The organism is Endozoicomonas elysicola (genome assembly GCF_000710775.1).
Lineage (GTDB): Bacteria > Pseudomonadota > Gammaproteobacteria > Pseudomonadales > Endozoicomonadaceae > Endozoicomonas > Endozoicomonas elysicola.
Genome location: NZ_JOJP01000001.1, coordinates 5,485,471 through 5,543,141 on the forward strand (window position 1 = coordinate 5,485,471; position 57,671 = coordinate 5,543,141).

At 46.0% G+C, this 57,671-nt stretch carries 54 protein-coding genes (1 of these 54 running past the window's edge); 26 read left to right on the plus strand and 28 right to left on the minus strand.

Annotated elements, in window-relative coordinates:
• From GV64_RS24525 to GV64_RS23065, 8 genes are all read right to left on the minus strand, one after another.
• The coding region (locus tag GV64_RS24525) for a PfkB family carbohydrate kinase (protein ID WP_236632984.1) at window positions 1–490 on the minus strand (490 nt) is incomplete at its 3' end.
• Between the two features lie 19 nt (window positions 491–509).
• The gene (locus GV64_RS23035; protein ID WP_033403020.1) at window positions 510–1,991 is read right to left on the minus strand and encodes a mannitol dehydrogenase family protein; all 1,482 of its coding nucleotides are present in this window, start codon (window positions 1,989–1,991) and stop codon (window positions 510–512) included.
• Window positions 1,992–2,064: 73 nt separating this feature from the next.
• Window positions 2,065–2,871, minus strand: coding sequence for an IclR family transcriptional regulator (locus tag GV64_RS23040; protein WP_020582484.1), 807 nt, complete (start codon window positions 2,869–2,871; stop codon window positions 2,065–2,067).
• Between the two features lie 56 nt (window positions 2,872–2,927).
• The gene (gene uxuA, locus GV64_RS23045) at window positions 2,928–3,992 is read right to left on the minus strand and encodes a mannonate dehydratase (protein WP_020582483.1); all 1,065 of its coding nucleotides are present in this window, start codon (window positions 3,990–3,992) and stop codon (window positions 2,928–2,930) included.
• 19 nt (window positions 3,993–4,011) lie between these two features.
• Window positions 4,012–5,031, minus strand: coding sequence for a zinc-binding alcohol dehydrogenase family protein (locus tag GV64_RS23050; protein ID WP_020582482.1), 1,020 nt, complete (start codon window positions 5,029–5,031; stop codon window positions 4,012–4,014).
• A gap of 24 nt (window positions 5,032–5,055) precedes the next feature.
• Entirely contained in the window at window positions 5,056–6,330 is a 1,275-nt protein-coding gene (locus GV64_RS23055) for a TRAP transporter large permease (protein ID WP_020582481.1), read from the minus strand.
• 83 nt (window positions 6,331–6,413) lie between these two features.
• Entirely contained in the window at window positions 6,414–6,875 is a 462-nt protein-coding gene (locus tag GV64_RS23060) for a TRAP transporter small permease (RefSeq protein WP_020582480.1), read from the minus strand.
• An 11-nt stretch (window positions 6,876–6,886) separates the two neighbouring features.
• Complete coding sequence (locus GV64_RS23065) at window positions 6,887–7,879, minus strand: TRAP transporter substrate-binding protein (protein ID WP_034844496.1); 993 nt, start codon at window positions 7,877–7,879, stop codon at window positions 6,887–6,889.
• Between the two features lie 634 nt (window positions 7,880–8,513).
• Here GV64_RS23065 and GV64_RS23070 point away from each other — a divergent pair.
• Entirely contained in the window at window positions 8,514–9,593 is a 1,080-nt protein-coding gene (locus GV64_RS23070) for an endonuclease/exonuclease/phosphatase family protein (RefSeq protein ID WP_020582478.1), read from the plus strand.
• A gap of 121 nt (window positions 9,594–9,714) precedes the next feature.
• Here the strand turns inward: GV64_RS23070 and GV64_RS23075 are convergent, their stop codons facing one another.
• The 3 genes from GV64_RS23075 to GV64_RS23085 all read right to left on the minus strand — a co-directional run bounded on the left by GV64_RS23075 (window position 9,715) and on the right by GV64_RS23085 (window position 15,052).
• Entirely contained in the window at window positions 9,715–11,910 is a 2,196-nt protein-coding gene (locus GV64_RS23075) for a TonB-dependent hemoglobin/transferrin/lactoferrin family receptor (RefSeq protein ID WP_082210312.1), read from the minus strand.
• A gap of 332 nt (window positions 11,911–12,242) precedes the next feature.
• Window positions 12,243–14,324: a TonB-dependent hemoglobin/transferrin/lactoferrin family receptor gene (locus GV64_RS23080; protein WP_081622118.1), complete on the minus strand. Its 2,082-nt coding sequence runs from the start codon at window positions 14,322–14,324 to the stop codon at window positions 12,243–12,245.
• A gap of 320 nt (window positions 14,325–14,644) precedes the next feature.
• Entirely contained in the window at window positions 14,645–15,052 is a 408-nt protein-coding gene (locus GV64_RS23085) for a thiol-disulfide oxidoreductase DCC family protein (RefSeq protein ID WP_051087810.1), read from the minus strand.
• A 231-nt stretch (window positions 15,053–15,283) separates the two neighbouring features.
• On the opposite strand from GV64_RS23085, the gene GV64_RS23090 reads away from it, so the two are divergent.
• The 6 genes from GV64_RS23090 to GV64_RS23115 are packed head-to-tail and all read left to right on the plus strand — an operon-like array spanning window position 15,284 to window position 19,976.
• Window positions 15,284–15,982: an energy transducer TonB gene (locus GV64_RS23090; protein ID WP_020582474.1), complete on the plus strand. Its 699-nt coding sequence runs from the start codon at window positions 15,284–15,286 to the stop codon at window positions 15,980–15,982.
• A gap of 34 nt (window positions 15,983–16,016) precedes the next feature.
• Window positions 16,017–16,775, plus strand: a complete 759-nt coding sequence (locus GV64_RS23095; RefSeq protein ID WP_020582473.1) for a MotA/TolQ/ExbB proton channel family protein — start codon at window positions 16,017–16,019, stop codon at window positions 16,773–16,775.
• Entirely contained in the window at window positions 16,772–17,212 is a 441-nt protein-coding gene (locus tag GV64_RS23100; protein WP_020582472.1) for an ExbD/TolR family protein, read from the plus strand. The genes GV64_RS23095 and GV64_RS23100 overlap by 4 nt, the downstream gene beginning before the upstream one ends.
• A complete protein-coding gene (locus GV64_RS23105) occupies window positions 17,209–18,126 on the plus strand; it encodes a heme/hemin ABC transporter substrate-binding protein (RefSeq protein WP_020582471.1) in 918 nt (305 codons plus the stop codon). Before GV64_RS23100 ends, GV64_RS23105 begins: the two co-directional genes overlap by 4 nt.
• On the plus strand, window positions 18,116–19,162 hold the full coding sequence (locus GV64_RS23110; protein WP_020582470.1) for a FecCD family ABC transporter permease: 1,047 nt from the start codon (window positions 18,116–18,118) through the stop codon (window positions 19,160–19,162). Before GV64_RS23105 ends, GV64_RS23110 begins: the two co-directional genes overlap by 11 nt.
• A gap of 1 nt (window position 19,163) precedes the next feature.
• Window positions 19,164–19,976 (plus strand): heme ABC transporter ATP-binding protein, encoded by an 813-nt coding sequence (locus tag GV64_RS23115; RefSeq protein WP_020582469.1) that lies wholly within the window; start codon window positions 19,164–19,166, stop codon window positions 19,974–19,976.
• Window positions 19,977–20,076: 100 nt separating this feature from the next.
• Here the strand turns inward: GV64_RS23115 and GV64_RS23120 are convergent, their stop codons facing one another.
• Window positions 20,077–21,630, minus strand: a complete 1,554-nt coding sequence (locus tag GV64_RS23120; protein ID WP_020582468.1) for an ATP-binding protein — start codon at window positions 21,628–21,630, stop codon at window positions 20,077–20,079.
• 448 nt (window positions 21,631–22,078) lie between these two features.
• Here GV64_RS23120 and hutW point away from each other — a divergent pair, with 448 nt between their 5' ends.
• Both hutW and hutX read left to right on the plus strand, forming a co-directional pair.
• A complete protein-coding gene (gene hutW, locus GV64_RS23125; RefSeq protein ID WP_020582467.1) occupies window positions 22,079–23,458 on the plus strand; it encodes a heme anaerobic degradation radical SAM methyltransferase ChuW/HutW in 1,380 nt (459 codons plus the stop codon).
• Entirely contained in the window at window positions 23,455–23,955 is a 501-nt protein-coding gene (gene hutX, locus GV64_RS23130; protein ID WP_020582466.1) for a heme utilization cystosolic carrier protein HutX, read from the plus strand. Before hutW ends, hutX begins: the two co-directional genes overlap by 4 nt.
• An 82-nt stretch (window positions 23,956–24,037) precedes the next feature.
• Here hutX and GV64_RS23135 read toward each other — a convergent pair whose 3' ends face one another.
• The 5 genes from GV64_RS23135 to GV64_RS23155 form a co-directional block, all read right to left on the minus strand.
• A complete protein-coding gene (locus GV64_RS23135) occupies window positions 24,038–25,222 on the minus strand; it encodes a hypothetical protein (RefSeq protein WP_020582465.1) in 1,185 nt (394 codons plus the stop codon).
• A gap of 69 nt (window positions 25,223–25,291) precedes the next feature.
• On the minus strand, window positions 25,292–26,389 hold the full coding sequence (locus GV64_RS23140; protein WP_020582464.1) for a DegT/DnrJ/EryC1/StrS family aminotransferase: 1,098 nt from the start codon (window positions 26,387–26,389) through the stop codon (window positions 25,292–25,294).
• A gap of 62 nt (window positions 26,390–26,451) precedes the next feature.
• Window positions 26,452–27,396: a Gfo/Idh/MocA family protein gene (locus GV64_RS23145; RefSeq protein WP_020582463.1), complete on the minus strand. Its 945-nt coding sequence runs from the start codon at window positions 27,394–27,396 to the stop codon at window positions 26,452–26,454.
• 156 nt (window positions 27,397–27,552) lie between these two features.
• Window positions 27,553–27,936, minus strand: a complete 384-nt coding sequence (locus tag GV64_RS23150) for a DUF2541 family protein (protein ID WP_020582462.1) — start codon at window positions 27,934–27,936, stop codon at window positions 27,553–27,555.
• Window positions 27,937–28,079: 143 nt separating this feature from the next.
• Window positions 28,080–29,426: an NCS2 family permease gene (locus GV64_RS23155; RefSeq protein WP_020582461.1), complete on the minus strand. Its 1,347-nt coding sequence runs from the start codon at window positions 29,424–29,426 to the stop codon at window positions 28,080–28,082.
• Between the two features lie 291 nt (window positions 29,427–29,717).
• On the opposite strand from GV64_RS23155, the gene xdhA reads away from it, so the two are divergent.
• The 5 genes from xdhA to GV64_RS23180 all read left to right on the plus strand — a co-directional run bounded on the left by xdhA (window position 29,718) and on the right by GV64_RS23180 (window position 36,936).
• Window positions 29,718–31,193: a xanthine dehydrogenase small subunit gene (gene xdhA / locus GV64_RS23160; protein WP_020582460.1), complete on the plus strand. Its 1,476-nt coding sequence runs from the start codon at window positions 29,718–29,720 to the stop codon at window positions 31,191–31,193.
• On the plus strand, window positions 31,186–33,636 hold the full coding sequence (gene xdhB / locus GV64_RS23165) for a xanthine dehydrogenase molybdopterin binding subunit (protein WP_020582459.1): 2,451 nt from the start codon (window positions 31,186–31,188) through the stop codon (window positions 33,634–33,636). Before xdhA ends, xdhB begins: the two co-directional genes overlap by 8 nt.
• Window positions 33,637–33,662: 26 nt before the next feature.
• Entirely contained in the window at window positions 33,663–34,505 is an 843-nt protein-coding gene (gene xdhC / locus GV64_RS23170) for a xanthine dehydrogenase accessory protein XdhC (protein ID WP_020582458.1), read from the plus strand.
• 76 nt (window positions 34,506–34,581) lie between these two features.
• On the plus strand, window positions 34,582–35,880 hold the full coding sequence (locus tag GV64_RS23175; protein WP_081622117.1) for a protein kinase domain-containing protein: 1,299 nt from the start codon (window positions 34,582–34,584) through the stop codon (window positions 35,878–35,880).
• Window positions 35,881–36,012: 132 nt separating this feature from the next.
• Window positions 36,013–36,936: an acyltransferase gene (locus GV64_RS23180; protein WP_034844501.1), complete on the plus strand. Its 924-nt coding sequence runs from the start codon at window positions 36,013–36,015 to the stop codon at window positions 36,934–36,936.
• 1 nt (window position 36,937) lies between these two features.
• Here the strand turns inward: GV64_RS23180 and GV64_RS23185 are convergent, their stop codons facing one another.
• Genes GV64_RS23185 through GV64_RS23195 form a run of 3 tightly spaced genes read right to left on the minus strand, consistent with a single transcriptional unit; the run spans window position 36,938 to window position 40,642 of the window.
• Window positions 36,938–39,274 carry a PqiB family protein gene (locus tag GV64_RS23185; RefSeq protein ID WP_020582455.1) on the minus strand — a complete coding sequence of 779 codons (2,337 nt, stop codon included), beginning with the start codon at window positions 39,272–39,274 and terminating at the stop codon, window positions 36,938–36,940.
• On the minus strand, window positions 39,271–39,945 hold the full coding sequence (locus GV64_RS23190; protein ID WP_236632985.1) for a paraquat-inducible protein A: 675 nt from the start codon (window positions 39,943–39,945) through the stop codon (window positions 39,271–39,273). Before GV64_RS23190 ends, GV64_RS23185 begins: the two co-directional genes overlap by 4 nt.
• Window positions 39,908–40,642: a paraquat-inducible protein A gene (locus GV64_RS23195; RefSeq protein ID WP_157236996.1), complete on the minus strand. Its 735-nt coding sequence runs from the start codon at window positions 40,640–40,642 to the stop codon at window positions 39,908–39,910. The genes GV64_RS23190 and GV64_RS23195 overlap by 38 nt, the downstream gene beginning before the upstream one ends.
• Window positions 40,643–40,941: 299 nt before the next feature.
• Between GV64_RS23195 and GV64_RS23200 the strand changes: the two genes are divergently transcribed.
• Window positions 40,942–41,703: a DeoR/GlpR family DNA-binding transcription regulator gene (locus tag GV64_RS23200; protein ID WP_020582452.1), complete on the plus strand. Its 762-nt coding sequence runs from the start codon at window positions 40,942–40,944 to the stop codon at window positions 41,701–41,703.
• 38 nt (window positions 41,704–41,741) lie between these two features.
• The gene (pdxA, locus tag GV64_RS23205; RefSeq protein WP_082210313.1) at window positions 41,742–42,830 is read left to right on the plus strand and encodes a 4-hydroxythreonine-4-phosphate dehydrogenase PdxA; all 1,089 of its coding nucleotides are present in this window, start codon (window positions 41,742–41,744) and stop codon (window positions 42,828–42,830) included.
• 17 nt (window positions 42,831–42,847) lie between these two features.
• Here pdxA and hslR read toward each other — a convergent pair whose 3' ends face one another.
• Entirely contained in the window at window positions 42,848–43,237 is a 390-nt protein-coding gene (gene hslR, locus GV64_RS23210; RefSeq protein WP_026258233.1) for a ribosome-associated heat shock protein Hsp15, read from the minus strand.
• Between the two features lie 92 nt (window positions 43,238–43,329).
• Complete coding sequence (gene yrfG, locus GV64_RS23215; RefSeq protein ID WP_020582449.1) at window positions 43,330–43,983, minus strand: GMP/IMP nucleotidase; 654 nt, start codon at window positions 43,981–43,983, stop codon at window positions 43,330–43,332.
• 413 nt (window positions 43,984–44,396) lie between these two features.
• Between yrfG and GV64_RS23220 the strand changes: the two genes are divergently transcribed.
• The 3 genes from GV64_RS23220 to cysQ all read left to right on the plus strand — a co-directional run bounded on the left by GV64_RS23220 (window position 44,397) and on the right by cysQ (window position 46,881).
• Window positions 44,397–45,089: a hypothetical protein gene (locus tag GV64_RS23220; protein WP_020582448.1), complete on the plus strand. Its 693-nt coding sequence runs from the start codon at window positions 44,397–44,399 to the stop codon at window positions 45,087–45,089.
• Window positions 45,090–45,414: 325 nt separating this feature from the next.
• Window positions 45,415–46,017, plus strand: a complete 603-nt coding sequence (gene nudE / locus GV64_RS23225) for an ADP compounds hydrolase NudE (protein ID WP_020582447.1) — start codon at window positions 45,415–45,417, stop codon at window positions 46,015–46,017.
• Between the two features lie 15 nt (window positions 46,018–46,032).
• A complete protein-coding gene (gene cysQ, locus GV64_RS23230; protein WP_236632986.1) occupies window positions 46,033–46,881 on the plus strand; it encodes a 3'(2'),5'-bisphosphate nucleotidase CysQ in 849 nt (282 codons plus the stop codon).
• An 89-nt stretch (window positions 46,882–46,970) separates the two neighbouring features.
• Here the strand turns inward: cysQ and GV64_RS23235 are convergent, their stop codons facing one another.
• A complete protein-coding gene (locus GV64_RS23235) occupies window positions 46,971–47,348 on the minus strand; it encodes a NirD/YgiW/YdeI family stress tolerance protein (protein ID WP_020582445.1) in 378 nt (125 codons plus the stop codon).
• A 299-nt stretch (window positions 47,349–47,647) separates the two neighbouring features.
• Here GV64_RS23235 and GV64_RS24075 point away from each other — a divergent pair, with 299 nt between their 5' ends.
• From GV64_RS24075 to GV64_RS23250, 3 genes are all read left to right on the plus strand, one after another.
• The gene (locus GV64_RS24075; RefSeq protein ID WP_020582444.1) at window positions 47,648–48,937 is read left to right on the plus strand and encodes a metallophosphoesterase; all 1,290 of its coding nucleotides are present in this window, start codon (window positions 47,648–47,650) and stop codon (window positions 48,935–48,937) included.
• Between the two features lie 172 nt (window positions 48,938–49,109).
• Window positions 49,110–49,742 carry a lysoplasmalogenase gene (locus GV64_RS23245; RefSeq protein ID WP_020582443.1) on the plus strand — a complete coding sequence of 211 codons (633 nt, stop codon included), beginning with the start codon at window positions 49,110–49,112 and terminating at the stop codon, window positions 49,740–49,742.
• A 5-nt stretch (window positions 49,743–49,747) separates the two neighbouring features.
• Window positions 49,748–50,470 carry an aspartate/glutamate racemase family protein gene (locus GV64_RS23250; RefSeq protein ID WP_020582442.1) on the plus strand — a complete coding sequence of 241 codons (723 nt, stop codon included), beginning with the start codon at window positions 49,748–49,750 and terminating at the stop codon, window positions 50,468–50,470.
• Here the strand turns inward: GV64_RS23250 and GV64_RS23255 are convergent.
• Complete coding sequence (locus GV64_RS23255) at window positions 50,434–51,024, minus strand: DUF3605 domain-containing protein (RefSeq protein WP_020582441.1); 591 nt, start codon at window positions 51,022–51,024, stop codon at window positions 50,434–50,436. The genes GV64_RS23250 and GV64_RS23255 overlap by 37 nt on opposite strands.
• A gap of 331 nt (window positions 51,025–51,355) precedes the next feature.
• On the opposite strand from GV64_RS23255, the gene GV64_RS23260 reads away from it, so the two are divergent.
• The 3 genes from GV64_RS23260 (at window position 51,356) to GV64_RS23270 (ending at window position 54,395) form a co-directional block, all read left to right on the plus strand.
• Window positions 51,356–52,756, plus strand: a complete 1,401-nt coding sequence (locus GV64_RS23260; protein ID WP_020582440.1) for a nucleobase:cation symporter-2 family protein — start codon at window positions 51,356–51,358, stop codon at window positions 52,754–52,756.
• Window positions 52,757–52,866: 110 nt separating this feature from the next.
• Window positions 52,867–53,622: an outer membrane protein OmpK gene (locus GV64_RS23265; RefSeq protein WP_020582439.1), complete on the plus strand. Its 756-nt coding sequence runs from the start codon at window positions 52,867–52,869 to the stop codon at window positions 53,620–53,622.
• Between the two features lie 128 nt (window positions 53,623–53,750).
• On the plus strand, window positions 53,751–54,395 hold the full coding sequence (locus GV64_RS23270) for a TetR/AcrR family transcriptional regulator (protein ID WP_020582438.1): 645 nt from the start codon (window positions 53,751–53,753) through the stop codon (window positions 54,393–54,395).
• A gap of 19 nt (window positions 54,396–54,414) precedes the next feature.
• Here the strand turns inward: GV64_RS23270 and GV64_RS23275 are convergent, their stop codons facing one another.
• From GV64_RS23275 to GV64_RS23285, 3 genes are all read right to left on the minus strand, one after another.
• Window positions 54,415–54,732, minus strand: a complete 318-nt coding sequence (locus GV64_RS23275; protein ID WP_152554171.1) for a hypothetical protein — start codon at window positions 54,730–54,732, stop codon at window positions 54,415–54,417.
• Between the two features lie 72 nt (window positions 54,733–54,804).
• On the minus strand, window positions 54,805–55,545 hold the full coding sequence (locus GV64_RS23280) for a hypothetical protein (protein ID WP_020582436.1): 741 nt from the start codon (window positions 55,543–55,545) through the stop codon (window positions 54,805–54,807).
• A gap of 72 nt (window positions 55,546–55,617) precedes the next feature.
• Window positions 55,618–55,983, minus strand: coding sequence for a DUF4156 domain-containing protein (locus GV64_RS23285; protein ID WP_020582435.1), 366 nt, complete (start codon window positions 55,981–55,983; stop codon window positions 55,618–55,620).
• 455 nt (window positions 55,984–56,438) lie between these two features.
• Between GV64_RS23285 and GV64_RS26030 the strand changes: the two genes are divergently transcribed.
• Window positions 56,439–56,675, plus strand: a complete 237-nt coding sequence (locus GV64_RS26030) for a hypothetical protein (RefSeq protein ID WP_020582434.1) — start codon at window positions 56,439–56,441, stop codon at window positions 56,673–56,675.
• Window positions 56,676–56,695: 20 nt separating this feature from the next.
• Here the strand turns inward: GV64_RS26030 and GV64_RS23295 are convergent, their stop codons facing one another.
• A protein-coding gene (locus GV64_RS23295; RefSeq protein WP_020582433.1) for an HlyD family type I secretion periplasmic adaptor subunit crosses the window boundary here: on the minus strand, window positions 56,696–57,671 show its 3' portion. The gene runs 305 nt beyond the window's last position; 976 of the gene's 1,281 nt are visible here — the last part of the coding sequence; the start codon falls outside the window, past its right edge; the stop codon is at window positions 56,696–56,698.

Here is a 57,671-nt window from a genome sequence, read left to right on the forward strand (position 1 = left end):
CACGAGCGCGAATCAGAACCTGCTTGAGCAGTGAGCGACTATGATCATCCAGAATCGCCAGGCTGATGCCGGAAAGATAATAAAGGTCAAAGGACTCGGCCAGCTCTGCAACCTGATGCTCTTCCAGACCATGACTGAACAGTGCCCTGGCGGCAGAGTCATTGCGCCAGTAGCTGAAGCTGCGTTCACCGTACTGATCCAGCTCGATCGCATAAAGGCCAGGCAGCTTATCGGCCAGCCGTACCACCCACTGACGATTGATATTCTCACTGTGGAAAAAATCAATCATCCGGTCACTGAAATGATCGGTGCCAACAGCAGTAATAAAACTGACCTCTATTGTCCTGCTGCCCATTCGTGCAATGTAAATCGCAGTATTCAAAGAGTCCCCGGCAAAAGCCTGTTTAAGCAGGCCATTTTCTGCAGGGGAAAGTTCGACCATCGACTCTCCAATACAGGCGATACGGCAAGTCGTTTGCTGACTGTCCACAATCAATACTCTTCAACAGTTAAGCAACAGGAAGCGCAGCAACACAGGCTTTTGCCCCTTTATCCATAAGCGCTCGATAGGCATGAACAACCTCCCCGACAAACGCCTCATCAGCAACCAGCTCTAGATCAAAGATCGCTTTAACCGACAAAAGGTTCTTCACTGTTTTTTCAGCATCACTGTCTCTATTGGCAATGTCATAAAGCTCCTGCGCCATCGGGTCTCGAACATCAATGGTATTATTCTGCTCATCTCTGCCACCGACATAACGCATCCAGGAAGCCAGCCCGAGCGTGGTACAAATATTCGCTTTCTGTTCTTTGCGCAGACAGACAAGCCCATTCAACCAGCGCTGGGGAATCTTCTGTGAACCATCCATGGCGATCTGCCAGGTACGATGTTGCAGTCCAGGGTTCAAAAAGCGCTTTAGAAGGAGATCAGCATAGCTCTGAACATCTGTACCTTCTGGCATTGATAGAGTCGGAGCGGCTTCATTCAACATGTAATGAGCAATCATTCGGTAATAATCAGGATCAGACATGGCCTCGCTGACGGTGGTGTAATTGCCAAGGTAACCTGAATAAGCCAGAATGGAGTGACTGCCATTGAGCATTCGCAGCTTCATATCTTCATAAGGGGCAACGTTTTCAACGAATGTAACCCCCTCAATCTGATCCCACTCCGGGCGTCCCATACTGAACTTGTCTTCAATCACCCACTGACGGAACTCCTCAGTGATAATGGCGCAGCCATCATGGATATTCAGTTTCTTGCTGACATATTCCAGATCCGCTTCCATTACTGCCGGAACGATTCGATCCACCATGGTCGATGGGAAACAAACTTCTGCACGAATCCACTGAGCCAATTCCTTATTGATAGCTTCGGCGAACTGGATAACCGCAGTCTCCACCCGCTTGCCATTGTGGGGCATATTGTCACAGCTCATTACCGTAAAAGGCTGTACCCCCTGCTCCCGGCGAGATTTAAGTGCAGATACAATCAATCCCATTGCTGACCTGGGATTATCCAGATTTTTAAGGTCATGAATGATTAAAGGGTTATCAACCATTAATGAGCCATCAGCTGGATTGAGCAGGTAACCTTTTTCAGTAATGGTCAGAGACACAATGCGAGTTGAGGGCTCAACCATCAGTTCTAACAGTGGTTTTCTGTCCTCTTCTGCCCAGAGCTGGTCAAGAGCACACTGAACTAGCTTGGTGACTTCACTGCCATCTGCTCTTTTTTCAGTAACCGTATAAAGACCATTCTGTTGCTTCATACCATCAACAAGGTCCTGCCCACCAAAAATATTGGCAGAGACAATCCCCCAGGACATATCACCGGTTTTATCGATGGTTTCGTCGGTATAAAGCGCCTGATGAGCCCGGTGAAATGCACCAAGACCAATATGAACAATTCCCGTCGTTAGCGCCTTGCGATTAAACTGGCCTTTATAAACAGAACTACCCAGTTCAACATTTTCACCTAGCTGGATCATGATTAACTCCACGTTGCTGTCCCGCGATACATCGGGAACAAAGCTGCAACAGCAGCTCATCAGCTTATAATACTTACCATTCAATCTGGGCTTTTGGCGGTGTGTTACCCAGCTCTTTAGAAATCTGTGCAGCTATCAACTTCATTTCATCAAGCAGTTCCTGATCCCTGTCGGATGTATGACGAAAGATAGGAATTGAAACGCTCATAGCCGCAACAATCTGATTCAAATGATTCCTTACCGGCACAGACATGCAACGCACACCATCCTCGTTTTCTTCATTGTCTATGCCAAACCCCTGCTGCCTGGTCTTCTCCAGGGCTTTCAAATAGTCAGGGTATTCAAGAATCGTTTTATCGGTGAACGCCTGATAGGGTCCTTCCCCCAGTATTTCCAGTACTTTTTCTTCACTGTGATGCATGAGCATGACCTTGCCCATGGCGGTACTGTGAACAGGTGCAACCTGCCCAACCCGCGTAAACATTTGTAGATTATGTCTGGCGTTTATTTTATGGAGATAAACAACCTGATTGCCTTCCTGGACACCTAAATGGACAGTTTCACGACAAAAATCTGCTAATTTCTGCATCCAGGGATCAGCAATACGAGGGAGATCCACTTTTTCCAGAGCAAGAGATCCCAGGGAAAAAAGCTTCATGCTCAACTTATATTGATCATCCTGCTGCTTTTTAACGATGCCTATTTCCTGCAGGGTCTGCAGCATGCGAAAAACCATGGTTTTACTCATGCCTGTCGCCAGCGCCAGTTCTGTTACTCCTGAAGATGGCTTATCAGCCAATCTCTCAATCAGAGAGAAAGCTCGATAGATGCCAATAATAGGCTTCGAACTTTCCAGAGAATCCTTGTTTTGAGCTGACACGTCATCACTCCATTCTGGAATTAGCCGAGCCCGTTACCTGGCTCGGCCCGGGTCTTTTACTTCAGTCGCTGCAGGCTGTCCCAAACACCCCAGATATACATAATCCCCAGAGCCCGGTCATAAAGCCCGTAACCCGGACGGCAGCTCTCATTCCAGATATGACGACCATGGTCTGGACGAACATAACCTTTATAGTCATTCTCGTGCAGTGCTTTCACAACATCATAGATATCGATGTTGCCATCGCAGGTGCGGTGAGAGGTTTCAATGAAATCGCCATTTTCAAAAATTTTGACGTTGCGGATATGCATGAAAGCAATCCGGTCGGCAAATGATCTGACAATATCCGGAAGATCATTCTCGGGGTTTGCCCCCAGAGAACCGGTACACAATGTCAGGCAGTTACTTGGGTTATCCACAAGGTTCAGAAAGCGCTGAAGGTTTTTCTTACCGGTAATGATTCTTGGCAGACCAAAGATTGGCCAGGGTGGATCATCCGGATGAATAGCCATCTTGATATCATGCTGCTGTGCAAATGGCACAATTTCTTCAAGAAAGTACTTCAGGTTTTCCCAGAGCTGCTCCTCGGTCACATCTTTATAGGCTTCAAACAACTCTTCAATCCGAGCCAGACGCTCAGGCTCCCAGCCAGGCATGGTATAACCTTCAGAGCCTTTGGAAACCTTCTTGATCAACGCGACCGGGTCAACATCAACGACTTTGGAACTTTCATAAAACAGAGCCGTTGAGCCGTCTGGCAGTTCTTTAAACAGATCCGTCCGCGTCCAATCAAAGACCGGCATAAAGTTGTAACAGATGACCTTAACACCCGCTTTTGCCAGGTTAACAATCGTCTCTTTATAGTTGGTAATGTACTGTTCTCTACTGGGCAATCCCAGTTTGATGTCCTCATGGACATTCACACTTTCAACAACATCGATATTGAAACCTTTCGCTTCAATCTCTTCTTTAACCGCCATGATTCTATCCAGCGGCCAAACTTCTCCCGCTGGCATATCGTGTAGAGCCCAGACAATCCCATCGCAACCGGGAATCTGCCTGATATCGGATAATGCTACGCTGTCATTGCCGGTACCGTACCAGCGAAATGTCATCTTCATTGTTCTTTCTCTGTTCCAATCAGTCGAATTTCAGGACAATTTTGCAAACGTCCTGCGGCCTGTTATCAATTAGATCCAGAGCCGTATTAACTTCGTCGTAAGGTAAAATGTGTGAAATCAGTTTTTCCGGATTGAGAGCCCGTCGATTAAACAGCTCAACAACCTCCTTGAATTTATACGTCTGATGACGTGAGCCTCTAACATCCAGTTCTTTCAGGGTGATATTCAACTGGGCAATACGGGAGACATCCTGGGTAAAGCCAAGACACATCACCCGCCCGGCAACAGATGTAATCTCTACGGCCTGTTCAAAAGTTTTCGGCAGGCAGACAGCATCAATGGTGACATTGGATCCCATCCCCCCCGTAATTTCTCTGACAGCTTCCAGCACGTCGCACTCACTGGGATTCAGTAAGTAATCAGCGCCCAGCTCTTCAGCGATTTTCAGACGCTGTTCGTTATAATCAGAAACAATACAGCGACCGCCTTTCAGCTTGGCCATTTCCAGCACACAAAGGCCGATAGGACCTGCTCCCATGATGAAAACAAAGTCATCCTTTCGTATATCTGCACGCCAGGTGATTTGAGCTGCAATGGTATAGGGCTCAATCATCGCCGCAGTGGTGTAATCCAGACTGCTATCAAACCGGTATACCGCTTTTGCCGGTGCAACAAAGTATTCCTGGAAACCACCATCAACATGACAGCCTCGCACTTTCAATTCCGCACAGGCATTTGGCCGACCGGACTTACAGCCATAACATTCACCACAGCCAATCATGGGCTCAATGACCACCTTGTCACCGACATCCACATGGCTAACCTCTGAACCGACCGCCAGAACCTCTCCCACCATTTCATGGCCAACAACCCTCGGATAGGTCGCTACCGGTGAAGTCCCATGGTAGATATGAACATCTGAGCCACATATACCTGCAGCCTTGATTTTGACCAACACATCATCGGCGTTCTGAATCTCTGGCTGCTCTCGCTCAACCACAGTCATTACACCGGGCTTTTCCACAAGAAGTGCTTTCATCTGCAATATCACTCTATCTATCAATTAACCGAGCAGCAGGCTTGGCAAAAATAAGGTAATGGCCGGGATATACGTCACCAGCATCAATACGAACAGGCTAACCAGCAGGAAGGGAACACTGGCCTTGATCACCTCAACCATCGGTGTTTTGCCGATACTGGAGGCTACAAACATACAGACACCCACTGGAGGGGTGGTCAGGCCAATGATCAGGTTCAAAACCATGATGATGCCAAAGTGAATTGGGTCCACATCCAGAGGAACAACCACTTTCAACAATACCGGGAACAGGATAACCAGGGCTGCGATGGTCTCCATGAAGGAACCAACGAACAGAAGCAGAAGGTTAATCAGAAGAAGAATAATCAGTTTGTTTGTCGAGATGCTCAGCAGGGCATCTGCGATCATCTGGGGAACCTGCTGACTGGTTAGAATCCAGGCAAACACATTGGCAAAACCGACCAGAAGCATAATTGCAGCGGTTGCAACAATTGAGTCCAGCAAGATAGAAGGCAGTGCTCTTACGCTAAGCTCACGGTAGATGAACATGCCAACACAGATGGCATACAGTACCGCCACAATAGAGGCTTCGGTCGGTGTGAATATTCCCCCCAATATGCCAAACAGAATGATCACCGTCAGCATGATGGCCCAGAAGGCTTCCTTAAACGTCGCACAACGTTCTCTTAATGTGGATTTCTGGCCTTTTGGGTGATTGTTTTTTCTTGAAATAAAGTAGGAAACAATCGCCATGCCCAAGCCGAGCAACAGACCAGGTATCGCACCGGCAAGAAACATTTTACTGACGGAAATACCGGTAAGCGTGCCTGCAATAATCATAGGCAGGCTGGGTGGAATAATGGGTCCAATGGTTGAAGAAGCAGCAGTGACTGCACAGGAAAAAGGAGCGTCATACCCTTCTTTCTTCATCGCCGGAATCATAATGCCGCCAATACTGGCAGTATCAGCAAGAGCGGTTCCTGAAATACCGGCAAACACCATGGAAGAGCCAATATTGGCAAGTCCAAGTCCACCTCGGATGTGACCCACCAGAGAGTTACAGAATTTAATGATTCGATGGGTAATACCTCCACCATTCATCAAATTACCGGCAAGAACAAAGCCTGGGATACAGAGCAACGTAAATGAATCAATACCGGCATACATTTTTTGTGGAATAACCACAAGCGGAATATCACTGAGCAGCAGATAGATCATGGAGGCACCGCCCAGTGAAAAAGCCACGGGAACCCCAAGAAAAAGCAGTGCAAAAAAAACAACGAATAATATGACCGTCATATTACATATCCATATCAGGTCTTTTCTAAAGATTGGCTGTTTGATTTAAACAGCCAGTACAGATTCGAAAAATTAAAAAATAATTATTTCTGTTTTCTTGATAAGAATTGACTCAAGGAAAACCAGGTTAAGAAGACTGCGGAAAACGCAATACTGCCATAAGGTAATATCATTGTTATCTGCATTGCCGGCGATGTTTGAATCGTTCCCAGTTCTGCAAAGGTTATTCCGTGGTAACAGATAACAGCAAAGAAAATCACCAGCAGTATATAAATACTTTTATCAAGAATAGCGCTGGTTTTTTCTGAGAACTTCTTAACAAGAATATCAACACTGACATATTCATTTCTTAATAAAGCCAGTGGGGCACCAAAAGCAACACAGTAGATAAATAAAAATCGCGATGCCTCTTCTGTCCATGATGGCGATATTGGAAGAACAAAACGAGCCAATACCTGTAGTAATACGATTAAGATGAGAGCAGTAAAAGATATTACTGCTCCAGCTCCTAATACCTTGAATAATATTTTATCAACTGCTCTCATCTTTACAGGCCTCAGTTTGTCGCAATGATTCGCGTATAGATATCAAACTGGTCATCCGTCAGAATATCTTCCATAGATTCACTGACGATCTTCTGCAGGCCAGCCTTATCAATAGGCCTTATTTCCATTCCTCGATCAACCAAATCCTGCCTTGCTTTTTTGATGAACTCACCAAACTCAGATTTGGCATACGCTTCTGATTCAGCTGCAGCCTCCTTAACCACTGTCTGAAGCTCTTCAGGCAATTTATTCAACTGCTTTTCACCTGCTACAGCGTAAATCCATTGAATAACGTGTTCTGATTCATAGGCGTATTTCTGCACTTCATAAAAGCCGAGGCTGCTGATCAGATCATACGGGTTTTCCTGACCCTGAATGGTGTTTTGCTGCAATGAAGTAAAGACTTCCTGAAGAGCCATTGGCGTAGGTTTTGCACCGATGACTTCCCAGGTTTTTACAAACATGGGAACGTCAGGTACACGCAATACAAGACCATTCAAATCGTTGATGCTGTTTATATCTTTATTCGTGGTCAGGTTTCTTGGTGCACGTTCATGATAATACAATGGAACAAGGCCCACTTTATCAGTAATGTTTTGCTCAATTTCCCGACCAATAGATCCATCCAAAACCTTATTCATATGATCTAAATCACGAAACGCATAAGGTGCTGCCATCATCGCCGCTTTTGGTGCCCAGTTCTGCATGGTTTCACCCGCGAGAACAATATCCAGAGTTCCAAGGCGGACAGAATTAATCATGTCGGTTTCTGAGCCCAGCTGTCCGTTAGGAAAAACTTCAACTTTCATTTTTCCATTGGACTTTTCTTCAACCAGGCTGGCAAATTTTAATGAGGTTTCATGCCAGATATGATCTGTATTGGCATTATGACCAAGCTTCCATGTAACAGTGTCGTCTTTCTTGCCAAAGAAGGCATCAGCAGGTGTCGATATAACCGCTGTTAATGCCATCGTAGTTGATAAAGCGGCAACAAGCTTTTTCATTTCGTTATGCCTTTTTTAAAAATAATGTGCATGAAACTGAGGAGTGGCTATTTTCCGAGCAACTTTTAAATGACATCACCTCATTAATGGTGGAAGGATAATGCAACACACATGAAACAGTTTTTTTGATTTTTGTCATATTTGTGCAACTAATGTGAAACAGCGGTTCACTTTTTTAGAAACAACAGTAAAAACAGTGCAAATTTAATACAATTACTCAAACATGAACACAAAACAAACAAACCTATAGAAATTGAATTAATAATAACCAATTTAACGTTATTAACGACTAATGAGGCTATTAAATAAGCTGTTTAAAATAACAACAATTAACACTCTAATATTTCTAGTAACCTTCCCCCCAATAATAAGAAGCTAGAAATAGTCAGCTCCATATATCAGTTACTTAGCATTAAAAAATCTCATAATTCCTGGGAACTGTTAAAGTTTCTTACCCAAGTTATTGATGGGTTTGCCTTCCTGATCAGCATCATCGGCTGCGCCATTGGTTTACTCGTTCACTGTTCTTATCTGCATATTCTTACTTTCCCCTTGAACCAACACGGCAATGTCCTGAATAATAAAAACTGAATATTTTTCATATTTATAAACCTAAGGGAGTAGGAGAAGAAAGATGAAAGGCGGCACGCTATGTAACTTTGTGATGACAGTGATGCTTCTGTTTCCACTACCTCTAAAAGCTCAGGAAGGGAACCAGCCGGTGAAACAGTTAACGGTCCTGCAGTTCAACATCTGGCAGGAAGGCACTGAAGTTAAGGGCGGATATGACGCCATCATTAATGAGATCGTGCGATCTGATGCAGACCTGATCGCATTGAGTGAAGTGCGCAATTACTGGTTCCGAAACCTTCACACCCGACTAGTTAACTCACTGAAGGAAAAAGGCTACCAATATTACGGTGAAAAGAGTGAGGACACAGGCTTACTGTCCCGCTATCCGATCATTGAACAGACCGCCCTGTACCCTGTGAGCTTTAACCACGGCTCCATTACCAAAGCAAAAATAAAAGTCGGTAATCGTACAGTAGCGTTTTACTCTGCTCACCTGGATTGGAAAAACTGCAGCCTATATCTTCCACGGGGCTATAACAGCAGTAACTGGCGGCAACTGGATGCCCCCGTTTTGAATATCGATGACATTCTCAAGGACAATAAAAAATCCAAGCGGGACGAAGCGATACAGGCTTTTATCACTGACGCCAATAAAGAAAGGAGCGAAGGTAACCTGGTCATACTCGGCGGTGACTTTAATGAGCCCTCTCATCTGGACTGGGTGCCCAGTACTCGAAACCTTTACGATCATCAGGGGCTGGTTATTCAATGGCCAACAACCCTCAGTCTTGAAGCGGCTGGTTTTCAGGACGCCTATCGAGAACAATACCCTGATCCGGTTTCTCACCCTGGTTTTACTTTTCCATCGGACAATCCCGCCGTGAAAGTCAGCAAGCTGGCCTGGGCGCCAAAAGCGGATGAGCGGGATCGCATTGACTTTATTTTCTATGACCCGTCACAAAACCTGTCACTGAAAGATATTGTCATTATTGGACCCAGCAGCTCCATTTTGAGAAATCAGCGCGTAGAGGAAATGAGTGATGATCCTTTCGTAGCTCCCGTTAATATCTGGCCTACGGATCATAAAGCGCTGTTAGCGACATTTTCGATGCCAGAGGATATAACAGCGGACAAGCCTTAAAAGACAGTCATACGATAACTATGGTTTGAAATGCTCCAGTTAATCAGGCAGGCATTAAAAACCCCACTCGAAGGTGGGGTTTTTGGGTTAGCCTCAGATATTAAGGCCGAACGTAATCGGTTTAGAAGTCATAACTCAGGCTAACACCCCAATTACGGCCAGGCTGAGTTCTACGATCAATGCCCTGATCATCTGCAGGAATACCGGTTATATCCTGGTATAGCCAGTACTTCTTATCAAAGGCATTGAACAGCCCACCGCGAACCATCATGTTTTCCATTGGCTCATAGTACGCTGTCATATCTACGACGGTGTAGCTAGGCGCATCCATATTGTCTTTATTTTCTTCAGACCAGTCGCCACCGGTTTTACCAGCTACGTGAGTTACATCCAGAGCACCACCCCACTTTTCACTGGGTGCATCATAACCAAGGCCGACAATCGTTGTCAGAGGTGCTACTGTGTCCAGACTGCCTCCCGTATCCTTATTCTCACCATTTGCATAAGCAATGGAAAGGCGTGAGTACATGCCCACAGGTGCATTGAACGCTTCATCCAGATAAAGCATACCGGTAAATTCTGCACCATAGATTTCAGCATTACCTACGTTTACTTTGGTTACCGTACCATCAGGGTATGCTGGATCGCTGGTATCTGTTCTTTCTTCAATGAAGTTGGTGTAGTCATTGTAGAAACCGGCCAGTTCAAGGCTACCAAACTGGTTTTCTGCACGAATACCCAACTCATAAGAGTTGCTCTCTTCCGCCTTCAAATCAGGATTAGGCAGCAACTCGTAACTGCCTCCTGTATATGAGTAATACAGGTCCTGTAACGTTGGCGCCTTGAAGCCTTGGCTGAACTGGGCATAAGTACTGAAACCCGGAGTCCAGTGATAAACACCGCCCAGCTTTGCAGTCACTGCATCATTCTTGCTCTCAGAGTAATCGCTATCACCACCAGGTGTAGCCTTGAACGCGTCGTAACGCAGCCCACCCGTAATCACAAGCGCATCATCCATCAGGAACATCTGGTCCTGAGCATAGAAACCCCACTTGGTGGAATCTGCTTCCGGAATTTCCGGAGTCTTTGGCGTCGACTCACCGGTATCCAGATTGGTGTCGGTGTAATTCAGAGAGAAACTGTCTTTAGAGCCTGATACACCATACGTCAGTTGATGCATTGAAGAACCAAAGATTAACTCTTTGCCAAACTGGGCATCAAACTGATAGCTATCATCCTTACCGGTACGGTTACGATTACGGTTACCCTTGGCATCGGTATGATCCTGAGTATCATGGTTACTCTTCACTTCCTGCCAGTTCAACTGCCAGTTCAAAGTATCAAACATCTGATTGCCAGCTAGCCACTCATGCTCAATACCCACACGTTTACGGCTATCTTCATCAAACGCATGGTTATTGGTGTATGTGTAGCCTGGCATCATTGTATGGCCTTCATTACTCAATATGCGGCCTTCACCATCCCGCTTGAATAATTCACCAGTAACACCGATGCGATGGTCATCATTGACCTGATAGAACAGTTTTCCAAGAACATTGTTCTGCGAATAATTATAGGGGTTTGCCTGACCTCGATCCCTTCCCCAGATATCAGCACCATCACCGTGAGTTGCTGTTTCTTTGCCATCGGTGTGGGTATAAATAAGCAGTGACTCCCAGTCACCGGAACGGTTTGCAAGCGTCAGGGTTTGCTTGAAGCTCTCATCCGCACTGTTATAGCCGGTTTTAAAGCCAGCGTAGGTATCATCACCAACACCTAAAAGGTCTTCAGGGTTTTTAGTGCGCATAATAACCGCACCACCCAGCGCATCACTGCCATACAGGCTGGACGCCGGGCCTTTGTTGACTTCAATCGCAGCCAGCGTATCCATCTCAAACATATTCTGGCTGAACTTCATAACGTCCGCTTTAACACCAAGCCCAGTATCATAGGAGACTGGCTGCTCAACGCCATCTACCATTACCTTAACCCGGCTCTCACTCATGCCGCGAATAGTAAAACCTCCGACACCAAAGCGTCCGGTTCCACCAACACTGACACCTGGTACATACTTCACAGCATCTTGAATATCGGTAACCAGGTTGGCATCCATCTCTTCAGAAGAAACAGAGGCAACCGAAGAGGATACATCTTCAATGTTCTGCTCTGTTCGTGTTGCGGAGACAACCACTTTATTAAGGACTGTTGCTTTTTCTTTTCCGGGGAGGGCTGTTTCAGCCAGAACAGGAGAGGTTTGGGCAAGAGAAACTGTGGCCGTCATCACAGCCAGCGCCAGCGTATTTTTTGAAAACTTCATTAATTTCAATCTGTACCAGTGTGGGCTTTGACAGCCACCAATATTGCTATTCTGACAGCCGACAATGACCGCCTACTACTTCTGATTCTCATGCCAAAAATAAGCAATGAGAATAAACAATGCTGGCATCATAATTATAAAAACTATCAAATGCAAATCATTATCATTTAGTTTGATATTGGCACAGACCCGCCTGGTATCCCTTCCAGGCCGGCTGGTAATCAGACGAATAGCATATCAAGACTGTCGTTTTATAGGCGTTCCTCCCTGTTTGTTTTCTCTTTTCCAGCACAAACACTTAAGCGAATTCGATACATTTGTCGTGGCAGAGGTTAGAACATATATCGAAGGTTCAGGCGATAGCTGCGACCGGGTTGATACAGTTCCTGCCAGGCAACGCGATAGTATTTATCTGCCGCATTCTTAATCGTGAAATCAGCTTTCAGTCCTTTCAAGCTTCCAGAAGCCGGCTCATAACTCGCATAAAGATCCACCAGGTCATAGCCTTCATACTGGCTAACGGTATTATCTGGATCGACCCTGTTCTGATCATTCACATGCGTATATCGTGTTCCTACTTTTACATCGCCCTGGAAAGCCAGGTAGGCCAGATCAGCTACGATCTTATCCGCTGGAATATTATCCAGTGCCAGACCTGTACTTTTGTCCTTGCCACGGGTCTGGCCATAAGAAAGTCCGGCTTCAACATTTTGGATACGATACTTTCCTGCTATTTCAAAACCTTTAAGCTCAGCATCTTCAACATTGATCCACGTTGTCTTACTGTCGATCAATTGTCCAAACACCAGCTGAGGATCATAGGTAATTTGATTGATAAAATTGTTTACATCATTTTGGAAAAGGCTGGCATTCAGCTTAAGTTCATCACCCCCGAGGATTTCATTAAACTCCATACGGGCAGATAGCTCTTTATTCTTTGCTTCTTCTGGCTTCAAATCCGGGTTTGGCACAAATTCATTTTTGAAGAATGGCCCCATGGAAAAGTGTGTACCTGTTGAAAACATCTCTTCCATGCCTGGTGCACGAAATGCTTCATTATAACTTGCGGTCAGAGTAAGCCATTCATTCGCAGACCAGATAACCCCCACAGAAGGAGACAATGCCTGATCGGTTTGTTTCTTGTTCGTTACATCCGATTCTGACCGATTATCTTCTGAAGAAAAATGGTCATAACGAACGCCAGCCTGCAGTGTCCAGTCCCGGGCAATCGGCATACTTCCCTGGATAAAACTTCCCATGGTTGTAGACTGCCCATCCAGACCTTCAGGCCTGGAGTCTGAAGCACTTCCGGTGGTATCACGAACGGTCGTAATCGTGTTCTGGTAAGCATCCAACCCATAAACCAGCTCAATAGTGTTAACCATGGAAAGGTTAGTTAGAGCCAGGCCATTCGTTTTATAACGCGTATCGTCTTTCTGACCTTGAGAAATACGATCTTCTTTATAACGAGTGTCGTTGTAAAACAGCTGCAACTTACCATCAATTAATTCACTTTCAGGGTCAAACAACCAGGCAGCGGACAGGTTTGAGCTTTTCGAGTCTCTTTCCACCAGTGGCGAAGAGGTACCTTCATTTGCAGCAGGGTTACTCGGAACCAACCCGTTATACAGTAAGTGCTGGGCTTTAAATTCAAAACGACTATCGTTGTTTACATCCCAACCCAGTTTAGCCATACCTCCCTGCTCTCTGGATCCGGAGTTTTCTAAATCCTGGCCATTACCCAGCTCATAGTTTTCACCATCGTTGTAGTAACCATTGAGCAACCAGTCAACATCTCCCTGTATTCCATACACTGCACCACTGGTCAATGAACGACTGTTATTGCTGTGGTAACCCTGAGAAACATAGCCACCCAGACTTTTACCGTCTTCCAAAAGGTCCTGTGCATCCTTTGTGTTCTGAACAACAACACCCCCAATAGCACCGGACCCCCAAAGACTGCTTGATGGGCCTTTAACAACTTCAACCGATTTCAGTAATTCAGGGTCAGTAAAATACGTTCCACGGTGACCATTTGAGAAATTCTGTCGGGCACCATCAACCACCTGAAGAACACGAGTACCGCCAAGGCCACGAATATTGATTCCCTGCGCACTGCCTCTTGGGCCACCAGTCACTGATACATTGGGTAGATATTCCATTAATTCCGGCACTGATGAAGCCTGTTGCTGTTCAATTTCTGCCTGATCAATCACTTCAATACTCTGGACGACATCAGAATGATCTTTTTCCGCCCTGGTTGCAGTAACTGTCACCTGCTTCAATAAAACGGGTTTCGATTGAGCTTTATTTTCCTTCTCTGCCACTTCTTCAGCAAAAACGACCTGAGTAGAAGCAAGAGAAACCGTAGCGGCCATCACCGCCAGAGCCAGCGTGTTTTTCGGGAACATCATTGTCTTTCTGTACCAGTGTTAGTGTTATCAGCAAGCGGGTTACAACCCTGTCTGTTTTTTTATTTTTACGCTTCGGTAATGAGGGTTCCGAAGCAGTAGTGGGCGCCATCATATTGCCTATTTATACTTAATGCAAATCATTATCATTTAGCTTTGTATAAATATTTACAGAACGAAAGGGAAACTACAGTAAAAAAGACTAAGGGTTCAGGGAGTTAGGCTATCGTTTGTCCATCAGGGGGAGTGGATTCACAGGCGCTATAGTTCAGAGGCTTGGAAGTTTGATGGCCAGCATTGATTTTTTACACGACGGATAATTATTACTTTTTACACTCATTTTTACCCAGAAATGGCCCAAGGCGGCGGGATAAACCGTGACGGTTTTTCGCAAACAATGAGTAGCCTATGTCGGCAATACAGGCGACACCCGGCCAGCGCAGAGGGGCAACAAAACAGCCCATACCGACGGCTTCCCAGGCAGCCAGCGTGGCATCAACACCTTTAACTATACGACCATCGGCCAATTTCGCATGAATAAACCGATCCAGCTCTACTACGTCAAATTCCGGATATTTTTCCTGAAAACCATCCTGTCTGATATCAACCAGCTTTAGGAGTCCTTTTCTGTTCTTTTTGGACAGGTGATCAATTTCACGCATGCACAGAGGACACTCCCCATCGTAGAACAACGTAACTGGCAGTGAGATTTCTTCTCTTTTTAGTACCATAACTGTGACCACCGAAATTGAATGATTTCTTAGATGTTTAAGGGTCTTAAATGGACATTTTTTTTGTATTTTTACGGCCCAGATAGTGCTCCAGATCAAATAATCAACGGATATTACTAATTAGCACAAATAATGCGAATTATTATCATTTAGGTTATTGAACACATTTTATGCTTCGAGTAACCTACGCTCCTGTTATTAGGTCGATTAACACTATTACTGTTCCTGGTCATGCCTAAAAAAGCCTTATTCACATTGCTGATCTCCATTGCGACCCACGTGGCCGTCGTGGTTGCGCTGGACCACCAGGAATCTGAGCCCAGAACCATCCACATGGGCTCTATCCAGGCACCGGTATCCCTGAGTTTTTCAACGGTCAGTCAACCTAAACCACCGGTCGAAGAGCCGGTTGTTAAAGAAGAACCCAAGCCTGAGCCTGAACCAAAGGTCGTTCAGAAGCCGATAGAGAAGGCCAAGCCTGTTCTTAAAAAGAAAGAACCCAAACCTGAGCCTGTAAAGAAAAAACCAAAAAAAGTGGTTGAAAAGCCCAAGCCGATTGAGAAGAAACAACCTGAAGTTACTGAGCCTGCAGAGCCAGTAATGGAGAAAACCGTTACGGAAAAGAGCCAGTCCCCAGGACTGAGCAATGAACCCGTGATGGTAACTGAGCCGGAAATACGTGACTGGGTTGAACCTCGTTATCCGAAGCTGGCTCAGCGGAGAAACCAACAGGGTGTGGTGATGCTGGATGTGATTGTCGATGAGCGTGGAAGCCCTATTACTGTCGACATTCTTGAATCATCCGGTTACCCCGTCCTTGATAAAGCAGCGATTGATGCCGTTAAACGCTGGTCATTCAAACCAGAGCAGCGCAATAGCCGATTTGTGAAATCCCGGGTGCATATTCCCGTCGCATTTGAAATCAGTTGAATTTATAGCCGTCAGATATTTAGCAGGTAACGCCATGTTGACAGAACATCTTGCATCATTGGGAATCATGGCCTGGCCATTACTGATCACCTCCTGCCTGGGGCTGGCGATGATTCTTGAGCGGCTGGTGACTTATGCCCTGCTGCCATCCATGAACCGCAAGGGACTGACACAGCTGTTTAATGAAGTACGCCAGTGCTGTGGCTGTGAAAAGCATGCTGAAAGCAAAAACAATCTTTGCCAGAATCTTTGTAAGGGCAAAGGCATTCGTCAGGGCGTCGCTGTCCTCCTGAGCCACAACACCTGCGAAAAAGCAGTACGTGAAGAGGTTGCAGGACTGTGGCTGCTTAAGCAAAAGCGTAGCCTGAATGCCTGGCTGAAGCCGTTGATGCTGATTGGCGTTCTGTCTCCTATGCTGGGCCTACTGGGTACAGTGCTGGGCATGATTGATATGTTTCGGGATATCGCTGCGGTGGCTGGTCCTGTTACTCCGGATATTCTGGCCGCTGGCCTGTGGCAGGCAATGTTTACCACCGCTTTTGGCTTGATGATCGCAATTCCAGCACTGGCTGCGGCCCATGGATTTGGTGTCTGGGCAAATCATTATCTCGCAAAACTGGAGTTTGCCCTGAACCACACCAATTTGTTGCTGGAAGGCTTGACCATGGACGACGACGGACTGGCAACAACACCTGCCGCATCCACAGTGAAAGGCTTCAACGTAAAAAAGGGCAGCGCCAGCTCTAACACTGGCCATCCAGAAATGCTTGATGCCGGAGCAGTAGCGGCATGATTCACATCAACGACATTGATGAAACCAGCGCTTCACTCTCCATGGCGGATCTGACGCCGCTACTGGATGTGGTGTTTATCGTCATGGTGTTTCTGCTGTTCACTGCCAATGTGCAGACGCTGAGCCTGCCGGTGGAACTGCCCCAGGCAACCCAGCAGGAAGTTCCGCTAACCACGGCACCAAAAACACTGACAGTCAGTATCCTGGAAGCCGGTGAGCCCTGGGCTATTGGCGAACAGAAGTATGATCAGTGGGAAGTATTCGCTACATCACTGCTGGAAAAGGTCAAAGAAGCTCCCGACACCACAGTATTGATTGCCGGTGATAAAGACGCCCCTCTGGGCAACCTTGTTAAGCTAATGATGTTTTTGAGCCAGCATAAGATTGAAGCTGCGCAAGTGTTGATGGAACAAGAAAATGGAAAAGGCGACTCATGAAAAAAACGTTTAAACCACTGTTTCTATCCAGCGTTATGGCTTTTGCTGCAGCCATGGGTGCCAACACTGCACTGGCTCATAATTCACACGATAATCAGCGTATTGTTTCTGCCGGTAACGGGGTTACCGAGATCATCTACGCACTGGGCGCCGGTGACCAGGTAATCGCTGTTGACCAGACCAGCACCTGGCCAACGCAAGTCAACCAACTGCCAAGGCTCGGCTATCATAAACAGCTGTCTGCTGAGGGTATTCTGGCACTTGAACCTACCATGCTGATTGGTACGGAGGACATGGGACCACCTTCAACTCTGGCTCAACTGGAAAGCGCTGGTGTTGAGGTGGAAGCCCTGCCCCTGAAGCATACCGCTGAAAGCATTGAAAACCAGATCAAATCGCTTGCCGATATTCTTGGAAAAGAAGAACAAGGCAATGCACTCTGGGAAGATATTGAAGACTCTCTGGACGAAGCAAAAGCACTGGCCGCCTCTTATGAAGAAAAGCATGAGAAGAAAGTACCGGTTCTTTTTGTTCTAGCCATGGGCGGACGCTCTCCAACCATCGCAGGCACAGGTACTGCTGCTAATGCCATGATTGGCCTGGCAGGCGGGTACAACCCTGCGGCAGAACAGTTTAAAGGGTATAAGGCGCTTTCCAATGAAGCCATGCTGTTGCTGGCACCCGAGGTTATCATTTTCCCTGGGTCCACCAGTAACCCGGATATGACACCGGAAACACTGCTGGAGCAGATGCCTATCCTGAAGCAGACGCCTGCGGGTAAAAGCGGCCGGGTGGTTGCCATTGATGGTAATATGCTACTGGGCGGTCTCGGCCCAAGAACCGGAGACGTTGCATTGTCGCTGGCAAAATCTTTTTACTTAGACCAAGGTAATCCATCCTCCAATGAGTCGTAATCATCAGGGGGCACTGCTGTTAACCGGGCTGGCAATCCTGCTGCCAGTCATGGTGATTGTGTCCATTGGGGTTGGCGCTGTACCAATTCCTGCAGGCGATATTCTGACCATTCTGTTTGATCGGTTAGGTTTCTCAGACAGCTCGATAAGTAATCAGTCAGCACTGATTATTGAGTCAATTCGCTTACCGCGAACACTGCTGGGTTTAATTGTTGGTGGTGCTCTGGCCGTGGCCGGTGCCTCCATGCAGGGACTGTTCAGAAACCCATTGGCTGATCCCAGTATTATTGGTGTATCCAGTGGTGCTGCTTTGGGTGCGGGGGTTGCCATCGTCCTCGGTGGGTTGTTGTTTGCCGGCGCACCTTCATTAATCCAAAGTTATAGCATTTCAATTCTGGCCTTTGCTGGCGGGGTATTGTCTACCTGGCTGGTTTATAAAGTGGGCACCACTGGAAATGGAACCTCTGTGGCCACCATGTTACTGGCCGGTGTTGCTATCAACGCTCTGGCCGGTGCTGGTATGGGGATGTTGAACTACGTGGCCGATGACACCATGCTGCGTAACCTGACCTTCTGGCAGATGGGTAGCCTCGGTGGAGCCACCTGGGATCTGGTCATCATCTGTGCCACACTTCTGGTCCCTGTCATCCTGATCCTTGGTCGTTACGGGCTGGTTCTAAACGCCCTGCTACTGGGTGAGTCTGAAGCTCGCCATCTGGGTATCGATGTACAAAAAGTTAAGCTGAAGCTGATTTTCCTGACTGCGCTGGCAGTGGGTGTATCTGTTTCTGTCAGTGGTGTTATTGGCTTTGTTGGACTGGTGGTCCCCCACCTTATTCGATTAGCCGTTGGTCCTGACCACCGTATTCTTCTGCCAGCATCCGCCATGCTGGGTGGGATTCTATTACTGGCAGCAGACATGATTTCCAGAACCATTGTCGCCCCTGCAGAACTTCCTATTGGTATTGTCACTGCTCTGATGGGAGCCCCTTTCTTCCTGTCACTGTTGTGGCAGCAGCGTAAAAGGATTGTCTGATATGGCACCTGGTATGGCGTCTGCTATAAAAAACACAGCAGTAAATACTCTGGAAGTTCAGGGAATCTCGGTCCAGATCGAAGGCAGGAGCCTGCTTCAGGACATTAACCTGACCCTGAAGCCTGGTGAAGTCGTTTCTGTACTTGGCCCAAACGGTGCCGGTAAAAGTACGTTGATGAAAGTCATCAGTGGCGAGAGAAAGCCCTCCAGTGGGGATGTACTGATTAATGGTCGGAATGACTGGCCATTGAATCATCAGGCGTTGATGCTGGGAGTATTGCCACAGTCATCATCACTGAGCTTTCCCTTTACTGTAGAAGAAGTGGTCCTGCTTGGCCGTATACCCTGTGCCAGTCATCATGATGAAAACCTGATGATTACCCGGGAGGCGCTTAAGAAAGTCGATGGCTTACACCTGAAGGATCGTCATTATACGACCCTTTCCGGTGGTGAACGTCAGCGTGTTCATATGGCGCGGGTTCTGGCACAGATCTGGGATGAGAGTCCTCATGGCCAGCGCTATTTGTTGCTTGATGAACCGACATCTGCATTGGACCCAGCCCATCAGCAGCTGACCCTGAAAATGGCAAGGCAAGAGGCGGACCAAGGTGTTGGTGTTCTGGTCATCATGCATGACCTGAATCTGGCCGCACGATATTCTGACCGGATTGTGATCCTCAAAGGCGGGAAAATGGCTGCAGAAGGCACACCTCATCAGGTACTGACACCAGAAACCATCGGCCAGGTGTTTGATATTGAGGTCAGCGTGTCAGACCACCCCGCTTACCATTGTCCGCTTGTGGTAAATCACTAACTGAGCTGTTCAAACTGATAAGGCTTGATGCTGAGACATCAAGCCTTATCAGAGTCTGTTGACGTTTCGTTGCAAGGTCCCGGCACTACAGAACAAAATACTAAGCCGCTTCAGCAGCAGACTGCCTATTCCTGTGATCCACCTCTTTCCCGGCAGGAGCCAGACTCTTTGGCCCAAGGCTATGAGCAAACCTCTCAAACACTTGGGATATATACTTTTCAAGAGAACGCAGCCCTGGATCGTCATCGGTTTCAATAAACTCGGAAATCATTTCAAGCCCGCTCTCAGGCAGAGTAAAGTCTGCAAATAGCTTGCCTGCAGACTGATAACGCCTCTCTTTATTTGGGATCATGATTTCAAAGGCAATTTTCTTTTTCGCTTCGGTATTGAACCCTTCAAATACAACTTTATCCAGCCTGGAAGCTATTGCTTCAAGCTCTGGATCATGGGTACTTAACTCATGAATATCCCGATTACCAGCAAGAATAATGGTATCAGGTAATCGCACTTCTGTTTTCAAATACGGGCTGTAATAAGAGCGGTTTGCCGGATCAAGCAGTTTCAACATAAATGACAGAACATCTTTACTTTTCTCATTTCCAGATATGAATAGCCGATCAAACTCATCAATCAACAGAATCTGGTTATGATGATTAACATCCTGACTCGAAGTTGTACGCGCAACAATCGCATCGAGAATTCTTCCTGCCTTGGCATCAGCACTTTCAAAAGGCGTACCGACAATATCATCAATACTGGCTCCATCCAAAGTGACTACCGCAAGGTTCGTCCCCATTGCTTCAGCAAGTTGCTTAGCCGCATAGGTTTTTCCCGTACCTGGTGCCCCTAAAAAATAGATCGGGTAATGACTGTCATAAATCGTTGAATCAGTCTGTTGATAAATCAGTTCAGAATGGGCAAACAGTTTCAATCTATCGGCTACGTGTGATGGATAATCCCGTAATACTTCATCAATTTTCTCCTCATCATACACCAACTCTTTAGAATAAAATGGAAGTCTCAATGCTTTATCAAGAATTTTTTGAAGCCGAGCTAGTGCTTCACTGCTTGGACTCCTCCAGAAGCTATAAAATAGCTCATCCTCTATATAATGTTGCGTGCGTTTATCCAGTAATTTCTTTTTGGCACCATAGGCTATAATCAAATTTTCTTCTGCAAGTTTCGGTGCAAAAATCCCATAATAAACGTTCATACCAAAGGGGATAGTTGTAGCTGCTGTTAACCCCACTCCTGCCCCTATACCCGCTGACATTAATATCCGAGTGAAAGCAGAAGAATGAAGCATATAATTGGAAATAGCGTCTTTGTAGGCATACGCAGTACCACCAACAATAAAAGCTACAGAATAAAAAGCAAGATAGGGTATTGATTCATATAGAGGGTACTCTCGTATCACCCAATCGTACTGACGCCTGGCTTCTGCACGCCCAGATTTTACCTGAGCCTCAATTGGCTGACCTGAGTGCCCTCCAGAAGCATTAAGGCGATCGAAAAATCGGTTATTTGCCATGTATTGTCTTAAATAGCTTATATGTAATTTATCAGGCGTCACCGCAGTTTCATCTGCCTGGACCATGGGAAACAAAATAATAGAAATTATAAGATAGATACCGAATTGCTTAAAAAGCTTCATTAATTACAACCTTATTCAATTAGAATGATTTACCATTCGGATAGACAACATTTAATTTATTAAGGTTCACAAAGAATACTTTTGAAATCCCCCATAAAGTAGGAAGATAGGTTATTGAAAAAAAAGCAACGAAACCAAAAATTCTAGTCAATTTTATTTATTAGTAAAAATAATAAACTGCATATCGGAATAAAAATGTTTTACAAAAAAACCAACAATTTCAGTTTACGTTAGTACAATTGTATTTCATACAAGCACGCCAGAAACAACTTGATATCACCTCACCTATTTAGCATCCAAAAAACGCAATCTCCTATCATGCAACCCCCATACCGCCAGCGGCAAACCGAAGTTTTACACCTGAATTTTGTTGATCTGTATCAATTGCGCACAACCGGATAAATACAAATAATAACGATTCTCATTTTTAAGTTAGAACGATCCAATTATGGTTGCCAGACACACCCTGGGTCCCGAGCTGACCGGGATATCATCCCCTGATCCACTGAAGTTTGCCTTTGCCGGCAAAAAGTCAGCCCATACCCAAAGCGGCTCCATCCCAGTTCCTGCCGAGCAGACTCAGGATGTATACCGGCAACTGATGGATAGCCCTGCAAACCCGAAACTGCTTACTAATGGTAAGCGGCTTGCCTATATCCATATCCCTTTTTGTCGCACTCATTGCTCTTATTGTGGTTTCTTTCAGAACACCACGAAGAAAGATGAAATAGCCCGTTATGTTGATTACCTGGAACGGGAAATCCGCATGTCGGCACAGGATGCCTGGACACAGGAAGGCCTGTTTCATGGAGTCTATTTTGGCGGTGGTACCCCCACGGATCTAACACCAGAACAGATTCTTCGTCTTGGCAATGCGGTTCGCGAATCCTTGCCGCTGGCAAATGACGTAGAAATAACCTTTGAAGGTCGTTTTCATGGCTTTGACAATGACAAAATTGCTGCCTGCCTGGAATCAGGGTTTAACCGATTCTCCCTGGGAGCACAGAGTTTTAATACAACATTGCGCCGTCGCATGAGCCGTATCGATTCCGGTGAATTTCTACTGGAACGGCTAGACTATTTTAACAGTCTGAATAACGCGGCAGTCGTCGTAGACCTGATGTTTGGTTTGCCTGGCCAAACCCTTGATGACTGGGAGCGGGACCTTTATACCTTTCTGCAATCCAAAGCTCATGGTGTAGACCTTTATCAATTGATTCTGCTGGGTTCCAGCCGAATGAAACAGTCCATTGAAAAAGGTTCCATGCCAGAGCCGGCAAGCTCACCGGAGCGCGCTGAAATGTTCCGTATGGGCGTTGAAACCCTGAGTTCCCATAGGGTGGGCCGACTGAGTGTCAGCCACTGGGGAAGAGATACCCGCGAGCGGAACATATATAACCACGGCGTAAAGTCTGGTGCCGAGATCATGCCTTTTGGTTCCGGTGCCGGTGGTAACTTTGCCGGACACAATGCCATGAGTCTTAGAGCCTTGCCGGCCTACTATGACGCGCTGGATGCCGGCAAAAAACCCATCATGATGATGAGTAAAGCAACAGGTAACAAACCGCTTCTGGGAACGATCGGCTCCGGATTTGACCGTGGCTGGCTGGAGATTGCCAAGCTTAACCATGCGGGTGGTGAAGGTATGAGTGACCACTGCATGCCTCTGTTCGAAGCATGGCAGGAAAACGGTCTGGCAACCATTCACCATGGCATTCTCGACCTGACGCTGCCAGGACAGTTCTGGAACGTCACCATGCACCAGGCACTGATTAATTTTCTTGAACAACATCCATTAGATGGACAAAACACGGAGAAAGCGGCATGACACTGGCCAAACAGGTGCAGGATATTCTGACTGAAAACCCAGCAATTTTATCGGCAGAAATTGCCAACCAGTTGAATGCCAGCGAACTGGAAATTATTCAGGTAATGCCTGCTGATATGGTGACATTAATCGATGCCAACCATTATCTGGATGTACTGCGAGACATCAAAACCTGGGGTGAACTGACTCTGGTGATTGATGTGGATGGTTCTATTTTTGAAATGGTCGGCCATTTTCCGAAAGGCGGTGAGAAGTTCGGCTACTACAACCTAAGTGATCGACGCACGCCTCTTAAAGGACACCTGAAGGTTGATAATGTTGCCGTTATCGCTGTGGTTAGCAAGCCATTCCATGGAGTAGAAACCCGTTCCGTTCAATTCCTGAGTAAGCAGGGGCGTATGCTGTTTAAAGTTTACCTGCGTAGGGATAAAGAGAAGAACTTCTTCCCTGAGCAACTGGAAAAGTTTGAAGCGTTGAAAAAGCTGGCTATAGCATAAGGCTGTCAAAAAACTACAACCACTGGCTCTTGCCAGTGGTTGTTCTGAATATTAAATCAGCTCAGGCATTTAACCACTGATATCACGTAGTAGATACATCAGTACTACTGCCAATCACTTGCTTTAGAGCTGCACTATAATGCTGATGACTATTTTCAATATAGAGCGTACTCTTGGCTGTTTTACTCACATAGATCTGCTCATCTTCCCAATAAGTAAAGCCTGCCTGTTGATTATAATCGCACCCTGCAATTAGTGTTAGATTGAGATCAAGCTCTTCTGCTAGAATTTTACCTTCAATATTATGTCGTCCCCAAAACTTACCTTTATCCTTTATTAAACATTTGTAACCATCGATAGAACTGTATGATGTAGACCCTAACTCTTCACCATTTTTCAAAATGGTTACTCTATACTTTTCTTTATCAGCAACCTCACATAACAAAGCTTTAAGAGCAAAATATGGAGAATATCCACTCTCTACCGGCTTTGCTTGCTCATCAATTTCTTCTTGGTATTTCTGTAATAAATCTTCTTTCATGTCAGGACTCAGCCCTTGCCATAATGCATCGTATAAACAATCTCCATCATCAATGGTAACTAGAATTAGATACTCACTTTTTTTATTAAATTCTTGTCTATAACAATTAAAAACCCCCTCCAAAACTGTTTTGCATTGTTCTTTATCTTTTAATATTAATTGCGAGCTGATTTCTTCATGCCTTGAAAAATAGTTTGGGAACCTGTTTTTGAGATCTTGGAATAATTTCACCTGAGACTCAAAACCCGAATCACCGGGTCTAAAGTAGTTAGCCTCAAAGCTTTTCAAAAAATCCATAGCGCTCAAATTATTTACTGATAAAACAAGTTTTTCTTCATATACACACTTTGAACCTTCGGGCATAATTCGATCGTAAGCTACTCCTCCTCTTGTCCTTGTTGTAATGAGGCCTTCTACTTCTTCAAAATTATGATTTCTACCTTTAAAATAATTATATGCTCTGCAACCAAAATAAGCCGTCTCTGCAATAAGAGTAAGGATTGGAAAAACAATATAAATGGCAGGACTTCTTTGCTGGATACCAATACCTGTACAAATACCACCAACAAGACAAATCCCTGATGCTGCCAGCTTCGACACAGTGCTGTGACTTTCCGATATAAAGAACCCTTTCCAGCTAGTCGCGGGACGAGACCGGTCAGCGCCAGTCTCTCTAATATCTATGATTGCAACTTCACTAGATCCCTCAATCCCGTTAGAGGGCATAAATAAACTCCTGCCATCTAAAATATTACTGAAATAGTTAAATAGCTTGATGCACACTCCACTACAGCATTAATGCATAGCTTTAACCAATACACCTACAACAGACTCAACCTGACCTCTGGTCATTCCCGGATATATAGGCAATGAAAGGCAGTGCTCAGACAATTGTTCACAAACCGGCAATTCATATTCACTGGCAAGTCCCGCCAGAGCCCTTTGCTTATTCAAAGGCAATGGGTAATAAATAGCACTGGAAACCCCCTTCCCGGCCAGACGCTTCTTGACCATATCTCTGCCAGAAGGCAAAACCACCGTAAATTGGTGATAGATATGCTCCTCTCGCTCTTCAGGACAAAGAATGTCTGTATCCTGCAGCAACTCACGATACCATTCAGCAATCTTTCTACGGTCGTTATTAAATTCTTCAATATATTGAAGCTTGATTCTTAACAAACCAGCCTGAATTTCATCCAGACGACTATTGTAGCCTGAGCACTCATGATAATACTGACATGCACTGCCATGATTTCGGAGCATCCGCACAGTTTCAGCTACCTGCAAGTCGCTGGTGATTACCAGTCCTCCATCACCAAAACCACCAAGATTCTTACTGGGAAAAAAGCTGAAAGCCCCCAGTAAACCATAGTTGCCTGTTTTTCGGGACTGATAGGAAGCACCAAAAGATTGAGCGCAATCTTCCAGCAACTTTAAACCGTGACGATCACAAACAGCCTGAATTTCATTAAGGGCAGCAGGCAAACCAAAAAGGTGGACAGCAAGAACAGCTCTACACCGGGAAGTAATACTGCGTTCCAGCTCTACGGGGTCAATATTGAACGTTTCGGAGTCTATATCGACCAGAACAGGTGTTGCCCCTACCTGCATAATGGCCTCGACAGTAGCAAAAAAGGTAAACCCTGTCGTTAATACCTCATCTCCAGGACCAATACCGGCAGCATGAAGAGACAAAACAAGCGCATCCGTACCATTAGCACAACTAATGGCATATTTAGCCCCCAAATACTGTGCAGCTTCCTGCTCAAAGGCTTCCACCTCTTCTCCCATGATAAAACGACCGCTACGCAACACCTGAACCGCTTTTTCTTCCAGCTTTTTCTGTATGGGACGATGCCATGCCAATACATCAACCATCGGTATTTTGTTCATACTTTTTGATTCATGGCTCCAATTATGCGGTGATAAATACTGGCTTCGGCTTTTACGTGCCGCTATAGACTCACACCTGTTTCAGCAATAATTTCAGAGATCTGATTTGCTGCATTCAACGCGTTTCTACCATCCTCACCACTGACTCTTGGCGGATTGGAAGCTTCAACACTCTGTAGGAAGTCTTCAATCTCCAGCTTCAGAGCGTCATTACCCTGGTAGCTCTGCTCATTGCACTCGATAACAGGGATCCCTGGATGCTGCTCTCCTTCCCCTTTAAAAAAATGGCTGACTTTTAGTTCCTGGAAATCAACACAGATACAGGAGCTCTTCTGAAAGATACGCATCTTTCTTTTGCTTTTCTGACTGATTCGGCTCGCCGTTACATTCGCAACACAACCACAGGCAAATGATAAGCGCGCCTGAGCAATATCAATGGTGTCAGATAAAACGGCACTTCCATTAGCCGCAATACCTATCAAAGGAGAGTCAACAATATTAAGAATGATATCCAGATCATGAATCATAAGATCCATAATGACATTGATATCCATGGATCGCGGTTTGAATGAAGCCAAACGGTGAGACTCAATAAATCGAGGTTGTTTGACTTTATCAGAGACACTGCCTAGCGCAGCGTTGTAACGTTCAAGAAAGCCAACCTGAAGAATCAGCTGTTTTTCTCGAGCCAGTCTAATCATTTCCTCTGCCTGTGATAAATTGCTGGCTATTGGTTTTTCTACCAACACGTGCACACCGGCTTTTAAAAAATCACGGGCAATGGTGTGATGCATGACCGTTGGCACTACAACACTTACCGCATCTACCTGGCCAATCAGGTCTCTGTAGTCCCTGAAATAATGGGTGTTGCAATCACTGGCCACTCGCTGGCCACAAATCTCATTAATATCAGCCACACCGACCAGGTGACTGGACGCTAATCGGGCATATTTCTCAGCGTGGAATCTGCCAAGATAGCCCGCTCCGATGACTGCCGTTCGTAGCATGCACTTCCATCACTAATTGGTGGATAGAAGCAGTAAAGATAGACAGAAATCATAGTTCTGCTAGCGATTTTATATGGATAGCTGAAAAGAGGGTTCATTGAAAATAAAAAAGGCAGCAAGAAATGCTGCCTGGAAAGCACTGTTTTTGTAAAGAAATCAGCTACGCTTACCGTAAACTTTTACTTCAGCGTACTTATGGCCACCGATAGCGGTTTTGTAGTCCATCTCGATCTTGTTGATAATGCGATCACCATCAATCAGACGATATGGCAGTGAACGCTTGCCTTTGTGCAGACGCTTGTTGATGTGGATAGTCTGTGACTTGCCATTGCCAAAGACAACTTTGATTTTCTTCATGAAAATCGGAGCTCTGTCCACTTTGAATGCGATAGTGTCGTACTTACCCTTGAAGCCACTAACATGGATTACATCCTGTTCGCTCTGAAAAGAAACACGACGCTCACCGAGCTTTTTCCAGTCATCGGCCATAACGCCAAAGCTCAGCACACTCATCAACACTAAGGAAAAAAGCTTTTTCATGGTATTTATGATCCACTCTAATTCATATAAAAATCCGAGCGGATATTAAGGTAAAGAACCACTATATCCCTAGTCAGTAGACACCAATAAAAATGACGGAATATCGCTATCCGTTATGCGATATTCCTTAACAGCCAATGAAATCAAATACCGAAGAACGTAAATTTCAGCACAAACAGCGTTGCTAATATCCACACACTGATACTGACTTCACTGGCCCTGCCTGCCAGCAGTTTTACCAGAGGATAAGCAATAAAACCGAGGGCAATGCCATTAGCAATAGAGAAGCTCAGTGGCATCATGATGGCGGTAATCAGTACCGGGCCAGCTTCAGTCAAATCATTCCAGTCAATATTCGCAAGGCTACCGGCCATCAATACTGCGACATAAATCAGGGCTCCTGCGGTTGCATAGGCTGGAACCATCGCCGCCAATGGCGAAAGAAACATACAAAGCAGAAACAACACTCCTACAGTGACGGCTACCAGACCTGTTCGACCGCCTGCAGCCACACCTGATGCACTCTCTACATAGGAGGTAACCGTCGGTGTTCCCACCAGCGCTCCAGCCCAGGAAGCGGTTCCGTCTGTAATCATCGCCCGGTTCATATTTTGCATCTTGCCATTCTGATCAGCCAGGCCAGCTTTATCGCCAACAGCAATCAATGTTCCAGTGGTATCAAACAGATTCACAAACATGAAAGCCACAATAACACCCAGCATCTCCGGTTTCAGGGCACCCATAATATCCAGCTTGCCAACCACAGGTTCAAGGCTGGGCGGTGCAGAGTATATTCCCTGAAAGGCGATATCTCCGGCCATAAGGCCTATTCCCGAGACAACAACAATGGCTAACAGCACGGCAGCTTTAAAGCCACGGTAAGCCAGACCCAGAATCAACAGAAGGCTCAGACAGGCCATCACAGGGCTGAACTGCGTAATATCACCCAGCGTGATAATGGTCCCCGGGCTGGCAACCACAATACCGGCGTTTTTCAGACCAATCAGAGCGAGGAAAAGGCCGATACCTGCAGTAATACCCACTCGCAGCCCCTTCGGAATGCTGTCAATAATCCACTCACGGACTTTAAACAGGCTCAGCAGCATGAACCCAATACCACCCCAGAAAACAGCGCCCATGGCCTGTTCCCATGAGTAACCCATTCCCAGAACAACGGCATAGGCAAAGAAAGCATTCAAGCCCATACCGGGAGCGAGGCCTACCGGCCAGTTGGCATACAGGCCAATAGCGATGGAACTTAAACCTGCGACAAGGCAGGTAGCCGCAAACAAGGCGCCTTTATCCATTCCTGCATCGGACAGCATGCCCGGTATCACAAACACCACGTAACACATGGTAATAAAGGTGGTGAAACCGGCCACCAGCTCTGTTTTTACCGTTGTATTATGAGCTTTAAGCTTGAACAGCCGATCCAGAAACGCTGGCTTATCATCTGCCGATGATAGTGACTTCGTATCCACTGAGTTCATAGAAACTTCCAGTCCTGTATTTTTTATTTTTTATGCTCTGCGCATTGAGGATTTTTTATCCAGCCTGGCAAGACTAACAAGTTGATCTGAATCAATGCAAATTTCTGACTTTATGGTCAACAAAATTCACAGCTGATCCCTTGCTATTTTCCTGACCAGATAGTCAAATTAATAAAAAGTAAAAAGCTGGAAATGTCATACAGCCTATCTAACGAAAGCTTCAACGAGCTGTCATGGCATTCTCGTCATAGAAAGTCATAATAAAAAGAATGAAAAAGGGACATTGCCATCGTGATTCGCTTTCTTCTAAACGATCGGCTCGTCGTAGTTGAGGACACCGCTTCAGACACCACGGTTCTTGATTATCTTCGAGGCAATACTGAAACGAGCTCTTCAAAGCCTGTGGCTGATGAAAAGCGTACTGGAACCAAAGAGGGCTGCTGCTCGGGTGACTGTGGCGCATGCACCGTTGTGGTCGGTGAGCCAGAAGGTGGACAGCTGAAATACAAGACTATGAACGCCTGTATTGCCCTGATGCCTTCGCTTCATGGTAAGCAGCTACTGACGGTAGAAGATCTTGCAGGCTCTCACGAGGCCGACCAGCAAATTAAAAAGGGTGAGTTGCACCCTGTACAGCAGGCACTGGTTGATCACCATGGATCCCAATGTGGCTTCTGCACACCGGGCATTGTGATGTCGTTGTTTGCTCTTCACCATGAAAGTGCAGAAGACAAACCCGATGTTCTTGAAGCCCTTGGTGGAAACCTGTGCCGGTGCACCGGCTACCGCCCCCTGGTTGATGCGGCTAACAGCCTGGCCAATGCTCAACCAGATGATGAGTTTTTCAGAAACCGTGAGGAAACCCTGTCCAAGCTACAAACCATAGAGCAGCAAGGCAGTGTGAATGGTAACGGTGCATGTATTCCTGCCAGTGAAGATGAGCTCGCACAGTATCTGTTGGATAACCCTGACGCCAGAATTCTGGCCGGTGGTACCGATCTTGGGCTCGATGTAACCCAGCAACTGAAGAAAATTGAAAAACTGGTCTCCGTTAAGAATATTCCTTCTCTGCAGACCATTCATGAAGATAACAATGAACTGGTAATTGGCTCTGCGGTCACTTATCGGAGCATAAAGTCCATATTTACAAAGTACTATCCTGAGTTTGCTCAAATGCTGGATCGGCTGGGCTCCCAGCAGATACGTAATCAGGGAACCCTGGGTGGCAACATCGGCAACGCCTCACCCATAGGCGACACGCCTCCTGTTTTATTGGCTCTTGATGCGTCTCTGGATCTTCGTTACGGAGATAACATCAGGAATATCCCGCTTAACCAGTTTTTCCTGGATTACAAAAAGACCGAACTTACCTCGGGTGAATACATTGCCCGAATTCGTATTCCCAAAAAACCTCACCAGCTAAAAGTTTATAAACTCAGTAAGCGCTATGGTGATGATATCTCTACCGTCCTTGCCGCGATTAATCTGGAGACCAATGGTGATGGTCAAATAACAAGGGCAAGAGTGGCGTTGGGCGGCATGGCGGCCATTCCCAAGCGAGCGGAATTGTGTGAGCAGATTTTAACCGGATCACCACTGAATAACGAAACGCTCAGCCGGGCAAAAGCAGCTATCCGTCAGGAGTTCAAACCCATGTCGGATGTTCGGGCCAGCAGCGAGTACCGCCTTGAAGCTGCCTGTAATTTGCTGGAGCGTTATTTTATGGAACTGTCTGGCCAGAATGTAAGGATTATCTGTCATGCGTAAACTACCGGATCTGGCCAGTGAACTGAAACAGACTCATAAGCTCGATGGCAGCCCTGAGTTCAATGACAGCCATGAGCTGACGAACAGCCCTGAACTGATCATGAGCAAAGAAACTGAAACTCCGATTTCGGCTGACGAGCGTCACGCTCTTCACATGAGCGGAAACCGTTCAGCTAAACACGACAGTGCTCACCTTCATGTGACTGGTAAAGCACTCTATATTGATGATCGCCCGGAAATGGCCAACCAGCTGCACGCAGGATTTGGTCTTTCGACAGAAGCCCATGCAGAGATCATCAGTATTAATTTTGATGAAGTATGGAATACTCCCGGTGTTGTGGCTGTCATAACCGCAGAAGACATTCCGGGTCACAAAGATATCGGCCCTGTTTTTCCGGGAGACATGCTGCTGGCTGAAGGCCGGGTGGATTATATTGGACAACCGATTTTTGCAGTGGCAGCAACTTCCCATAAAGCCGCAAAAAGAGCCGCTCGAAAAGCCGTTATTGAATATCGCGCACTTGAAGCAATTCTAGGTATCGATCAGGCCATGGAACAAAACTCGTTTGTTCGGCCTGACCACACCATGAAGAAAGGCGATGCCAGACAGGCCATCAGTCATGCCGATCACCAGCTGTCAGGACAGATGTCGAACGGTGGCCAGGAACATTTCTACCTGGAAGGGCAAATCGCCAGTGTTATTCCCCAGGAAGATGGTCAGCTTCATGTATACACGTCAAGCCAGCACCCTTCTGAGGTTCAGAAACTGGTCGCTGAAGTCATCGGCGTACCGCTGAGTAAAGTAGTGGCCGACGTCCGTCGCATGGGCGGCGGTTTTGGAGGTAAAGAAACCCAGGCAGCGGCCCCGGCCTGTATTGCCGCGCTTCTGGCAGTAAAAACCGGCAGACCGGTCAAGTTTCGAGTTGATCGACAGCAGGATATGGTGTCTACCGGTAAGCGTCACCCTTTTCGCCATCGCTATAACGTCGGTTTTGATCAGGAAGGCATGCTGGAAGGTGTTGATATCGAACTGGCCGGTGATGCCGGACACTCTCCGGACCTGACCGACGCCATTGTCGACCGGGCCATGTTCCACTCAGATAATGCCTATTATCTGAATAACGCTACCGTGATCGGTCATCGCTGCCGAACCAATACCGCATCAAACACAGCCTTCAGAGGCTTTGGTGGGCCTCAGGGCATGCTGGTCATTGAACGGATTATGGACGACATTGCACGCTCAACTGGTCTGGACCCTCTGGAGGTTCGCAAGAGAAACCTCTATGGCATTACGGAACGGAACACTACTCATTATCACCAGCGGGTAGAACATAACGTACTGCATGATGTTATCGGTAAGCTGGAAGAAAGCTCTGACTACTGGCAACGAAGAGAAGCAATCAGCACCTTCAACCAGCAGAGCCCGGTACTGAAAAAAGGACTGGCTTTGACACCGGTAAAGTTTGGTATCTCTTTTACCGCGAAACACCTGAACCAAGCCGGTGCTCTTGTCCATGTCTATACCGATGGCAGTATTCAGATCAACCATGGCGGAACAGAGATGGGCCAGGGTCTCTACACCAAAGTCGCCCAGATCGTAGCCAACGAGTTCGGCGTTTCTCTTGAACTGGTTCAGGTCACGTCGACCCGCACCGATAAAGTACCCAACACTTCACCCACCGCGGCATCCAGTGGCTCGGACCTTAATGGCAAGGCAGCACAGGATGCCTGTCAGAAAATTCGGGATCGTCTGATCGAGTTTGCTGTTGAGCACTATGGTGTTTCAGATCAGGAAGTTTCATTCCATGATAACGAAGTCCATCTGGGTGAACGTCAAATGCCGTTTGAAGGCTTTATTCAGGCCGCTTATCTGAACCGTATCTCTTTATCCAGCAGTGGTTTCTACAGCACTCCGGAAATTCACTACGATCGGGAAACAGCCAGTGGTCGGCCTTTCTATTACTTTGCCTGCGGGGCTTCCGTTTCAGAAGTGACAGTGGATACTCTGACGGGAGAGTACAAGGTTGATCGAGTGGACATTCTTCATGATGTGGGTCACTCACTGAACCCGGCCATTGACCAGGGGCAGATTGAAGGTGGTTTTATCCAGGGCATGGGCTGGATGACAACTGAAGAACTGGTATGGGACGACAGCGGACGTTTACTGAGCAACAACCCTGCTACCTATAAAATCCCAACCATTGAAGATATACCACCGGTATTTAATGTTGAGCTGTTCCAGCAGGCGAACCCGAAGCACACGATCTATCACTCAAAGGCGGTCGGTGAGCCCCCATTTATGCTGGGTATGTCGGTGTGGTGTGCTATTCGGGATGCTGTCTCCAGCCTTGCTGATTATCAGGTAAATCCACAAATTGATGTGCCTGCCACCCCGGAAAGGGTATTGACGGCAGTCACATCCATAAAAAATGCAGTGCTATAAAAAGACCGATGTGAGAGGGACAGAGTATGTGGATTGACGCATTGGCCAATCTTCAGAAAACCGGTGAGTCTGGAGTACTGGTTACCATTCTGGGTTCAGCAGGCTCTGCCCCCAGAAAGTCCGGTAGTAAAATGCTAGTCACTGCTGACCAGTGCTTTGATACCATCGGTGGCGGGCAGCTGGAGTTTCTGTTGATCCAGAAAGCCCGGGAGCTGCTGCTTAATGATCATTCAGAGCCGGTTCTGGAACACTTCCCTCTTGGCCCCAAACTCGGGCAGTGCTGTGGTGGCAGCGTCAGTGCGCTGCTGGAACCCATCACCACCTGTGGTTTTCGAATCGCTCTGTTTGGCGCCGGCCATGTTGGTCATGCACTGGTGAATGTTCTGGCTCCTCTGGATTGCCAGATTACCTGGATCGACAGCAGAGCAGAGCTGTTTCCAGAGGAGATACCGGGAAATGTCCAGATCTGTATCAGCGATCAGCCAGAGCTGGAGGTCGACAACCTGCCAGAGGGTACGTTTTTTCTGGTCGTCACTCACAACCACCAGCTGGACTTTGCCATTACGGAAGCAACGCTGAAATATGACAAGAGTCGTTGGCTGGGAGTGATTGGCTCAGAAACCAAGGCAAAGCGTTTTCGTCAACGACTGGAACACAGAGGTTGTTTTTCACAAGCTGAAATTGATCATATGCATTGCCCGGTTGGACTGGAGAGTGTTGGTGGCCGAAAACCGGCTGAAATAGCCATTGCTATTGCGGCTGAAATTCTGGCCGTACAAAATGGAAACAGGGGTGAAAAGAATAAAAAGCGGGAAGGCATTGCCTGGCAAGATATAAAAAAATTAATCACTCATAAAGTTGCAATATGAGATTTGCCTACTTACATCCCTGTCCTTGAACTTTTGGTATTGGCGGCAGTCAATAGCTTTGTATAAAAAATCAAAGATGGAAAAGATGTTAACTTACCTTCAAGCAGTACTTCCCCAAACTTCTCAACATGTAAGTACAGCTGAACAAGTCGGGGTTGTTACCGGTCTGGGTGCCAGTCTTGCTTGCTGTTATTGCTTCGGGCTTAAAAGAGAGGCATCTGCCGCTCTTTGCCTTACCGGAATAGTTGTTGGTAGAGTGGGGGGAGATTGGGTTGATAAGAAAATCATTAACTATGATGTAAAACCAGTCACGCCCTCCACTACTGAAACACTTAGCAACCTTTTACCTAACGACCTCGATCTTGACTTCAGTTTTATCAACACCAGGGAGCAGGTAGAAAAGCTTCTTCAATTAACACCTGCACCCGCCTCAACACCAGTTCCCCCGGGCACTCAAGGTTATGTTAGCAAGTGGTTGGATGCTCGAGGAGAGGCTTACGCAGTAAAAATTTTAAAGCCGATTAAAGAAAATGCACAATGGCTTACGCCCCAGAGAGGTGAAGCAGTTGCCGTGGGATTGCCTGAGCACCCAAATGTTATTGCCCCCAAACATATTATTCTGAGAAATAATATTGATAAAAAATACTATTCTGTCAGTAACCAAAGTGATTTGCCCGCTGCCGATGAAAGTTCATATCAAGTTATGGCTATCATTTCTCGCTGGTGTGTGGGTAAAGACCTGTTTGAACAAGATGAAAAACCCTCTTTAGCATTTGCTAAGCGTGTTGGGAGAGACGTGCTGAAAGCCATTGAGCACATTCACTTAAACAAACGTATACATAGAGACATAAAAACAGAAAATATTTTAAAAACTTCAACCGGATTTGCATTGACCGATTTCGGTCTTGCTCGTTACCTTGATGAAGGAACAAACGCAACGACACCATGTGGAACGGCTCACCAACTAGCTCCAGAATTTCACAGTCGAGAAGCTGAGTGCAAATATGGTGCTGGCTATGATTTATGGCAATTTGGTATTCTTATGTTAGAACTGGCTACAGGCTGGACACCAGAACACTACACCGATTATCCCGAGTATGCTCGTACTGTCAAAGAAACAAAGCAGAGTGTTCAAAATTTAACCGACCTGTCCGATGAGCAGAAGGCTGATAAAGCAAGACAAACGATTGCTCTGAAGAATGTGTTCGAATTTAATAGTCTGACTAATGATCAAAGAAAGAATTATATAGTTACTCGGTTCGGGAAGACGTTAGGTGAAAGCCCTGACTTTCAAAGCTTGATACTTAAGCTGTTGACCACAGAAAAGGACAGACTGAGCCTTGATCAGGTCAAATCGGATTTTGCTAAATTGTAATGAGGAATTAGTGCACCACGGATCTGTCTGACAGGCTAAATTGATAGGATCACCCAACCCTATTGAATCACTGACAACTACACACGTAGAATGCCAAATCAAACTGATTAAAAATAAATAAGAATCTTGGCTATGCTCACTTTTCTGCCGCTATGGGCTCGTGGTATCTGCTCGGCACTATTACTTGCTTTTAATACTCTCGTTTTGTGTATCCCGCTGCTTCTATTCAGCCTCAGTCGTTTTTTAATCCCCATAAAGTCATGGCACAAATTATGTACCCGTATATGCATCGCTATTGCTGAATGCTGGATCAGTATCAACAGTGGTTGGATGAAACTCACTCGCCCTATGCTGTGGCAGGTTGAAGGCCTGGAAAGCCTCAAGAAAGATGAATGGTATCTTGTAACGTGCAATCACCAGTCGTGGGCAGATATTTTTATTGTTCAGCACCTGCTGAACCGCAGAATTCCCATGCTGAAATTCTTCCTGAAGCAGCAGCTGATCTGGGTCCCCGTCATCGGTTTATGTTGGTGGGCGCTGGACTTCCCTTTTATGAAGCGCTATTCACGAGCCTATCTGGAAAAGTACCCGGAGAAACGCGGTGAAGATCTTAAGGCCACCCAGAAAGCCTGTGAAAAATTCCGGGATGTTCCTGTATCAGTTTTTAACTTTATGGAAGGAACCCGATTCACAGATAACAAGCACAGACAACAAAAGTCACCTTTTCAATACCTGCTAAAACCACGAGCCGGTGGCGCTGGTTTTGTGCTTGGAGCAATGGGGCAACAGCTGCGCACATTGATTAATATCACCATTGTGTACCAGGATGGGGTCCCATCATTCTGGGATTTCCTCTGTGGCAGAGATGACAAGATCAGAGTAAAAATTGAAAAACAGGAAATCTCTGACGCTTATCTTGGCAGAGATTACAGTAATGACGAGGAGTTCCGTGATCAGTGTCAACACTGGGTGAATGAGCTATGGACTCAAAAGGATCAATTGATCCTATCGATAAAGGAAAACCATACAAGAGAAGAGACTGCTGAGCATGTATAAATTAATGCAGCCAAATCTCCGGCTGCCACAGCAACCAGCTTTTTTTAGGTTCATCGGCAAGGTCAAAACGATGCCCTGACTGAATAGGCTGTTCTGGCTTTTCTGGTGTTGCAAAAGCGATCCCTCCCGCCAGGAGAGCCTCCAATGAATCTGCCCTGATACTGGTTCCCCGAAAGAGACCAACATCAATATCAATACCACTGACATTCCAGAACCGGCTATCATTGCTGATCAGTCTACGGTAGCGATCTTCAATATTAACAATAATAACGACCTGATCAGCCGGGTTAGCCAGACGGTACCCGGTGACTTCACCAACCGGTACATCTCGATAATAGACTGGGCTGCCCCGCTGTATTGAACCCAAGCCTTCACTCAACAGCTCAAGAACCAGACCTTTTGCTTTTGGAATATCATCTGGCTCTCGGTGCTGACCAATAAACCTTGTTGTCTCTGGTCCCGGGATGGCCGGCATTTCAACCTGAATATATGGACCGATGATCAAGGTTTCCAGATTCGATGTTCGAGCAAGCCCCAATTTTGGTTCAACCAGCCAGAAATGGACGCCTTTTCTCATCAACCAGGCCTTATCATTATCAATCAATGCTTTAACAGTCACCCCCTGATTTTCTCTGCTGACCACTAAACGGGTAACCCGACCGACTTCTACACCACGAAAGCGAATTTGAGTACCTTCACTTAAGCCATCAGCACGATCGAAGTGAATTTCTATCTCCTGATCACCACTGAGCGCAACGGTCTGATCTGAAAATAGGGGAAATCTTGCTCCATTTTCTACTCTTTCCGCATCCGGTTTGCCTGTACTAAAGGCAACGCCTCCAGATATCAGGCTTTTAATGGAGGCCATATCAACACGAAAAGTACGCAGATCCCCCTCAAATTCAAGCCCACTGACATTCCAGAAGCGACTGCTCATATTAACCAGATGTTGGTAACGTGCTTCTATAAGAACCTGAATGGATAAACCACTGCCTTTCAAATCATAGGACTGAACAAATCCAACAGGAACGTTCCGGTACAAAACCGGGCTTCCTATATCGATACCTTTCAGCGCATCTGTATCGAGCGTCAGACTCAAACCGATGGCCCCTATGGGTGTTGCCGGTCGGGTCTCCATACCTTTAAAGTGACTGACTGCCGAGCCTGCCTGCATCACCTTTTTATTGATATCCATTGCCACATACCGGCCACTGATCAACGTATCTAGGTCAGACACACCGTCCAGCCCCAGTTTGGGTTCAACAACCCAGAATCGTGTACCAGCAACCAATGCAGGCTTTACTTCCGGCCTGACAATCGCTTCAGCAATGACACGGCTGACATCTTCGCTGACGTCCACAGAACGAATCCGCCCTACCTCCTGACCATGAAAACGAATAGGTATGTTACTGTCGCCAAGAGAAACCCCGAGAGGGAACTCAATAGTAATGGGTATTCCCGCTTCGGCAGTGTCGTAGTCACTGTAAAGGGAAAACTCTGCACCACTTGAAACTACCGGCTTCACTTCTTCCCATTCAGGTGTATAAAAGGCCACACCACCCTTTAATATGGAAACCAGTGATTGAGCCTGTACTTCCAGGTTGGTCATATTAGCGGAAACTTTTAAGCCACCAGCACTCCAGAAACGGGTATTTTCATGCACTAACTTTGAAAACTCAGACTGAATGTAGATTTGTGTCTCTACGAAAAGACCATCTTCTGACAGGCCATAATCAAACACCTCCCCAACCTTTAGCTTTCGGTAGAAGACCGGACTGCCAATTTCCAGTGATGGAAGCTCGTCAGACTGTAATATCAAGCGAAGCCCATCTTTCCCCCCCATCATTCCCGGTGCTCTCTTCAACGCTGTAAATTGTGCTTGCAAGGTACCTTCAGATGATGGGCTAAAGGCGATGTAGTTCCCGGTTATCAAGGTATCCAATCCAGAGACTTCAGTAAGACTCAGCTGTGGTTCTACCAGCCAGAAGGCACTGTTTTCCGTAAGGAGGGTTTGAAAGCGCTGATCCATTTTCACTGTCACATCAACCGCATCAAAGTCCTTACTGGGAGAAAGGCGGGTAACGTGTCCAACAGGAATACCATTATGAAGGACTTCTGTTTTATCCACAGCAATCCCCCGACCATTCTCAAAACGGATCATGACTTCGATTCCACCGTGATCCAGCTCACGCCAGAGCAACCAGCCTACTGCAATAAGAACCACCAGAGGTAATAGCCAGATAGGGGTCAAGTTTATCCGATCTTCAACATAAGCAGCTGCAGATGACTCACCACCCTCTGATCCACAATCTTCAGGGTGTCTGTTTTCCTGACTCATTCAGCGGCACCTCCTGTGCAATCACTCTTCTCTACCCTTTGGCTCAGGCGTTGGTTATCCCATAAAAGGCGTGGGTCAAAGCTGTTAGAAGCAAGCATGGTGAGAGTAACGACAGCAGCAAATGCCCAGGCCCCAGCACCCGGCTCAACTTGCCCAAGCTGACCAAACTGAATCAATCCAGCCAGCAGAGAAATAATGAAAATATCCAGCATCGACCAGCGGCCAATCCACGAAATAACCCGATACAGTCGTATTTTCTGCCTTATTCCCAACCCCATTTCATATCCAGATTGAATGGACAGAAGCAATACAGCCATTCCCAGTAGCTTCAGCAGAGGTATCAAGATACTGGCAATAAACACCACGGCTGCGATCATGAGCATATCGTTCTCAATCAGTTTTATGACTCCGGACATAATGGTGTCCGGTTCCCCCCCTTGGCCAAGCCAACTGATCGACATCATGGGTAAGGTATTGGCCGGTATATAAAGAAGTGCAGCTGCCAGCGTTAAAGCCCAGCATCTTGCTATGCTGTTCTGTCGCCGCATCCGAACCCGGCCACCACAACGGTAACATCGTTTCTGTGATTCAGGACATGCCAGATAACAGACAAGACAAAGCTTCAGACCAAGATCAATACCATTCATTGATAACTGTTTTCCCTTCAACAACCTTTGCTCCTGCATCCCTACCCAGGGCTATCCATAATTTTGCCTCATTTAGCGTTATGCTGATGGCAATTTCGATCAGCATCAGCCCGGTGTAGCAAAATACCCCAAGACCAGCTTCGACTGTCGCCATATCGACCAGTTTTACTGCAGAGATAAGTACGCCTAGCATGTAGATTTTTGCCATTCCCCACTGGCAGAGAAAAAGGTAATCACGAAACAGAGACCGGGAAAATCGAGATCCATCCCTTAACAGAGATGCCCAAATAATGGGTAGTAACATTATTAGTCGCAGCAGTGGGACTAGAATGACAAAAACAAATACCACCGTAGCAACAATTGGCAGGCCATTACGCCACAGTGCAACCACTCCACCCCAGATAGTGCTGCTGTGCTGTCGCCCAGCCAGCTCTAATGTTAGAACGGGATAGATATTGGCAGGGATGTAGAGCAGTAATCCGGTAATCACCAAAGCCAGCAGGGTTTGAATGCGATAGTAAGCATGTTTTTCCAGAGTACGAAAACAACGAGGACAAGCAGCTACCTGCCGCTGCTTTAACACCGGGATAGATATCAACAGGTCACACTCCGGGCAAAGGAGTTCATGGGGTTGTTCGGCCTCTCGCCCCCCACTGTGCCGTTGAGTCAGCAGAGCCTGTAAGTATTTACCCAGTGCTTTACCCATTGCTTCATTTTCCATAACTAAACCCAGATCAAATAAGGCTATCTCCATGAATGAAAAGTTGGGAATACTTCGTCATTCTGGTGATATAATCCCCCGCAAAATGCCCATTGATCGGTCTTCTGCATATCGAGTGCTATCAGTTCATCATTGCAAGGTAGCTCTGTAAGTTATGTCTTACGGGAAATTACTATCTCTGAATACTCATCGGCAGCAAGCATCATTACCGTTGGTCAAGTCCTGCAAACCTGATTTGCTACCTGAAAACACCAACAGATCGGGCAAACAGATCATGCTCCATTTAAAGAGGTACAACTATGCTCCCGGTTGAACGTCGCGAACACATTCTTGCTTTTGTTGAAGAAAAAGGCTGTGCCAATATCGAAGAAATGGCCGAACGTTTTGATGTGTCACAAATGACCATCCGTCGTGATATTCGTACTCTGGAGCAAGAAGACAAACTGCGTGTAACCTATGGCGGCGCAGTCTCTAAAAGCTTCCTGATGGAAGACATCCCCTACGAAAAGAAAAACGCCGTTAATATCGAAGAAAAGAAGTCCATCGCCCATGAAGCACTGAAGCAGGTGCGGGAAGGTCAGATCGTCCTCCTGGACTCTGGCACCAGTACAATGGCACTGGCTAAACTGATGATGCGCATGAAAGTGACTGTCATCACCACTGACTTAAAGATCGCCCTTCAGCTGTCAGACTCTTCTACTGTTAAAGTGTTCACCACAGGTGGTAATGTCAGTGCCATCACCAAGGCACATACCGATGTTGCAGCCCTGTCTTTCCTCGACAGCATTAATGCAGATATCGCCTTTCTGGCAACCAACAGCTGGAGCCTGAACAACGGTGTAACTACTGCTTCCAATGATCATTACTACATTCGTCGTAAAATGATGGAGCGGGCCAATAAGACCGTTCTGCTGGCTGACTCCAGTAAATTTGGTGCTTCCAGCATGAAAACCATCAGCCGTCTGGAAGATCTTGACTGCATTATCACGGACAGCAAGTTTGATGATGAAAACCTGGCTGCAATCCGTGAAGCTGGTGGCAACATTATTCTGCCGTCCTGAAAAATCAGGTAGATAATGCAGATATATAAGGGAGCCTGATGGCTCCCTTTCTTATGACGTCCAATATTGCTGCTAAGCTGATATTCATTCTATTGTTTTCAGGCAGTCCAAGCGTGATCAATAGCGGCAATGCCCCCCTGATCTGCATCCCCATGGGTGATCCTGCCGGAATCGGTGCTGAGATCATTATCAAATCCCTGTGCAACCCGGAATTCAATACAACCTGCCGAGTGGTGGTGATTGGTGATCGCAGCTGGCTGGAACAAGCAGCCCATCTCTGTCAGAAGAAAGTGCATTTCCTATCCATCAATGGCTCCCCTGCTGACTTACACAATAACGGCCACATACATCTGCTCCACTCTCCCATTACCAATATAGAGAAGATTGTGTTTGGAAAAGTCTCTGCTGAATCCGGAGCTGCTGCATACCACTTCATTGAACAAGCTGTCCGCTACGTGAAAAACCTGGGCTATGGTTCAATCGCCACACCACCGATCAACAAGAAATCTCTTCGCGCAGCAAAAATCCCCCACATTGGACACACGGAAATTCTTGCATCGCTAACAGGTACGATTGACCCTGTTACGCTGTTTCAGGTAGCAGGACTGAGAGTCTTTTTTCTAACTCGCCATCTCTCTTTAAAGCAGGCCTGTAACGCAATCGTAGAAAGCACAGTGTTCAAGGGAGTTTTCAGAGCGTACCGGATTCTTCAATCTCTGGGTATCGTATATCCCTCTCTGGCCGTTGCTGGCCTGAACCCCCACTGTGGTGAAAATGGACTCTTTGGAGATGAAGAAGTCTGTGCCATTGAGCCAGCGGTCAGGAGGGCTCAACGGGAAGGGTTGAACGTAAGCGGCCCAATTCCGGCGGACTCTGTCTTTCATCAGGCACTTAATGGTGCTTATGATGGCGTGCTCTCCATGTATCATGATCAGGGGCATATCGCCACCAAGATGGTAGACTTCGAACGTACCGTTTCCATTACCTGCGGACTGCCGTTTCTCAGGACTTCAGTCGACCATGGAACTGCATACGACATTGCAGGAACAGGAAGGGCCAGTGAAGTCAGTCTGATGGAGGCCATTAAGGTAGCCATCCAGTATACGGCTGGCAGTCAGACTCTTTAAACCACACAGACATGCAGTTAGTAATCAGACTTATGCTTTAACAGTTCACGACGCTGCTTTTTATCAGGCCGATGGTCTGGTCTTGGCATTGCACCACGCAGCGCCTTCCGGTTTTCTGCAGCCTCTTCCCGAGCCTGAATACTTTCTGCAGTTTCCTCATACAGCTGTTGCGCCAGATCAGCTTTTTGCCGTTTGTCACTTAACGCCTTAACTTCTACGACTCGTTCATCCCAACCAGCCCGAAGCTTAATAACATCACCTACCCTGGGCTCCTTACCTGGCTTGCATCGCTGACCATTCAGGTGCACTTTGCCACCATCAATGGCTTCCTTTGCGATATTACGAGTTTTATAAAAGCGAGCCGCCCATAACCATTTATCTAACCGGATCTTTTCACTATTACTCATTCTGTCACCCTGACTGCTTTTGATCATGAAAAGTGCCACATTACGAGATTATATTCTCTTGAAGATGCCATCTTTTCAGGGCTGATAACGCTCTAAGAGACAAATAGTTCGCGGAAATCTTCAACCGCAGCATAAGCACCCGTATCCCATGCTCCTTTCTGGCTATCTGGATGACGAATCGCCAGTAATTCAGCAATACCATAAGTTTTTGCCGAGTCGAGAATACCGATATTGTCATCAATAAACAGGGCATGCTTCTTATCAAGACCAATATCTGCTTCAAGTGCTCGCCAGAAACTCTGATCTTCCTTGGGGTATCCGTAGTCGTGGGAGCTAATTAACTTATCAAAATAGTGCGCCATCGGGAGACGTTCCAGTTTCAAAGAAAGGCTGTCACGATGGGCGTTGGTGATCATAATCACCTGTTTACCATGATCTTTGATATTTTGCAGAAACTCATCGGCATAAGGCCTGAAAGAGATAAGATGAATGATCTCCTGTTTCATCGCCATAATATCCAGATCGAGTTCTGAGACCCAGTAATCCAGACAGTACCACTGCAACTTGCCATAAATCTGCTCAAAGCGAGGGGACAGCTCTTCTTTGGCCTCTGTTAGAGTTATGCCATGTTTATCAGCGTATTTCTCAGGTACATACTCCTGCCAGAAATAATTATCAAAATGGAGGTCCAGTAGTGTTCCATCCATATCCAGCAGCACCGTGCTGATTTTAGTCCAGTCAATCATAATGGCATCTCATCAAGAACATTTTGAGGCATCAAATAGCTATCAGGCCGGAGACAACTTCTGGAAAAAAAGATATCAAAAATGAGGTTGATAACTGTATATGTTTATCTATCCAAAGCGCTTTCTACTGCTTAAACAAATGTAAGCCAAACCGGGGCATAACTTGTCCCAGACCATATTATCAGTACGGTAATATGAATGAAATTCCGTGCTTTCAACTCCAGGAAGGCTACAGTGGTCTAGGCTCTGTTTACATAGGGTTGTCGTGCACAGTGGCACGTAAAGCTGCCTTAACCAAGGCAAGGTGGTGAATATGTAGTGGTGCTACATTGAACCGCCGCAACGAAACTGGACGGCAGTTATACGTACCGCTGTGTCCTGTCTAAACACCAGAAATTCCGGGGTTACCAAAAATGAAGTATCTATCCTTAACACTGGCTATGTTTGTATTAACATCATGTCTTACTGCTGCCAGTGCTGAGGCCAAGCAGAGAATACCTGAAACAAGGGTATCTCAGGCAGATCTAAGGGAGATAACCAACAGCAAGAAAACAGCAACAAGTAAAAGCTCTTTGCCAACAAAAGCTCAAGATAAGGAAGTACTCACTACGATTCTCGAAGATATATTTACCAGCGTGAGAGATCAGAATTACTCAAAACTTGCCTCCTTTTACAGCGAAGAAGCTCAAACCAACTTTAAGTATCGTTTTTTGAAAAAGGATAAAACCAGCAAGCTTCAGCAAGTCATTCCTGAAGTTATTGGTCGGATCGAAACGCTCCCACCTGCCGATTTTATTAACACCGTTTTTACCCATATGTTTGACAAACTGACATTGAGCTTGGGGATGCCAATTAATATTGCCTACCCCAACATCACAAAAATTGAGTTTTCCAATAATGGAAAAGAAGCAATTCTGACCTACGTAGAATCAGATGCCGATACCACTGACCCAGATGATATCTCTGAAGAAACAATGGAGTTCGTGAGAGTTGCAGGGGAGTGGAGACCACTGGGATGGTTTCTTGAAGATACCCTGGATGAACTACTGAACCTTTTACTGCTGGCTCAGACTTTCGCGGAGAGTAGTCAGGCAATTGAAAAATAACCCCCCTTCACACTGCTCCCTGGTTTGCTCTGGCTGACCAGGGGTCTGTCAACCTGAATGTAAAACTAATACCAATTGCATTGTCTAAATCCCTATTGCGCTGTTGATCTGAACAGAAACCTGCGTTGAAGCTTCTCGCCATAGTTAATACCCATAGGGTATAAAGGCTATGACTCATCACTTCGCCCTTATGCCCTATGGCTATTGCCTTTCTGTCCAGCTCAACATGCTCATAACGGGGTTAGAAAACTTAATTGGTATAACACCCTGCTTCAAGCTCCCTCTATAATATCCAGGTACTCCAAACATATATCATCAGGAAACCATGACGGTACAAAGTCCACACAAAAATAAGCCAGAGATTCAATCCTGCAGAGAAATTGCCCGTACCCGTCTGTTTCGGGTCGAAGAGCTGGATATCAAATTCTCGAACGGTGAAGAACGTATATATGAACGCCTGGGTGAATTTGATACAGGACATCAGGGCGTTATGGTGGTGCCACTGATTGATCATCAGCATTTCATGATGATCCGGGAGTATGCTGCCGGAACTGAAGATTATCAGCTTACCCTCCCGAAAGGCCTGGCAGAGCCAGGAGAAACTCTGGAAGAGGGAGGGAATAGAGAGCTTAAGGAAGAGGTCGGCTTCGGAGCCCACTGCTGGCACCATCTGGGAGACTTTACCCTCTCACCGAACTACATGACTCGCAGCATTCATATTATGGTTGCGCAGAACCTTTATGAAGAGACGCTGGAAGGTGATGAGCCAGAACCACTGGAAGTTGAAACGTTTTCATTCGATCAGCTAATGGAACTTTGTGCCCGACCAGACTTCACTGAAGCAAGAGTCATTGCAGCATTGTTTCTGGTACGAGAGCAACTTCAAGCCGGTTTATTAAGACCTGTTGGCGACTTCGACAAGCCCTAGCCATCAGAAAACCATTTGGCAAAACGAGTACGGGATATGAATAACAACCTTGAGTCTTTAGCTCCTCAGATAATCAAGATTGCCCGTAAGGCAGGCAAGGCCATTCTGACCGTTTATCAGCAGGATGATGTCGGTATACAAACCAAGGCTGATGCTACCCCTGTCACCAATGCTGACCTTTCGGCTAATCTAGTTATCGTTGATGGTCTCAAACAGCTGTCTACCCAGTACCCTATTCTTTCTGAAGAATCAGAACATACGCCCTGGCAGGAAAGGAAAAACTGGCAGCGATACTGGCTAATTGACCCTTTGGACGGAACTAAAGAGTTTATTAACCGCAATGGCGAGTTCTCGGTCAATATCGCCCTGATCGAGAATAACTACCCTCTGCTTGGTATTGTGCATATTCCGACGACTGATACCACCTACTGGGGAGGGAAAGGCCTTGGTGCATGGAAGCAGGATAAAGGTGCTGAAGCACACGTTATATACCCCAGAAAGTTCACTCCAGAGCGGGAAGTCGTCGTACTTGGCAGCCGGAGCTATGGAACCGCAGAGTCCCGTAACTACCTCGACGCCTTAAAAGCTATTTACCCAAACCTTAAGTCTAAAAAAGTAGGAAGTGCTTTGAAAAGCTGCCTGGTAGCTGAAGGTCAGGCTGATATCTATCCGAGGCTTGGCCCTACCTCTGAGTGGGATACCGCTGCGGTTCAGGGCGTTGTTGAAGGGGTGGAAGGCTTATTTCTCAACCCTGCCGGTCAGCGTTTCTGCTATAACATGAAGGAAAGCCTTATTAATACAGACTTTCTCGTACTCGGTGATAAATCAATTCCCTGGGCTGACTTCTGGCCACCCGCTACTTAAGCTCTTGGCCACGTGAAATCAACCAACGTAAATAAAGACAGGCCGAGTAAAATTCGGCCTTCTTTCTTTAGCACCACACCTGCCAACCATTAAAAGACATAATGAATGTCATCAACCTCAACCCTTGGCGCCCTGTCTGGTGGATTATCCACTTCTCCCTTAATAACTGCAGGGGATTTCAGCTTAACGCCTCTTTCGGGTAAAGCAGAGTCGTCAATCACCACATTGATCTCACCAGTTTCTCCACGAAACAGGTATATTTTCCCTTTGATTTTTTTAACAATTTCACCAGAAATCTTAACCAGCTCGTCATCATCAGATGCATTCAGAATTTCTTCAACGCTGTGTTTATGATACATGGGCTTTTCAAACATAACGCTCTCATCAAGCGCTAAACGTTTTTCCTGAGAACAGGCAGATGCAACAAAACCTGACAGGATTATTCCTAATAAATATCCTTTTTTCATAGCATTTATCTCTATTCGATCCATTATCTGATTATTCGGCGATTCAGGATTATGATGAAACATCCATTTAAATCATTGAAAATAAAAGCCATTTAATTTTCATAGTGAATCTTCAGTAACATCCATGCTCAATAAGACCAAGTTCAGGATAGCAAATACTTTCAAGGTTTGTTCAAAGAGACCTATCACCTGTCGATATATTTTTTAGCTTTTTCAGAGTGTTAGTAAATTAAAATAATTTCAGAGAATTGTTCTCTATCGCTAAAAAATACTGTCTGATCAATACAGAAGGCCCTGTCATGCCTATTCAAAAGACTCAAAAGCCATTAGAAATATCCTATGCCATACTCCTGAGTACATTGTTAATTAATCAGTGCTTTGCTTCAGAAGAAGAATGTACCAATCTATATGAACACCACCAATACTCTGGCCAGGTATTTTCGTTGTGCTCAAACGATGGTGTATCTCAAGACTTCTTTGGTAATCAACATTTTGCTGATGACTCAATCACATCCATCCAGCTGGCTCCCGGTCATGCACTTGAAGCCTGTGAAGAGCCAGATGGGAATGGAGTTTGTCGAACCTATTACGATTCGACGGCAAATGTTGGAGAAGAACTTAATGACACATTCTCTTATGCCCGCCTGATTCAGTTCAACTATCGCGATTTTTATATGGCGTTCATGTCAGACCCCCAATATCCGTGGTCATGCAAAACATCGAATGAAAGTTGTGATGATCAGAATAAAGCCTGGCGGGAAAATACTAATCACATTCAGAGCCTGAATGCGCTAATGACCGATCTTGGTAAAGAGCAGCTTGCAGGCGTAGTCATCAATGGTGATTTGACAGCTTTTGGCCACGACTGGCAATTCAATGCTTACCAGGAGTTATACCATAAACAGTTACAAATGAATGTCTACCCGGGCTTGGGCAATCATGATATTTCAAACAATGTTAATGACTGCTTTGTGAATAACTGCGCCTCCAGAATGATGCTTTATCTCAAAGATCACGTGCGAACGTTGAATGTCCGCAGTTTTGACTATCATGATTCAGGAACTTATTACGAGTTTCCATCACTGAAAAGAAAATACAGTAAGAGCTTTGCTTACTCTTGGGATATTGGCGACATTCACTTTGTCCAACTGAATAACTACCCGACCTATAAAAATCACTGGAATGGCTGGAACTTTGGTAAAGCCCGACGGGACTACTTTAATATTCAATCCGCCAGAGATTGGCTTATTAATGATCTGGAACAGGCCAGTAATGAAGGGAAACATATTATTCTGAATTATCATATCTCTGGCTTTACCAATGATATAAAAGACATTCTGCGTAAATATAAAATTTCCGCTGTTTTTGCCGGACACCTGCACTCCTATGTAGGTTTAGTCAATTTTCACACTCTCTGGAATTTCTATGGCCCAGGTCAGCACCTCCCGGTATTTCTTGGGGGAGCAGCTGTCTTTCAGAAGTACATGCTGGTTCGGTTTAAAGAGGATTTCTTTGAAGTCAGTATTGTGAAAAGTTCTCAAGGTGCTAACTATCAACTTGTGAAAGAGGGAGTATATCCACTGTACTAAACTCCCCTATACCACATTTTCAAACGGAAAGCCGTTCGTGCTATTCCCTCAGACCAATTCCTCATTCTGTGCCCTTCGAAAAGTATGGCGATAAGACAGACTGAACCCCTTGGCCTGAGGGCGGGATCAGATCATAATCCTTCACTGAATTAACAATAAGAATAGTGAAGTCATGTCAAAAACTATCAGTCTTACTTTCTGGGTGCTTGCTCTTATTTATATCCTGCTAATGAACCAACTGCCTGTTGCACTAGCATTAGTATCAAAAGCAGCTCCCATTCTTCTGCTATTGATTCCTGTCTGGAAACTTCTTGCCGGTAAATTACGGTTAGGCATGGTAATAGCAATTCTGTTTTCTGCAGGGGGGGACATTCTGCTGGCTCTTGATGGCGCGGTTGGAAATTTCTTTGTCCCTGGTTTAGCCAGCTTCTTAATAGCACAAGTGACTTATGCCATTTTATTCTGGCAGCATTCCAAATTTCATCGACAGCGTCTGTGGCTGGCTGCTGGCTATGTACCCATTGCTTTCATTCTTGCCTGGTTTATTTTGCCTGCCAGTGGAGAACTCCTTATTCCAGTAACTGCCTACTTAATGGCCATCAGTGCCATGGTTCTTGGAGCAGCTTTCTGCAATCGACCATGGCAATGGTTGTTTGTTGGTGCCAGTACGTTTGCTCTATCTGACAGTCTGATTGCCATCAATAAATTTATTGAGCCTCTGCCTTATGCCGGTGTTGCCATTATGCTGACCTATTACCTGGCTCAGTATATGATTGTGAGCGGGATGATTAAGCCAGAAGATTAAAACCTGTGAAGACTATTGGATTACTGGGCGGAATGAGTTGGGAGTCCACTGCGTATTATTACCGGCTCCTGAATGAAGGCGTGAAAGAGGCTCTGGGCGGACTGCACTCAGCAAAAATATGCCTCTACAGCGTAGATTTTGCAGAAGTGGAACAACTACAGCATCAGGGGAAATGGGAAGAAGCCGGCGCCTTGCTCGCCAATGCAGCAAAAGGGCTGGAGGCTGCTGGTGCAGAAGGGCTGATGATCTGTACCAATACCATGCATAAAGTGGCTCCCGCCATTGAGCAGGAGATATCGATCCCACTACTGCACATCGCCGATGCTACGGCTCAGTTGCTGGTCGCTGAAGGTATCAAAACCGTGGGTCTGCTGGGTACGGCATTCACTATGGAACAAGACTTCTACAAAGGCCGGTTAACTGAGCACTATGGTCTTCAGGTTATCACGCCAGATAAGCTCCAGAGAAAAGTGGTCCACAATATTATCTATAACGAGCTCTGCTTGGGGGATATTCAGGAATCATCCCGTCAGTCCTATATCGATATTATTAACAACTTGAACGACTTGGGAGCTGAGGCCGTGATCCTGGGGTGTACTGAGATTGGCCTTTTAGTCCAACAGCAACACGTTTCCATTCCACTGTATGATACAACTCGAATTCATGCAGAATCTGCTGTGAAATGGATGCTTCAAGAGCCGGACTCAGTTGCTGGCAACCTATTATAAGGCAGTCGATGTATTAACGTCGGTAGTCTGGAGGGTGTATTCCACCTGTCCCGTAAAAAAATATGTGCATGGGCCAGCCCCTTTATCGATCGGTTGGTAGGGGGATTGATATGCACCACCCACTCAAAGCCTGCTTCACTGAATAGCTCTGGAAAGTGTAGCTTTAGCAGCTCCTCTGATTTCTGTTCCAGGGCACCTCGGTCCCAGAATGGATCTGTGGAAAACATCAACAGCTGGTAGACACCATCTTCCAACCAATATCCATAATTATTAGTTACCAGCCGGTATTGTTCAGGACACCCCTTCTCGACACACCAGACAGCCTTATGTTTATCCATACCAAAGATATTCTGATAGACAGAGAACTCCGGCGAAAGATTCTGCGCCTTCAACCCAGCAAGGTACTCATCATAAATACGCTGACCTTCTGCTGTCCTTACCGGCAGGAGCTGTCCTGACTTAATCTGCTGCCAGGTAACGGCTTCAGTGAGGGTTCCCTGGTGGCACCCAAAGAGTACCAAGGCAAGAAATGCTGGCTTAACAAGACTTTTCATATTCCAAGTCAGTCAGTTTCGATAACTCCACTATAGACCGGACAATGAACACGGAGCTTCAGATATGCGCACCAAACAGAGTCACTTTTATGCCTGTTTTTTGGGCAGGTAACATATTTAACGCTACGGCATAATTCTCAACGGCTCTTCAATCACCGCACTCCAAGAGTCAACAGACGAAAAAACAAATAGTTAGAAGCCATATTCTTTTACCTGATAAAAAATCTGACTAATTGGCCAGCTAATTGCTTAAGCACTAAAAGCTGATGATTTAGTCAGCAATTAACAATCCTGACAATTATAAAAAACAAGCAGCTGAAAGGGGAAACATATGAACAGTGAACAGGCAGAAGCTGGAAATCAGGATCTTATCTATCAACTGGATGACCGGCCACCAGCGCCGCAGGCGTTTTTCGCCGCCCTTCAGCATGTTCTGGCCAGTTTTGTCGGTGTGATTACTCCGACACTGATCATTGGTGGTGTCCTTGGCCTCGGAGAACACATTCCCTACCTGATCAGCATGGCGCTGATCGTCTCTGGAGTAGGTACCTTTATTCAAGCCCGACGGTTTGGGCCTGTTGGTGCAGGCATGATCTGCCTTCAAGGTACAAGCTTTGCTTTTCTGGGTTCTGTACTCGCTGCCGGATTTATTGCCAAAAGTCAGGGAGGAGGCCCTAACGAGATTCTCTCTCTGATTTTTGGTATCTGTTTTCTGGGTGCATTTGTGGAAATAGTCCTGTCCCAGTTTCTTGATAAACTGAAAAGAATCATTACGCCCCTGGTAACCGGTATTGTCATCACCATTATCGGAATTTCACTCATAAAGGTGGGCATGACCGATCTGGCTGGAGGGTTCAAAGCGCCCGACTTTGGAAGCCTGCAGAACCTGGCACTGGGTGGTTCGGTACTGGCAGTCATCATTATGCTCAATCGATCCAGTAACCAATGGCTGCGACTGTCGTCCATTGTCATTGGTTTGATTACCGGTATGGCTCTGGCCCTGTTTATGGGTAAAACCAGTACTGCAGCCATTATGGAATCAATTTCGCAACAACCATGGCTCAGCATTCCTGTTCCCTTTAAATATGGCTTCTCTTTTGACTGGGTCGCCTTTCTGCCCATTGCCATCATTTATCTGATCACAGCTATTGAATCTACCGGAGACCTGACCGCTAACTGCATGATCTCCAAGCAGCCCATTCAGGGAGAAAACTACCTTCGTCGTATTAAAGGCGGTGTTCTGGGTGATGGTTTCAACTCCATGCTGGCTGCTGTTTTCAACACCTTTCCCAACACCACCTTCAGCCAGAATAACGGGGTTATTCAACTGACGGGTGTGGCCAGCCGTTATGTTGGTTATTTTGTGGCTGGCATTCTGGTCATTCTCGGCTTGTTCCCTGTGGTAGGAGCCATCCTGCAGCAGATCCCCAAGCCTGTACTGGGTGGAGCAACACTGGTTATGTTTGGCACCGTTGCTGCCGCCGGGGTCAAGATTCTTGCAGCAGAGCAACTGGACCGCCGAAAGCTGCTGATTATGGCTGTCTCTTTCGGGATTGGACTGGGTGTTACGCTGGTACCCGATCTGTTGAAAGAAATGCCGAAAGTGGTGCAGAACATTTTTGGCTCGGCAGTCACTTCCGGAGGCCTCTCTGCCATTCTCCTGAGTCTTCTCCTGCCCTCTGATGAGACGAATGAAGAACACGTTTCTCCTGCGGTTGCCGAGCAGGTCTGACGTTTCCGCCATCTATTAATTCCTAATTCCAAGAACCCACCGCTGAAGGCTTAGGTCTTCAGCGTCAGGGAAGCTTTGTCCTGAAAATAACAACCCAAAAGGAAGCCACCATGAAAATGAAAAAAACAATAACTGCCTTTGCCTCTGTACTGGCACTGACCTCTATAAATGCTGAAGCTAAAACCCTCTGGAGTGATAACAGTATCAGCCTGCTCTATGGCTCAACCTTTGAAGGTGCTGAAGAGGATAAGAAAAAGGTTACCTTGACCCTAGAGCATGCCAGTGGCCATAGCTGGGGGGATGTATTCTTCTTTATGGATCGCTTGAGGGCAACGGAAGGGGATAACAACAGTGAAGTCTGGTCAGAACTGCATCCACGCTTCAGTATTCCCAAATTGACGGGAATGGACTGGGACAGTGGGCTGATCAAAGATTTTTATCTCTCAACACAGATTGAAATGGGCAGCAATAAAAACGTTAACCAGACTAACTATCTGGTCGGTGCAGGCGTTGACTTCGATGTGCCCGGATTCAAGTTCCTGAAGGTGAACGCATACGGTCGATCCAATGAAAACTACGACAGTAACTACCAGGTTTCTCCCGCATGGGCAGTACCCTTTGACCTCGGCAACCAGAAGTTTCTCTTTGATGGCTGGATCGACTGGGTCAGTAAAACGAAAAATAACGGCGCAGATGTTACCTCAAACTGGCAGACCCATCTGCAACTCAAATATGACCTGGGTAATCTCTGGGGCAGTGAGCATACCGTTTATGTAGGCACCGAATATCGTTATTGGCACAACAAGTTTGGCGTAAGTGGCTGGAATGAACGAGTGTGGCAGGGCTTGATAAAAGTGCATTTGTAATATCGAAACATACTGCTTTTGAAGTATCATACTGGCTTGGTATCACCCTCCCGGCATGCCGGTATCAGGAATGATACTTCTTCTCTCATCACCTGAGGTTACAACCATTAGCAGGATTGAATGAGCATATGGAAGCAGTTGCGAAAAAATACCGTCCCGGCAAGATCCGGGAAAATAATAAAAAAAGCATTCTGGCCGCTGCCGAACAAGAGTTTGTGACCCACGGCTTCAAGGGCGCTACCATGCAGCGTATCGCTGAACGGGCAAACCTTCCCAAAGCCAACGTTCACTACTACTTCAGCAATAAGCTCTCGCTCTATGCTGCCGTTCTGTCAAATATCTTGAAGCTATGGGATCAGAGCTTTAACAGCTTGAGTCCCGAGGATGCCCCAGAAGAAGCACTGGCAGCCTATATACATACCAAAATCATGTTCTCCCGAAAGAATCCCCTGGCATCCAGAATCTTTGCCCAGGAGATCATCAATGGAGGTCCTCACCTCACGGCGTATTTTGGAGAGGATTACCGGAAATGGTTTCGTGGACGGGCACAGGTATTCAAGGCTTGGTCTGACCAAGGAAAAATGGACCCGGTCGATCCTGTGCACCTGATCTTTCTGCTCTGGTCATCCACTCAGCATTATGCAGACTTTTCCTACCAGATCGCACAGGCCCTTGGGAAAGATAAGCTCGAGCAGTCTGACTACGATCAGGCAACAGAGACGTTAACCCGGATAGTTCTGAAAGGGCTGGGCATTACTCCAAACCAACGTTAACGCTACTTGAAAAATCGGCCTATCTCGCCTCATTCCAGCGACGGAAGGTCGATATCATTGCCTGAGCAGCCCTGTCATCACGGATATGGTCAGGTAGCTTATTGTATTCCTGCCAGCTGCGGTAATGCTCAATAAGCGCTTTAGGCGCAAGTTCACGATAAGTTTCCGGATTCTTACGACCATATTCCCACTTCTGAAAAGCTGTGCGAATTGAGTTCAACCCCACTGAGGAATGATGGCAATCCGAACCCTCTTTATCCATAAGTGCATGAGCAGATGGGCTTAATAACAAGAAAGACACGATTACCATGGAAAATGTATATTGAAACAAAGTCACAAGACTACTCCATGTATTTATAATGATACTTTTTTAAGAATAGGCAGGTAACCCATGCTTTGCGAAGCTTAGCTAAACTTCTGTTTCCTTTTTTTTATCCAATTGAAGTCCCATTCGATCAAGGAGCTTTCCTCGATACAATGGATCACGATGCAGCTCAATCTCAGTAGCCTTTGCGGGCCCAATAGTTAACTGCGAAGAGAAAAGCTTCTGCTGCCCGGGCTTCCAAATTGAACTGGGATCAACAGATACGCAAAATTTTTTATTTTTACTATCGGAATCAATCACCTTATGAAAACCATAAAATCCCCTACACTCATCCAGTGGCCTTGCCTCAATTAAGACCATTGCTTGCTTTTTAAAGCCATGTTCATAACAGGACGTAAATTCTAAAATAACCTCAGTCTCAGCACGGGATTTCACTTTAAAAGAATCGATTAGAGCGCATTGTCTTGGGGTAAATATAGATGTTTCACTAAAAGATTGAACTTTGGCACATGATCTTTTATCCAAACCCAAATTTATCAGGTCATTAGTGATAGCAGGTTGTCTTTCCTGAACACTTGGCCCACTGCCAGTATGCTCTCTAGTACTCCTTCCATCAAAAGACCTTAAGCCCAATCGATTAGTCCCAGCTGATAAATTATTTAACCCTCCTGATATTAAGGGGTTTCGCTGAATAGCTGGAATAGGAAAACCTGGTACGAAATAACAATTGCTCATAGTGATCAAAATCAGGAAATTGTGAATCTTTAGATTATCTTCAGTTTTGATAAAAACAAGCAATGCAAAAGTATTTAGTATGAAGATCAATTCATTATTTCTTATTTTAATATGGAGTTCATTGTTATGAACTCCATATTTATAGTTGTAGATAGGTAGGTCTCAGTTAATGTGTAAACCATTATTACTTGCTATCTTCACCCTGCAATCGTAAGCATTGGCCATCATAGTGACCGAACTCAAAAAACCAAATGGCCTATACAGGTAAAGAGTATCCGCTCCCATATCCACAGCCTTTATACTCATCTGATTGATAGTACCCCAAACCATATCCCGATCACTGTGCAGCCAGTAATCGTAAAAATGCCCTTCTGAGCCATAAACCGTACCTTTAAGTTCACAGCCTTCAATACGATCCGTTTCGTCCCAGACAACCTGAACTTTTCCGGACTCTTCCGTTGGAAAGGTAATGCAGCCCGTCAGGCTCAACGACACCATCAGCCCAAGAAGGCACTTCTTAACAATCATAAGGGTTATCAATCAGATGAGAAATGTCGGCAGTATAAGGAAAAGCAGTAATAAGAGAATAAGTGAAAATCACCCAAACCATCTGAGCAAGAGTAAGGTGTATTGCAAAAAATAATGCCCCGACTGGCGGGGCTATAATCTCAGTACTTCCTCGTTGTTGTTATTATTTCCTTGGGGTGGCCATCCTTGGCCTGTACTTCCTTCCTGGAACCGGTACTGAGTTGTTTCCTTTCAACGTTATATATCCACTTTGCATGCCAACTCTATCTATTCTCTTGACTACCAATGGCTGGAAGAAAAATCACAAATTTACAAAATCTATATATTTGGGTATTTGTTACTCGCTACTGTCACCAAGAGAAACAAATAAACAGAGAGTGCTATCTTAATAGCGACCTTTTTAACGAAATCCTTTAGAAACTTTCTAACTGGCAGCTATACAAAAGGTATTTTTAATGGAAAAAATGTTCGAGCGCTTGCAGTTCGGCTCATGTGAAATATGTGGTTTAGCTCAGCTACCCGAAGAATTATCCTGTCTCATGGTACCGCTAGATGCCAAAAGAGTCCGTTTTTTTACCTTATTTTATTGTTCTGATAATCCACTCTGCCACAATAAAGCCCTTGATAGACTGTCAGAAAAGGAACGACAAGCTCAACATCAAAATACCCCGGTGTTCTTTGGAAAGATTTAGTTCAGTTATCCCCATAACACTTATGTATCTGTTGCCGTAAACCGTATTGATTCCGATAAAGGCCCCATTAAATACCCCAGTAATGTCCGCTTTCCTGCCAAGATGTTTAGCTCAACAGTCATTCCCGGTATCAACTGACTGTTTTCATCAAAACCCGAACTTTCTGTTTCTATCATTGCCTTGTAATAGTGCTTCGCAGTGACATCATCCTTATAGGTATCCGCGCTGACTTCCAGAACCTTACCTTTAAGAGAGCCATAGGTCGTGTAATCGTAGGCAGACACACGAACATTAACCTCCTGCCCCGGCCAGACTTTCGCTCGATCATAAGGAGCCACCATCGCCTCTACCATCAGTGGAACACCATCTGGAACAATTTCAGCCAGTACTGCACCTGGCGGCACCACTTCACCAATAGTATTAACGTGCAGAGTATGCAGGGTGCCGGTAACAGGAGCCGCTACTTTTTCACGAACTTCCCTTTCCCGAGAGGAACGAATCTGCTCCTGAATCTGGGCTATTTCCAAGCGTATTTTGTTGTAATCATGCTGCGCTTCTTCACGAAAATCATTAACCAGCTTGGTTTTCTTCAGTTGTAACTCAGACAGACGGGCATCAATCACTGGAATCTGCTTCATCGACTGGTTAATTCGGGTTTCGATCTTCAGCAGCACCATCTTTTTTTCCAGCTGATTCTGAACTGAACCTGCTCCTTTACGCAAAAGAGTCGAGAGGATATCCAGTTGCTTCTGGGCAACTGCTCGCTCGTTGTTCATATCGTTGATTACCTGACCAAGCTCTGAAAGCTGGGCTTCTTCTTTATTGATCTGCTGACGAACAATGGATATCTGCCCATTCAACTTTTTAATACGCTTTTTATGCAGTTCCAACTCATTGAGGTAGTATTCGTCATTCAGCGATATCTGCTCAATGGAAGCGGTGAGGTCTTCTCCGGTCATTTCCGCATACAGCCGTTGTGCCTTTGCAACCAAGCCT

Excerpts from the sequence above, each read along its gene's own strand:
- GV64_RS23035 (WP_033403020.1), bottom strand. The coding sequence starts at position 1,991 with ATGATCCAGCTAGGTGAAAATGTTGAACTGGGTAGTTCTGTTTATAAA.
- uxuA (WP_020582483.1), bottom strand. The coding sequence starts at position 3,992 with ATGAAGATGACATTTCGCTGGTACGGTACCGGCAATGACAGCGTAGCA.
- GV64_RS23050 (WP_020582482.1), bottom strand. The coding sequence starts at position 5,031 with ATGAAAGCACTTCTTGTGGAAAAGCCCGGTGTAATGACTGTGGTTGAG.
- GV64_RS23055 (WP_020582481.1), bottom strand. The coding sequence starts at position 6,330 with ATGACGGTCATATTATTCGTTGTTTTTTTTGCACTGCTTTTTCTTGGG.
- GV64_RS23060 (WP_020582480.1), bottom strand. The coding sequence starts at position 6,875 with ATGAGAGCAGTTGATAAAATATTATTCAAGGTATTAGGAGCTGGAGCA.
- GV64_RS23065 (WP_034844496.1), bottom strand. The coding sequence starts at position 7,879 with ATGAAAAAGCTTGTTGCCGCTTTATCAACTACGATGGCATTAACAGCG.
- GV64_RS23070 (WP_020582478.1), top strand. The coding sequence starts at position 8,514 with ATGAAAGGCGGCACGCTATGTAACTTTGTGATGACAGTGATGCTTCTG.
- GV64_RS23075 (WP_082210312.1), bottom strand. The coding sequence starts at position 11,910 with ATGAAGTTTTCAAAAAATACGCTGGCGCTGGCTGTGATGACGGCCACA.
- GV64_RS23080 (WP_081622118.1), bottom strand. The coding sequence starts at position 14,324 with ATGATGTTCCCGAAAAACACGCTGGCTCTGGCGGTGATGGCCGCTACG.
- GV64_RS23085 (WP_051087810.1), bottom strand. The coding sequence starts at position 15,052 with ATGGTACTAAAAAGAGAAGAAATCTCACTGCCAGTTACGTTGTTCTAC.
- GV64_RS23090 (WP_020582474.1), top strand. The coding sequence starts at position 15,284 with ATGCCTAAAAAAGCCTTATTCACATTGCTGATCTCCATTGCGACCCAC.
- GV64_RS23095 (WP_020582473.1), top strand. The coding sequence starts at position 16,017 with ATGTTGACAGAACATCTTGCATCATTGGGAATCATGGCCTGGCCATTA.
- GV64_RS23100 (WP_020582472.1), top strand. The coding sequence starts at position 16,772 with ATGATTCACATCAACGACATTGATGAAACCAGCGCTTCACTCTCCATG.
- GV64_RS23105 (WP_020582471.1), top strand. The coding sequence starts at position 17,209 with ATGAAAAAAACGTTTAAACCACTGTTTCTATCCAGCGTTATGGCTTTT.
- GV64_RS23110 (WP_020582470.1), top strand. The coding sequence starts at position 18,116 with ATGAGTCGTAATCATCAGGGGGCACTGCTGTTAACCGGGCTGGCAATC.
- GV64_RS23115 (WP_020582469.1), top strand. The coding sequence starts at position 19,164 with ATGGCACCTGGTATGGCGTCTGCTATAAAAAACACAGCAGTAAATACT.
- GV64_RS23120 (WP_020582468.1), bottom strand. The coding sequence starts at position 21,630 with ATGAAGCTTTTTAAGCAATTCGGTATCTATCTTATAATTTCTATTATT.
- hutW (WP_020582467.1), top strand. The coding sequence starts at position 22,079 with ATGGTTGCCAGACACACCCTGGGTCCCGAGCTGACCGGGATATCATCC.
- hutX (WP_020582466.1), top strand. The coding sequence starts at position 23,455 with ATGACACTGGCCAAACAGGTGCAGGATATTCTGACTGAAAACCCAGCA.
- GV64_RS23135 (WP_020582465.1), bottom strand. The coding sequence starts at position 25,222 with ATGCCCTCTAACGGGATTGAGGGATCTAGTGAAGTTGCAATCATAGAT.
- GV64_RS23140 (WP_020582464.1), bottom strand. The coding sequence starts at position 26,389 with ATGAACAAAATACCGATGGTTGATGTATTGGCATGGCATCGTCCCATA.
- GV64_RS23145 (WP_020582463.1), bottom strand. The coding sequence starts at position 27,396 with ATGCTACGAACGGCAGTCATCGGAGCGGGCTATCTTGGCAGATTCCAC.
- GV64_RS23150 (WP_020582462.1), bottom strand. The coding sequence starts at position 27,936 with ATGAAAAAGCTTTTTTCCTTAGTGTTGATGAGTGTGCTGAGCTTTGGC.
- GV64_RS23155 (WP_020582461.1), bottom strand. The coding sequence starts at position 29,426 with ATGAACTCAGTGGATACGAAGTCACTATCATCGGCAGATGATAAGCCA.
- xdhB (WP_020582459.1), top strand. The coding sequence starts at position 31,186 with ATGCGTAAACTACCGGATCTGGCCAGTGAACTGAAACAGACTCATAAG.
- xdhC (WP_020582458.1), top strand. The coding sequence starts at position 33,663 with ATGTGGATTGACGCATTGGCCAATCTTCAGAAAACCGGTGAGTCTGGA.
- GV64_RS23175 (WP_081622117.1), top strand. The coding sequence starts at position 34,582 with ATGGAAAAGATGTTAACTTACCTTCAAGCAGTACTTCCCCAAACTTCT.
- GV64_RS23180 (WP_034844501.1), top strand. The coding sequence starts at position 36,013 with ATGCTCACTTTTCTGCCGCTATGGGCTCGTGGTATCTGCTCGGCACTA.
- GV64_RS23185 (WP_020582455.1), bottom strand. The coding sequence starts at position 39,274 with ATGAGTCAGGAAAACAGACACCCTGAAGATTGTGGATCAGAGGGTGGT.
- GV64_RS23195 (WP_157236996.1), bottom strand. The coding sequence starts at position 40,642 with ATGGAAAATGAAGCAATGGGTAAAGCACTGGGTAAATACTTACAGGCT.
- GV64_RS23200 (WP_020582452.1), top strand. The coding sequence starts at position 40,942 with ATGCTCCCGGTTGAACGTCGCGAACACATTCTTGCTTTTGTTGAAGAA.
- pdxA (WP_082210313.1), top strand. The coding sequence starts at position 41,742 with ATGGCTCCCTTTCTTATGACGTCCAATATTGCTGCTAAGCTGATATTC.
- hslR (WP_026258233.1), bottom strand. The coding sequence starts at position 43,237 with ATGAGTAATAGTGAAAAGATCCGGTTAGATAAATGGTTATGGGCGGCT.
- yrfG (WP_020582449.1), bottom strand. The coding sequence starts at position 43,983 with ATGATTGACTGGACTAAAATCAGCACGGTGCTGCTGGATATGGATGGA.
- GV64_RS23220 (WP_020582448.1), top strand. The coding sequence starts at position 44,397 with ATGAAGTATCTATCCTTAACACTGGCTATGTTTGTATTAACATCATGT.
- nudE (WP_020582447.1), top strand. The coding sequence starts at position 45,415 with ATGACGGTACAAAGTCCACACAAAAATAAGCCAGAGATTCAATCCTGC.
- GV64_RS23235 (WP_020582445.1), bottom strand. The coding sequence starts at position 47,348 with ATGAAAAAAGGATATTTATTAGGAATAATCCTGTCAGGTTTTGTTGCA.
- GV64_RS24075 (WP_020582444.1), top strand. The coding sequence starts at position 47,648 with ATGCCTATTCAAAAGACTCAAAAGCCATTAGAAATATCCTATGCCATA.
- GV64_RS23245 (WP_020582443.1), top strand. The coding sequence starts at position 49,110 with ATGTCAAAAACTATCAGTCTTACTTTCTGGGTGCTTGCTCTTATTTAT.
- GV64_RS23255 (WP_020582441.1), bottom strand. The coding sequence starts at position 51,024 with ATGAAAAGTCTTGTTAAGCCAGCATTTCTTGCCTTGGTACTCTTTGGG.
- GV64_RS23260 (WP_020582440.1), top strand. The coding sequence starts at position 51,356 with ATGAACAGTGAACAGGCAGAAGCTGGAAATCAGGATCTTATCTATCAA.
- GV64_RS23265 (WP_020582439.1), top strand. The coding sequence starts at position 52,867 with ATGAAAATGAAAAAAACAATAACTGCCTTTGCCTCTGTACTGGCACTG.
- GV64_RS23270 (WP_020582438.1), top strand. The coding sequence starts at position 53,751 with ATGGAAGCAGTTGCGAAAAAATACCGTCCCGGCAAGATCCGGGAAAAT.
- GV64_RS23285 (WP_020582435.1), bottom strand. The coding sequence starts at position 55,983 with ATGATTGTTAAGAAGTGCCTTCTTGGGCTGATGGTGTCGTTGAGCCTG.
- GV64_RS26030 (WP_020582434.1), top strand. The coding sequence starts at position 56,439 with ATGGAAAAAATGTTCGAGCGCTTGCAGTTCGGCTCATGTGAAATATGT.